The 55,437-nt window shown below is 62.3% G+C and carries 60 protein-coding genes, 1 tRNA gene and 1 pseudogene (2 of these 62 only partly in view); 43 read left to right on the top strand and 19 right to left on the bottom strand.

Features of this window, described 5'->3' with window-relative positions; all coding sequences use genetic code 11:
* Positions 1–288 carry the 3' end of a DNA recombination protein RmuC gene (locus EQG66_RS02055; RefSeq protein WP_129402850.1) on the top strand. It extends 1,200 nt beyond the left edge of the window, so 288 of the gene's 1,488 nt are visible here — the last part of the coding sequence; its start codon lies off the left edge, out of view; the stop codon is at positions 286–288.
* A 339-nt stretch (positions 289–627) separates the two neighbouring features.
* On the opposite strand, the gene EQG66_RS02050 is transcribed toward EQG66_RS02055, so the two are convergent.
* The 3 genes from EQG66_RS02050 to EQG66_RS15240 form a co-directional block, all read right to left on the bottom strand.
* On the bottom strand, positions 628–1,476 hold the full coding sequence (locus EQG66_RS02050) for a flagellin N-terminal helical domain-containing protein (protein ID WP_129402849.1): 849 nt from the start codon (positions 1,474–1,476) through the stop codon (positions 628–630).
* A 357-nt stretch (positions 1,477–1,833) separates the two neighbouring features.
* Positions 1,834–2,682, bottom strand: a complete 849-nt coding sequence (locus EQG66_RS02045) for a flagellin N-terminal helical domain-containing protein (protein ID WP_129402848.1) — start codon at positions 2,680–2,682, stop codon at positions 1,834–1,836.
* A 100-nt stretch (positions 2,683–2,782) separates the two neighbouring features.
* The gene (locus EQG66_RS15240; protein WP_164975559.1) at positions 2,783–2,953 is read right to left on the bottom strand and encodes a hypothetical protein; all 171 of its coding nucleotides are present in this window, start codon (positions 2,951–2,953) and stop codon (positions 2,783–2,785) included.
* Between the two features lie 97 nt (positions 2,954–3,050).
* On the opposite strand from EQG66_RS15240, the gene EQG66_RS02040 reads away from it, so the two are divergent.
* The 25 genes from EQG66_RS02040 (at position 3,051) to queE (ending at position 24,980) form a co-directional block, all read left to right on the top strand.
* Positions 3,051–4,352, top strand: a complete 1,302-nt coding sequence (locus tag EQG66_RS02040) for a sigma-54 interaction domain-containing protein (RefSeq protein WP_129402847.1) — start codon at positions 3,051–3,053, stop codon at positions 4,350–4,352.
* Between the two features lie 20 nt (positions 4,353–4,372).
* Positions 4,373–4,738, top strand: a complete 366-nt coding sequence (gene fliE, locus EQG66_RS02035; RefSeq protein WP_129402846.1) for a flagellar hook-basal body complex protein FliE — start codon at positions 4,373–4,375, stop codon at positions 4,736–4,738.
* A gap of 31 nt (positions 4,739–4,769) precedes the next feature.
* The gene (fliF, locus tag EQG66_RS02030) at positions 4,770–6,533 is read left to right on the top strand and encodes a flagellar basal-body MS-ring/collar protein FliF (protein WP_129402845.1); all 1,764 of its coding nucleotides are present in this window, start codon (positions 4,770–4,772) and stop codon (positions 6,531–6,533) included.
* On the top strand, positions 6,526–7,557 hold the full coding sequence (gene fliG, locus EQG66_RS02025) for a flagellar motor switch protein FliG (protein ID WP_129402844.1): 1,032 nt from the start codon (positions 6,526–6,528) through the stop codon (positions 7,555–7,557). Before fliF ends, fliG begins: the two co-directional genes overlap by 8 nt.
* Entirely contained in the window at positions 7,550–8,191 is a 642-nt protein-coding gene (locus EQG66_RS02020) for a FliH/SctL family protein (protein WP_129402843.1), read from the top strand. Before fliG ends, EQG66_RS02020 begins: the two co-directional genes overlap by 8 nt.
* On the top strand, positions 8,188–9,522 hold the full coding sequence (locus tag EQG66_RS02015) for a FliI/YscN family ATPase (RefSeq protein ID WP_129402842.1): 1,335 nt from the start codon (positions 8,188–8,190) through the stop codon (positions 9,520–9,522). The genes EQG66_RS02020 and EQG66_RS02015 overlap by 4 nt, the downstream gene beginning before the upstream one ends.
* Complete coding sequence (locus EQG66_RS02010; protein ID WP_129402841.1) at positions 9,519–9,965, top strand: hypothetical protein; 447 nt, start codon at positions 9,519–9,521, stop codon at positions 9,963–9,965. The genes EQG66_RS02015 and EQG66_RS02010 overlap by 4 nt, the downstream gene beginning before the upstream one ends.
* 2 nt (positions 9,966–9,967) lie before the next feature.
* Positions 9,968–11,680: a hypothetical protein gene (locus tag EQG66_RS15235; protein WP_164975558.1), complete on the top strand. Its 1,713-nt coding sequence runs from the start codon at positions 9,968–9,970 to the stop codon at positions 11,678–11,680.
* A 36-nt stretch (positions 11,681–11,716) separates the two neighbouring features.
* Complete coding sequence (locus EQG66_RS02000) at positions 11,717–12,397, top strand: flagellar basal body-associated FliL family protein (RefSeq protein ID WP_129402839.1); 681 nt, start codon at positions 11,717–11,719, stop codon at positions 12,395–12,397.
* A gap of 53 nt (positions 12,398–12,450) precedes the next feature.
* Positions 12,451–13,320: a flagellar motor switch protein FliM gene (locus EQG66_RS01995; RefSeq protein ID WP_129402838.1), complete on the top strand. Its 870-nt coding sequence runs from the start codon at positions 12,451–12,453 to the stop codon at positions 13,318–13,320.
* 13 nt (positions 13,321–13,333) lie between these two features.
* Positions 13,334–13,660, top strand: coding sequence for a flagellar motor switch protein FliN (fliN, locus tag EQG66_RS01990; protein WP_129402837.1), 327 nt, complete (start codon positions 13,334–13,336; stop codon positions 13,658–13,660).
* Positions 13,660–13,953 carry a FliO/MopB family protein gene (locus tag EQG66_RS01985; protein WP_129402836.1) on the top strand — a complete coding sequence of 98 codons (294 nt, stop codon included), beginning with the start codon at positions 13,660–13,662 and terminating at the stop codon, positions 13,951–13,953. The genes fliN and EQG66_RS01985 overlap by 1 nt, the downstream gene beginning before the upstream one ends.
* A gap of 58 nt (positions 13,954–14,011) precedes the next feature.
* Positions 14,012–14,755, top strand: a complete 744-nt coding sequence (gene fliP / locus EQG66_RS01980; RefSeq protein ID WP_129402947.1) for a flagellar type III secretion system pore protein FliP — start codon at positions 14,012–14,014, stop codon at positions 14,753–14,755.
* A gap of 13 nt (positions 14,756–14,768) precedes the next feature.
* Positions 14,769–15,044 (top strand): flagellar biosynthesis protein FliQ, encoded by a 276-nt coding sequence (gene fliQ / locus EQG66_RS01975; RefSeq protein WP_129402835.1) that lies wholly within the window; start codon positions 14,769–14,771, stop codon positions 15,042–15,044.
* Positions 15,045–15,066: 22 nt separating this feature from the next.
* Entirely contained in the window at positions 15,067–15,849 is a 783-nt protein-coding gene (gene fliR, locus EQG66_RS01970) for a flagellar biosynthetic protein FliR (RefSeq protein ID WP_129402834.1), read from the top strand.
* Positions 15,850–15,852: 3 nt separating this feature from the next.
* Positions 15,853–16,995 carry a flagellar type III secretion system protein FlhB gene (gene flhB, locus EQG66_RS01965; RefSeq protein WP_129402833.1) on the top strand — a complete coding sequence of 381 codons (1,143 nt, stop codon included), beginning with the start codon at positions 15,853–15,855 and terminating at the stop codon, positions 16,993–16,995.
* A 59-nt stretch (positions 16,996–17,054) separates the two neighbouring features.
* A complete protein-coding gene (locus EQG66_RS01960; protein WP_129402832.1) occupies positions 17,055–17,513 on the top strand; it encodes a hypothetical protein in 459 nt (152 codons plus the stop codon).
* A 209-nt stretch (positions 17,514–17,722) separates the two neighbouring features.
* Complete coding sequence (fliD, locus tag EQG66_RS01955; protein WP_129402831.1) at positions 17,723–19,135, top strand: flagellar filament capping protein FliD; 1,413 nt, start codon at positions 17,723–17,725, stop codon at positions 19,133–19,135.
* Positions 19,136–19,182: 47 nt separating this feature from the next.
* Positions 19,183–19,575: a flagellar export chaperone FliS gene (gene fliS / locus EQG66_RS01950; RefSeq protein WP_129402830.1), complete on the top strand. Its 393-nt coding sequence runs from the start codon at positions 19,183–19,185 to the stop codon at positions 19,573–19,575.
* Positions 19,576–19,713: 138 nt separating this feature from the next.
* Complete coding sequence (locus EQG66_RS01945; RefSeq protein WP_129402829.1) at positions 19,714–20,901, top strand: aspartate aminotransferase family protein; 1,188 nt, start codon at positions 19,714–19,716, stop codon at positions 20,899–20,901.
* 13 nt (positions 20,902–20,914) lie between these two features.
* A complete protein-coding gene (gene argF, locus EQG66_RS01940; protein ID WP_129402828.1) occupies positions 20,915–21,841 on the top strand; it encodes an ornithine carbamoyltransferase in 927 nt (308 codons plus the stop codon).
* Positions 21,842–21,851: 10 nt separating this feature from the next.
* Complete coding sequence (hslO, locus tag EQG66_RS01935) at positions 21,852–22,784, top strand: Hsp33 family molecular chaperone HslO (protein ID WP_245987779.1); 933 nt, start codon at positions 21,852–21,854, stop codon at positions 22,782–22,784.
* 227 nt (positions 22,785–23,011) lie between these two features.
* Positions 23,012–23,440, top strand: coding sequence for a DUF3617 family protein (locus EQG66_RS01930; RefSeq protein ID WP_129402826.1), 429 nt, complete (start codon positions 23,012–23,014; stop codon positions 23,438–23,440).
* A 197-nt stretch (positions 23,441–23,637) separates the two neighbouring features.
* The gene (queC, locus tag EQG66_RS01925; RefSeq protein ID WP_129402825.1) at positions 23,638–24,336 is read left to right on the top strand and encodes a 7-cyano-7-deazaguanine synthase QueC; all 699 of its coding nucleotides are present in this window, start codon (positions 23,638–23,640) and stop codon (positions 24,334–24,336) included.
* Complete coding sequence (gene queE, locus EQG66_RS01920) at positions 24,333–24,980, top strand: 7-carboxy-7-deazaguanine synthase (RefSeq protein WP_129402824.1); 648 nt, start codon at positions 24,333–24,335, stop codon at positions 24,978–24,980. Before queC ends, queE begins: the two co-directional genes overlap by 4 nt.
* Before the next feature lie 14 nt (positions 24,981–24,994).
* Here queE and EQG66_RS01915 read toward each other — a convergent pair whose 3' ends face one another.
* On the bottom strand, positions 24,995–25,327 hold the full coding sequence (locus EQG66_RS01915; protein WP_245987777.1) for a hypothetical protein: 333 nt from the start codon (positions 25,325–25,327) through the stop codon (positions 24,995–24,997).
* Between the two features lie 25 nt (positions 25,328–25,352).
* The gene (lipB, locus tag EQG66_RS01910) at positions 25,353–26,036 is read right to left on the bottom strand and encodes a lipoyl(octanoyl) transferase LipB (protein WP_129402823.1); all 684 of its coding nucleotides are present in this window, start codon (positions 26,034–26,036) and stop codon (positions 25,353–25,355) included.
* A gap of 89 nt (positions 26,037–26,125) precedes the next feature.
* On the opposite strand from lipB, the gene EQG66_RS01905 reads away from it, so the two are divergent.
* Positions 26,126–26,878, top strand: a complete 753-nt coding sequence (locus EQG66_RS01905) for a hypothetical protein (protein WP_129402822.1) — start codon at positions 26,126–26,128, stop codon at positions 26,876–26,878.
* On the opposite strand, the gene EQG66_RS01900 is transcribed toward EQG66_RS01905, so the two are convergent.
* From EQG66_RS01900 to EQG66_RS01890, 3 genes are read right to left on the bottom strand one after another with little or no spacing between them, the layout of a single operon-like run.
* On the bottom strand, positions 26,879–27,463 hold the full coding sequence (locus tag EQG66_RS01900; protein WP_129402821.1) for a GNAT family N-acetyltransferase: 585 nt from the start codon (positions 27,461–27,463) through the stop codon (positions 26,879–26,881). It abuts the gene before it with no gap.
* A gap of 7 nt (positions 27,464–27,470) precedes the next feature.
* Positions 27,471–28,334 carry an oxygen-dependent coproporphyrinogen oxidase gene (gene hemF, locus EQG66_RS01895; RefSeq protein ID WP_129402820.1) on the bottom strand — a complete coding sequence of 288 codons (864 nt, stop codon included), beginning with the start codon at positions 28,332–28,334 and terminating at the stop codon, positions 27,471–27,473.
* On the bottom strand, positions 28,331–28,789 hold the full coding sequence (locus tag EQG66_RS01890; protein WP_129402819.1) for a tRNA (cytidine(34)-2'-O)-methyltransferase: 459 nt from the start codon (positions 28,787–28,789) through the stop codon (positions 28,331–28,333). The genes hemF and EQG66_RS01890 overlap by 4 nt, the downstream gene beginning before the upstream one ends.
* A gap of 233 nt (positions 28,790–29,022) precedes the next feature.
* Here EQG66_RS01890 and petA point away from each other — a divergent pair, with 233 nt between their 5' ends.
* Genes petA through EQG66_RS01875 form a run of 3 tightly spaced genes read left to right on the top strand, consistent with a single transcriptional unit; the run spans position 29,023 to position 31,732 of the window.
* The gene (petA, locus tag EQG66_RS01885; protein WP_129402818.1) at positions 29,023–29,592 is read left to right on the top strand and encodes a ubiquinol-cytochrome c reductase iron-sulfur subunit; all 570 of its coding nucleotides are present in this window, start codon (positions 29,023–29,025) and stop codon (positions 29,590–29,592) included.
* An 11-nt stretch (positions 29,593–29,603) separates the two neighbouring features.
* Positions 29,604–30,872 carry a cytochrome b gene (locus EQG66_RS01880; protein ID WP_129402817.1) on the top strand — a complete coding sequence of 423 codons (1,269 nt, stop codon included), beginning with the start codon at positions 29,604–29,606 and terminating at the stop codon, positions 30,870–30,872.
* Between the two features lie 14 nt (positions 30,873–30,886).
* On the top strand, positions 30,887–31,732 hold the full coding sequence (locus EQG66_RS01875) for a cytochrome c1 (RefSeq protein WP_129402816.1): 846 nt from the start codon (positions 30,887–30,889) through the stop codon (positions 31,730–31,732).
* A gap of 220 nt (positions 31,733–31,952) precedes the next feature.
* Here EQG66_RS01875 and EQG66_RS01870 read toward each other — a convergent pair.
* The 3 genes and pseudogenes from EQG66_RS01870 to purM all read right to left on the bottom strand — a co-directional run bounded on the left by EQG66_RS01870 (position 31,953) and on the right by purM (position 33,853).
* A tRNA-Val gene (locus tag EQG66_RS01870) sits at positions 31,953–32,027 on the bottom strand.
* A gap of 127 nt (positions 32,028–32,154) precedes the next feature.
* Positions 32,155–32,742, bottom strand: a pseudogene (purN, locus tag EQG66_RS01865) (phosphoribosylglycinamide formyltransferase); the annotation flags it as partial.
* Positions 32,732–33,853, bottom strand: a complete 1,122-nt coding sequence (gene purM / locus EQG66_RS01860; protein WP_129402814.1) for a phosphoribosylformylglycinamidine cyclo-ligase — start codon at positions 33,851–33,853, stop codon at positions 32,732–32,734. The gene purM and the pseudogene purN, both read right to left, overlap by 11 nt.
* A 107-nt stretch (positions 33,854–33,960) precedes the next feature.
* On the opposite strand from purM, the gene EQG66_RS01855 reads away from it, so the two are divergent.
* Genes EQG66_RS01855 through EQG66_RS01840 form a run of 4 tightly spaced genes read left to right on the top strand, consistent with a single transcriptional unit; the run spans position 33,961 to position 39,545 of the window.
* On the top strand, positions 33,961–35,223 hold the full coding sequence (locus EQG66_RS01855) for a heavy-metal-associated domain-containing protein (RefSeq protein WP_181951767.1): 1,263 nt from the start codon (positions 33,961–33,963) through the stop codon (positions 35,221–35,223).
* Positions 35,220–35,840, top strand: coding sequence for an HdaA/DnaA family protein (locus EQG66_RS01850; protein ID WP_129402812.1), 621 nt, complete (start codon positions 35,220–35,222; stop codon positions 35,838–35,840). The genes EQG66_RS01855 and EQG66_RS01850 overlap by 4 nt, the downstream gene beginning before the upstream one ends.
* A gap of 47 nt (positions 35,841–35,887) precedes the next feature.
* Positions 35,888–38,026: an RNA degradosome polyphosphate kinase gene (locus EQG66_RS01845; protein WP_129402811.1), complete on the top strand. Its 2,139-nt coding sequence runs from the start codon at positions 35,888–35,890 to the stop codon at positions 38,024–38,026.
* A gap of 4 nt (positions 38,027–38,030) precedes the next feature.
* Entirely contained in the window at positions 38,031–39,545 is a 1,515-nt protein-coding gene (locus EQG66_RS01840) for a Ppx/GppA family phosphatase (RefSeq protein WP_129402810.1), read from the top strand.
* A 100-nt stretch (positions 39,546–39,645) separates the two neighbouring features.
* On the opposite strand, the gene rnd is transcribed toward EQG66_RS01840, so the two are convergent.
* The gene (gene rnd / locus EQG66_RS01835) at positions 39,646–40,809 is read right to left on the bottom strand and encodes a ribonuclease D (RefSeq protein WP_129402809.1); all 1,164 of its coding nucleotides are present in this window, start codon (positions 40,807–40,809) and stop codon (positions 39,646–39,648) included.
* Between the two features lie 113 nt (positions 40,810–40,922).
* On the opposite strand from rnd, the gene aspS reads away from it, so the two are divergent.
* The 5 genes from aspS (at position 40,923) to EQG66_RS01810 (ending at position 46,215) form a co-directional block, all read left to right on the top strand.
* Entirely contained in the window at positions 40,923–42,704 is a 1,782-nt protein-coding gene (aspS, locus tag EQG66_RS01830; RefSeq protein ID WP_129402808.1) for an aspartate--tRNA ligase, read from the top strand.
* 76 nt (positions 42,705–42,780) lie between these two features.
* Complete coding sequence (locus EQG66_RS01825) at positions 42,781–43,572, top strand: polyphosphate kinase 2 family protein (RefSeq protein WP_129402807.1); 792 nt, start codon at positions 42,781–42,783, stop codon at positions 43,570–43,572.
* 74 nt (positions 43,573–43,646) lie between these two features.
* Positions 43,647–44,372 (top strand): serine O-acetyltransferase EpsC, encoded by a 726-nt coding sequence (gene epsC / locus EQG66_RS01820; RefSeq protein ID WP_129402806.1) that lies wholly within the window; start codon positions 43,647–43,649, stop codon positions 44,370–44,372.
* Positions 44,372–44,713 carry a DUF2794 domain-containing protein gene (locus tag EQG66_RS01815; protein ID WP_129402805.1) on the top strand — a complete coding sequence of 114 codons (342 nt, stop codon included), beginning with the start codon at positions 44,372–44,374 and terminating at the stop codon, positions 44,711–44,713. Before epsC ends, EQG66_RS01815 begins: the two co-directional genes overlap by 1 nt.
* A 110-nt stretch (positions 44,714–44,823) precedes the next feature.
* On the top strand, positions 44,824–46,215 hold the full coding sequence (locus EQG66_RS01810) for an OprO/OprP family phosphate-selective porin (protein WP_245987775.1): 1,392 nt from the start codon (positions 44,824–44,826) through the stop codon (positions 46,213–46,215).
* A 138-nt stretch (positions 46,216–46,353) separates the two neighbouring features.
* Here the strand turns inward: EQG66_RS01810 and phoB are convergent, their stop codons facing one another.
* From phoB to EQG66_RS01775, 7 genes are all read right to left on the bottom strand, one after another.
* The gene (gene phoB, locus EQG66_RS01805; protein ID WP_129402804.1) at positions 46,354–47,052 is read right to left on the bottom strand and encodes a phosphate regulon transcriptional regulator PhoB; all 699 of its coding nucleotides are present in this window, start codon (positions 47,050–47,052) and stop codon (positions 46,354–46,356) included.
* A gap of 13 nt (positions 47,053–47,065) precedes the next feature.
* A complete protein-coding gene (gene phoU, locus EQG66_RS01800; RefSeq protein ID WP_129402803.1) occupies positions 47,066–47,755 on the bottom strand; it encodes a phosphate signaling complex protein PhoU in 690 nt (229 codons plus the stop codon).
* Positions 47,756–47,783: 28 nt separating this feature from the next.
* Complete coding sequence (gene pstB / locus EQG66_RS01795) at positions 47,784–48,554, bottom strand: phosphate ABC transporter ATP-binding protein PstB (protein ID WP_129402802.1); 771 nt, start codon at positions 48,552–48,554, stop codon at positions 47,784–47,786.
* 7 nt (positions 48,555–48,561) lie between these two features.
* A complete protein-coding gene (pstA, locus tag EQG66_RS01790; RefSeq protein WP_129402801.1) occupies positions 48,562–49,836 on the bottom strand; it encodes a phosphate ABC transporter permease PstA in 1,275 nt (424 codons plus the stop codon).
* Positions 49,833–51,242 (bottom strand): phosphate ABC transporter permease subunit PstC, encoded by a 1,410-nt coding sequence (gene pstC / locus EQG66_RS01785; protein ID WP_129402800.1) that lies wholly within the window; start codon positions 51,240–51,242, stop codon positions 49,833–49,835. Before pstC ends, pstA begins: the two co-directional genes overlap by 4 nt.
* 39 nt (positions 51,243–51,281) lie before the next feature.
* Positions 51,282–52,343, bottom strand: coding sequence for a substrate-binding domain-containing protein (locus EQG66_RS01780; RefSeq protein WP_129402799.1), 1,062 nt, complete (start codon positions 52,341–52,343; stop codon positions 51,282–51,284).
* Between the two features lie 91 nt (positions 52,344–52,434).
* Positions 52,435–53,727, bottom strand: a complete 1,293-nt coding sequence (locus EQG66_RS01775) for a sensor histidine kinase (protein WP_129402798.1) — start codon at positions 53,725–53,727, stop codon at positions 52,435–52,437.
* A 43-nt stretch (positions 53,728–53,770) separates the two neighbouring features.
* On the opposite strand from EQG66_RS01775, the gene EQG66_RS01770 reads away from it, so the two are divergent.
* The 4 genes in view from EQG66_RS01770 to EQG66_RS01755 are tightly spaced (at most 5 nt apart) and all read left to right on the top strand, a layout consistent with a single transcriptional unit that may run on beyond the window.
* Positions 53,771–54,247, top strand: a complete 477-nt coding sequence (locus tag EQG66_RS01770) for a hypothetical protein (protein WP_245987773.1) — start codon at positions 53,771–53,773, stop codon at positions 54,245–54,247.
* A 5-nt stretch (positions 54,248–54,252) separates the two neighbouring features.
* A complete protein-coding gene (locus EQG66_RS01765; RefSeq protein WP_129402797.1) occupies positions 54,253–54,558 on the top strand; it encodes an HPr-rel-A system PqqD family peptide chaperone in 306 nt (101 codons plus the stop codon).
* On the top strand, positions 54,543–55,409 hold the full coding sequence (locus EQG66_RS01760) for an HprK-related kinase A (protein WP_129402796.1): 867 nt from the start codon (positions 54,543–54,545) through the stop codon (positions 55,407–55,409). Before EQG66_RS01765 ends, EQG66_RS01760 begins: the two co-directional genes overlap by 16 nt.
* Positions 55,406–55,437, top strand: partial view of a nucleotidyltransferase domain-containing protein gene (locus EQG66_RS01755; protein ID WP_129402795.1) — the 5' portion only. It continues 964 nt past the right edge of the window; only the first 32 of its 996 coding nucleotides appear in the window; it begins with the start codon at positions 55,406–55,408; its stop codon lies beyond the right edge, outside the window. Before EQG66_RS01760 ends, EQG66_RS01755 begins: the two co-directional genes overlap by 4 nt.

Here is a 55,437-nt window from a genome sequence, read left to right as displayed (position 1 = left end):
AAGATGGGGCGCAGCCTCAATGGCGCTGTGGCCGATTATAACAAGTTCACGTCCAGCTTCGAAAGCCGCGTGCTCGTCACCGGGCGTAAGCTGCGTGACCTCAATATCGAAACTGGCGGGCGCGAGATAGAGGAGCTGGAACAGATCGATATGCTGGCGCGAGACCCCGCTGCGCCGGAGGCCGTTGGTGCGCTGATAGGGGATGCGTTGGCGCCCGATGCTGGCCTCGCCCTCGCCCAGGACCAAAACCAAAACCAGGATGAGGAGCGCGCCGCAGCCGCCGAATAGCTGTAGCGGTATGGCCACATATGAAGCGCCATGTTTTGCAACCATAGAAAAACCCTCGCTCTTGGGGGAGAGGCGAGGGCTTTGATTTTTCTACAGAAAATTATGCTCTTGTGGTCACTCGATCGAAGGGGGAACCCCCGGCACAGAGGGGGACTGGAGAGTGCCGGGGGTCGTCAGACCGGCTTGAGGCGGACCAATACCATGGGCCGGTCCCCGACCATTTTCCAGATGACCGCGAACGGTCATCGCCTCGGAAAATGGTCTATCCTATATTTGGAGCATTTTCAGGCGGAAAACCGGTTTCCATTTTTCCAGAAAATGCTCCCAAGCCGAACTGTATTACTGGATCAGTTTCAGGACGCCCTGCTGAGCCTGGTTGGCCTGCGCGATCATCGCGGTGGAGGCCTGATTGAGGATCTGGGCTCTGGCCAGCGTCGTCGTTTCTGCTGAGAAATCGACATCCTCGATCCGCGAACGCGCTTCAGTGAGGTTGGTGACGGTCGATGCGATGTTATCAACCGTGACCGACAGACGATTCTGGCTGGCGCCGAGCGATGCGCGGGCCGAGGCGACCGCAGCCAGTGCGGTGCTTAAGGTGGCGAGCGCATTCGAGGCGTTGCCGGCGGTTGCAAGGTCGATCTCGCTGGTGCCAGCGGTGCCCTGAGCCGCAGCTTTCTTGATGTTGAGCGTCGTGCTGCGGCTGTCAGCGAGCGTGATCGCCACGGTGTCGCTTGCATTGATGCCGGTCTGGATGCTCACGCTGGCGGCCGAACCATCCAGCAGCGAGACGCCGTTGAAGTTGGTGGTTGTCGCGATCGTATCGATCTGATCGAGCAGAGCGCGGCTTTCATTGTCCAGACCCAGACGGTCCGCGTTGGTTACGGTGCCGTTGGCGGATTGCACCGCCAGCTCGCGGATGCGCTGAATGATGTTGCTGATCTGGCCGAGCGCGCCTTCCGCCGTTTGCGACAGAGAGATGCCGTCATTGGCGTTACGCGAAGCGGCAGTCAGTCCCTTGATCTGCGCGGTCATCTTGGTGGCGATGGCGAGGCCGGCGGCGTCGTCCTTCGCGCTGTTGATGCGCTTGCCCGAAGACAGACGCTCCATTGATTCCTGCAGTTGCATGGATGCAGACATAGATGCGCCTTGAGCGCGCATCGCGGCGATATTTGTTCCAATTACAGTCATTTTGGTCCCTTTCTAACAGGTAAGTCGCTCTGGCATGGGAACCATTGCGGCCTCGAAAGGGGAAAACGGCGGATGTGAGTGGACTTTTAATCGCTATGGTAAATTTTTCTGCTGATTCTATTTACCATATTGTTTTCACTAGGTTTTATTTTTTCACAGGCACACAAAATCCTCCGCCCTTGGGGGAAGGGGCGGAGGAGAATTGTGCGTATTTCGTTGTTTGGCGTGTTTTGCCTTGTGGTCATTTGATCGAAGGTAAGACCCCCGGCACGGTGGGGACTGGAGTATGCCGGGGGTCCGATGACTTGCCGAGGCGGACCAAGACCTCGGCCGGTCAATTCAGGTCACTCGTTGATCTTAGCGGATCAGCGAGAGGACGCCCTGCTGAGCCTGGTTGGCCTGCGCGATCATCGCGGTGGAGGCCTGGCTCAGGATCTGCGCCTTGGCGAGGCTGGTCGTCTCGGACGAGAAGTCTACATCCTCGATGCGCGAGCGGGCTTCGCTCAGGTTCGTGACGGTCGAGCTGATGTTCTCGACAGTAACCTGCAGACGGTTCTGGCTGGCACCCAGCGACGCACGGGCCGCAGCAACCGTGGTGAGCGCGGTGTCGAGCGTGGCAAGAGCATTCGAAGCGTTGGTGGCAGTGGCGAGATCGATCTCGCTGGTGCCGGCAGTACCCTGAGAGGCTGCCTTCGCGATGTTCAGTGTAGCAACGCGGGCGTCGGAGAGGCCAACCGCCACAGTATCGCTTGCGCCGGTGCCGGTCTGGATGCTGATGCTTGCGGCCGAACCGTCGAGCAGCGCAACGCCGTTGAAGTTGGTCTTGGTGGCGATCGCGTCGATCTGATCGAGCAGCGCGCGGCTCTCGTTATCCAGGCCAGCGCGGTCAGCGTTGGTGGACGTGCCGTTGGCGGACTGAACAGCCAGCTCACGAACGCGCTGGATGATGTTGCTGATCTGGCCGAGCGCGCCTTCTGCGGTCTGCGCCAGCGAGATGCCGTCGTTGGCATTGCGCGAAGCAGCGGTGAGGCCGCGGATCTGCGCGGTCATCTTGGTGGCGATGGCGAGGCCGGCGGCGTCGTCCTTCGCGCTGTTGATGCGCTTGCCCGAAGACAGACGCTCCATCGAGCTCTGAAGCTGGTTGGTGGCCGAGTTGGAAGCGGCCTGGGCGCGCATTGCGGCAATGTTGGTTCCGATAACAGTCATGTTCGTTCCTCTTTCCTGAAGAATGTTTCGGTCGCTTGCCTGTGTTGATGCTTGCGGCCTCGAAGCGAAAAAACGTCTGTTGCCGGGTTCGCTTAAGTCGTTAACGGCCCGGTTTTGCCGCCAGACCGGCAAAAAGGCGGCAAAAACTGGCCAGCGGCCATGCGCTGAAACCCGCAGATTTTCGCCATAAATGGGGGTACGGCAAAGGATGCGGCAAAAAATGCATCAATGCGGAAAAAAATTGCCGCCCGGCAATAAAGGCGGCAGCCATTAACCATATCCTAAGCGTTATTACGCACAATCACCCCATCGAAGGGACAGGAATGTGCGGGGGCACGGACCTGTCGATATGATGGGGACTGGAAACGATGTCTACTTTTGGCATCAGCGATGCGCTCTGTGCGCGCGTGCCTGCTTTGCAGGCATGGCTGGAACATGCCTATCTTGATATTGCGCCCGTCGCGGCGCATCTGCCGCGCGACAAGGGCAGCATCTATGTGATGCTGGCGAGCGAGATCGCGTTTGCGACCTGCCGCGATATCCTGATTGACTATCGCGAGGGCGAACCGCGCTATATCCGCGCAAAGGACGGCCTGCCTGCACGGGTGGAGTTCGGCCCCGCCGATCTTGAGTTCGCCTGTGCACTGGTGGCAGAGCTTCTGCGCCCGTCGGGCACGCCCGCTGTTGGCGATGGCGCGAGCGCGCGGCTGATGCTGCTGGCCTCGCGCATCGCAATGAGCGACGCGACGGTGCTGATCCAGGGCGATACTGGCACCGGCAAGGAGGGCATGGCGCGCTTTCTTCACGCGCGGTCCAACCGGTGCGACAAGGACTTTATCGCCGTCAACTGCGCGGCGCTACCGGAAACGATGATGGAAGCGATGCTCTTCGGCCATAAGAAGGGCAGCTTTACCGGCGCGGCGCAGGCGTCTGACGGTCTGTTCCTCGCGGCGGATGGCGGCACCTTGTTTCTCGACGAGATCGCAGAGCTTCCCTTGAACCTGCAGGCCAAGCTGCTGCGCGCGCTGCAGGAGGGGGAAATCCTTCCCGTCGGCGCGACGCATCCGGTTCCGGTCAATGTGCGCGTGATCGCAGCCTGCAACCGCGATCTAGCCGCCGAGGCGGAAGAGGGGCGGTTCCGCAGCGACCTTTACTGGCGCCTTAACGTGATGCCGCTGGGGATGATCCCGCTGGCCGAGCGCCGGGGCGATGTGTTGGCGATTGCCGCTGCCATGCTGCTTGGCTTTGACGAGAAGCATACAGGCGATGCGAACTTCGTCTGGCCGACGAAAGACGCCATCTCCGCCCTCAAGGCGCATGAATGGCCGGGCAACGCCCGCGAACTGGGCAATGTGCTCCAGCGCGCGCTGGTGCTGCGCGAGGGCGAGCGGATTATGGTGAGCGACCTGTCGCTGATGGCGCCTGTTTCTCACGGGCAGCCCCGTTCGCCATCGCTCGCGCCTGTGCCGGCCGAGCCAATCATCATTCCTGGCCCGCGCGGGCGGCCGACCCGGCTTCAGGATATCGCGCGCGCATCAAAGCTCGATGCGGTGCGCCATGCGCTGCGCGAAGCGGACGGGCACCGTGCCCTTGCCGCGCGCAAGCTGGGCATCTCCGAACGCACGCTGCGCTATCGGCTCGCCGAGCTGCGCAATCTGGCGATGGCGTGAGACACAGGGAGGGCTGAACGATGAACGGCATTTCCACAGACAGCATCATGGCGATCCGAAGCGCCATATTGCAGAAGAACGCGGCGCTGCGCGATGCCACTGCCACGCCCGGTGGCGCGCAGGTCGATGGCGTAAAGGGCGGCGGCATTGGCGCGCCCTCTGGCCCGGCGGACTTTACCACGGCGCTCAAAGGCGCGCTGGAGAAGGTCAATGGCCTGCAAAGCGAGGCGAGCGCGGCGACCAACGCCTTCGAGCGCGGCGAAACGACAGACATAGCGGCGGTGATGCTCGCCAAGCAGAAGGCCTCGATCAGTTTCGAGGCGACGCTGCAGGTGCGCAACAAGCTGCTGTCGGCCTATCGCGATATCATGAGCATGCCGGTGTGATGGCGGACGGAACCAAGGGAAATAATAAGCCATGAATGATCCTTTCACACCAGCGGCACCGGCGCTTCCGGCTGTCGCTGCGCCTTCAGGCGGCGGCATTGCGCGCCCCAGCTTCCGCTTCGGCGATATATTGAGCCAGCCTGCGGTGGCGAAGAGCCTGCCGATGCTGGGTCTGCTCGGCGTGGTGGGTGCTGCGGCGCTGGCCTGGACCGCATTGCGCGAGCCGCCGCAGCGCGATCTGTTCCGTGGCCTGCCCGATAGCGAGAAGGCCGCCGTGGCCGACGCGCTCGATAAGAATTCGATGAAATACAAGTTCGATAGCCAGTCCGGCGCGATCACGGTGGCCGAGGACGACTATTTCAAGGCGAAGATCATGCTTGCCTCCGAAGGCCTGCCCAAAAGCGCGCCCGATGGCAACAGCATGATAGACAGCCTGCCAATGGGCGCCAGCCGCGCGGTTGAGGGCGAGAAGCTTCGTTCCGCGCGCGAGATGGACCTGGCCCGGACGATCGAGGCGATCGACGGTGTTGACGCCGCGCGGGTGCATCTTGCGGTCGAGACGCCGAGCATTTTCCTGCGTGACCGCAGCCGGCCCGCCGCGTCGGTCATGCTGAAGCTCGCCAGCGGCAAATCGCTGCAAGACGGGCAGGTGCAGGCGATTGTGCATCTCATCGCCTCGTCTGTGCCGGATCTGGCAACAGACGCCATTTCCGTCGTCGACCAGAACGGCAACCTCCTCTCCAGCGTGGGTGGCGTGGAAGGCGAGACCAATCGCCAGCTCGCGATTCAGCAGAAGATCGAAGAAGGCTATCGCAAGGCGGTGATCGCGCTGCTGACGCCGATTGTCGGCGCGGGCAAGTTTTCCGCCGAGGTCCACGCCGATGTGAACTTCAATGAGCGCCAGGCGACGCGCGAAACCTATCCTCAGGACGAAGCCCGGCTTCGGGTGGAGCAGGGCGCATGGCAGGCGGGCAATCCCAACAACGGCCCCGGCCTTCCCGCAGAGCCGGGCGGCATACCGGGTGCGCTGTCCAACACCGCGCCTCCCGCGCCGGGGGTGGGCACACAGGCCGCCAATGCGCAGGCAGCCACAGGGGCGACACCGCCATCTGCCGCGCAGAACGGGCAGACCACGCCCAATCTCGCGCCATTGCGCACGCAGGAGAGCTATAACCGCAGCTTCGAGCTGGGGCGTGAGGTGTCCGTCACCCGCGATGCGGTCGGCACCGTCAAGCGAATCTCGGTTGCGGTGGCGCTCGATAATGCGCCCAACGGCAAGCCGCGCCCGGCCGCCGAAATCGCTCAGCTTGAAAACCTCGTGAAGAACGCGGTTGGCTTTGATCAGGCACGCGGCGATACCGTTGCGCTCACCTCGCGCGGCTTTGCCAAGGATGCGCTGGGGGCAGACGCCACCACGCCTTTCTATGAGGCGCCATGGTTCAAGATGCTGGTGCGCAATCTTTCCGCGCTCGCGGTGGTGATCGTCGTGGTGATGGGCATCGGCAAGCCGCTGCTCAAGAAGCTGGGCGAGGCGAAATCCGCGCCCGCCATCTCGCCCGCCGCGCGCGCCGCGAAACGACAGGAAATAGGCATGCAGATGTCTCAGGAACTGGCGAAGGCGGCTCAGGCCAACCCCGGCAGCCATATGGTGACGCTCGATATGATCAGCTCCACGCCGGATTACGCCCAGCGCGCAGACCTGATCCGCAATTTCGTGAAGCAGGATCCTGATCGTGCCGCGCTCGTGGTGCGGGATCTGTTGAGAGAAGGCAGCAAGGCCAAAGAAAATGCCTGATCCCGATCTCGACGTTGACGAAGAGAACCTGAAGCCGCTGCATGGCAGCGCGGCCGCCGCCGTGCTCCTGATGCTCTTCAACGAGGACGAGGCCGCCGAGATCCTCTCGCGGCTGGAGCCGGACGAAGTGCGCCAGCTCGGCTATGCCATGTATGATGTGGCGGATGTTGAGATTGACGAGGTCAATCAGGCGCTCGATCAGTTCGTGAGCAAGGCGCGGCGCCGCACCACCATCGGCTATGGCGCGACCCGCCATATCCGCGGCGCGATGCACAAGGCACTGGGGCCGGAGCGCGCGGACAATATCCTCGCGCGGATCACGCCGCCCACCCGCACCACCAAGCTCGCGATGCTCAAATGGATGGAAGCGGGCGAAATCGCCGCCATCATAGAAAGCGAGCATCCGCAGGTGATGGCCATCGTGCTGGCCCATCTGGAGCCGCGCGCTGCTGCCGACGTGCTCTCAATGCTGCCGCTCGAATGTCAGGAAGACGTTATCTATCGCGTCGCGACATTGGGGCCGGTGAGCGCCGATGCGCTCGATGATCTGGAGGCGATGCTCTCCAGCGGCACACCGATGCAGAAAAAGGGCGCCACCTCGCAGCGTGGCGGCACCAGCGAGGCCGCCGCGATCATGAACAATGTCCGCAAGGATATGGAGCAGCGCATCATGAAGGCGCTGACCAAGCGCGACAAGATCATCAGCCAGACGATCGAGGAAGAGATGTTCATCTTCGACAACCTGATTGAGCTGGACGACAAGAATATGGGCGCATTGCTGCGCGGGGTCGATACAGAGCTGCTGGTCGTGGCGCTGAAGGGCGCGAACGAGATGCTGAAGGCCAAGATGTTGGGCTGTATGTCTCAGCGCGCGGCGCAGTCTATTGTCGACGAGATGGAAGAGCGCGGACCGATGCGCCTGGCCGATGTGGTCGACGCGCAGAAGAAGGTGGTGGCCGAAGCCCGCCGCCTTGCCGAACAGGGCACTATTATGCTCGGCGCGGGAGGCGACGACTTTGTCTAGGGTTTTCACGCCGGCGCAACTGGGCGATGCTCAGACGGTTTCCATCGGTATGCTGGGCAAGACTGGTGGAAGCGCCACGCCCTTTCGCGCGCGCTTTGCCGATGGGCAGGAGGTCAATCATACGCGCCCTGCCTCGGCGCAGCCTGCTGGCCGGCTTGACCCCATAGAGCAGGCGCGGGCCGATGCTTTTGCCGAGGGCTTTGATGCGGGCATGCGCATCGCAGGGGAAAACCACGCCGCCGATGCCGAGGCCAGCCTGCGTCTGGCGCAGGCGCTGGAGCAGATCGTTCCCGCCGCCAATGGCGCATTGTCGGAAATGCTCTCTGCCGCCGTCATCCGGCTGGTGAGCCAGATTGTCGGTGAGGCGCCTGTCAACGCAGAGCTGCTGTACCAGCGGGTCGAAGCCGTCGCTGCGTTTATTGAACAGGATCAAGCGAACAGCATTCTGTGCCTTAACCCAGAGGATATAGCGCTGCTCGGCGGGCGAGAGATTGGCTATCGCATCCAGCCCGATGCTTCCGTATCGCGCGGCTGTGTGCGGCTTGATGCGGGTGATGGCTGGATCGAACATGGCCCGGACGTGCAGCTTTCTCGCCTCAAGGCGTTGCTCGATGACATGGAGGGCGAGCGATGATCGCTGCTGCCCAGCTCCACGCCGAAAAGTTGCTCGATCATATGGCCCTGCCGTCTGCGCCGCGCCATGTCGGCCGCCTCGTCAGCCATGACGCAGGCATGCTGGAGGTGACGGGCTTCAACCGCCCCATCGGCACGGGGGCGCGAATAGCCTGCTCTGGTATCGGCGGCGGCTCTGCGCGGGCCGAGGTTGTCGGCTTTCGCGGCAACAAGGCCGTGCTCGTGCCGCTCGATATGGACGCGGCCCTGGAAAATGGCGCGCGGGTAGAGCCGGATAGCGCCGCCAACATGGTGCAGGTGGGCGAGGGGCTGATCGGACGCATTATCGATGCGATGGGCCAGCCGCTTGATCGCAAGGGGCCGGTGATGGCGCAGGGCCATTGGCCGCTGAATGGCGTGCGCGGCAATGTGCTGGACCGGGGCCGCGTGACGGAACGGTTCGATCTTGGCGTGCGCGCTGTCAATGCGCTGCTTACCGCAGGGCGCGGCCAGCGCATTGCCATCATCGCGGGGTCTGGCGTCGGCAAATCTGTACTGATGGGCCAGATGATCGCCGGGGCCGAGGCGGATGTCGTCGTCGTCGGCCTGATCGGTGAGCGCGGCCGCGAAGTGACGGATTTCATCGAGACCAAGCTGTCGGGCGGAATGATGCGCAAGAGCGTGGTCGTCGCCGTGCCAGCGGATCATCCGCCGGTGCTGCGCCTGCGTGCCGCCGCCCGCGCCACCGCCATCGCGGAATATTTCCGGGCGCGCGGCAAGCAGGTTTTGCTGCTGATCGATAGCCTCACCCGCTGCGCCCATGCCCAGCGCGAGATTGGCCTATCTCTGGGGGAGCCTCCCGCGATGAAGGGCTATCCGCCCTCCGCGCTTTCGCTCATCCCGCGCCTCGCCGAGCGGGCAGGGGTGGATAGCCGCTCTGGCGGGTCGATCACGGCGCTCTATACGGTGTTGGCCGATGGCGATGACACCGACGACCCGATTGTCGATGCTGCCCGCGCGATTGTCGACGGGCATATCGTCCTCTCCCGCCATCTTTCGGAGCAGAGCATCTTCCCCGCCATCGACATCGGCAAATCGCTCTCGCGCGTGATGGCGGATGTGACCGATGACGCGCACTTGAGCGCCGCTGCCATGTATCGCGCGCTGTGGGCGGCCTATGAGGAAAACCGCGATCTCATCCTGATGGGTGCCTATCGCCCCGGCAACGATCCGCTGATCGACGAGGCGGTGTCTCGCCGGCAACAGGTACTCGATTTCCTGCGCCAGAGCGCGAAAAGTCAGGTTGATCTCGATAGCAGCATCGCCGCATTGCAGGCGGAGTTTGGCCTATGAGCAGCAAGCTCGTTTCCCGACGGCAGCGGCTGGTGCGAGTGCGCGGGGTTCAACACGCGCAGGCAGTGGCGGAGACGGTTCGCGCCCGCGATGAAGCGGCGAGCATTGAGCATAATGCGCAACGCGTTGCGCGGGTTCGATCTGATCTTTTTCATAATGATAGCAATATGATGGGTGGTACACTTGCCGCTTATCGTGAAATGGCTGACCGGCTGGAGCGGGCGGGCAAGCAGCTCGAAGGCGCGCTGTATGATGCGCGCAAGGTTATCGATCACAAGCAGGAAAAGCAGGTCGAGGCCAGCCGCGAAAAGGAGATTGCCGAGCGACTGCGCGAGCAGGCATCGGCGCGGGTCGAGGCACAGCGGGAGGCGCGTATATCCGCCATACCGCCGCACAAATTGTTGAGAATGCGCATGATGGCGCAATCGGGGGATAAGGAATGACCATGGCACTTTCAAATGCGACACACGGCGCGCCGGGCAAGGCCCATGGCGCGGGCCGCTCTGCGCCTGCCACCGGGCTTGAGTTTCTGACAGGCGATGTCGGCGATGCCACGGGCATGGGCAAGGATGGCGTCGATTTCTCAGCGCTGATGCACGGAATTATTCAGCCCGTGCTAACGTCGGAGGCCGCCAAAGTCGCCGCCGCGCAGCTTGCACAGCCATCTGCCTTAGTGCCGCAAGAGCCAGACACATCGGCGCAAAAGCCGGATGATGCCATCGCCCTGCTGGCCGTGGCGCTTCAGAATGGCGGCGATACTGCGCCTGCCGCTGCTCCGACGCAGACGACGGCGCCCAAGGATAAGGGTGAAACCAAAGTAGAGAAGCAGGCGCAACCCGAAGTCGTTATCGCCCCGCCGACTAGCAAGGCAGCCATACGTCGCGCCGCCGCTGCTTTGGCAACAACTGAAGAGGACAGTGGCGGTAAGAGGGAAGCGAAAGAGAATGGCACCGTGCCTGTGGCCGAAGCCGCGCCAGCGCCAATTGCCATCGCGCCCACAGTCCAACCCGCCTCACCGGTCATTGTGCAGGCACAGGCAGAGCCGGAAGCGATCCGGAATGTGGTCCAACTCCCCTCATCCGAGGGCGGGTCGGGAGATCGGCGTCGCGGCGAGGGCCGGGCTAAAACGGAGGGCGTGAACGCCACGCCAGCTACTCAGTCCGGTCCTGATTTCGCCCCGGCTCTGCCGACCAGCGCGAAGCCCAGTCAGCCGCAGGCCAGCTCTGTGAGCAGTGAGGCATCCGCTGCGCTGAAACAGCCGGACGGCTCAGGCCTGGAGCGGATCGTGGCGAACATTGTTTCTAATAATGTGCAAAAAGAAGATAATACAAAGCATTATAATATAACAGAAAATATTATCATCACAGACGCTGCCCATGCCGCGCCGGATGCGGGAGCGGACATGGTTGGTTTACCCGAAACGCGCGAGGGCGATAGCGCCGCAGTGCAGCCTGACCCGGGTGTCAACACTGCCATGCAGATCCCACGGACAGACGCGGCGGGGCAGCCTTCATCACACCCCGCCCCGGTTGCCTTGACACCGGCGGCAGGCGCACCGAGCATTGCGAACACGCTGGGTCAGCAGGTGGTTGATATGGGCATCAGCGGCCAGTGGATCAATGACATCGCCCGGCAGATTGCCAGCATCAGCGCCAATCCCGGCCATGGCAGCTTCCGCATCGCCTCGCAGGAGCTGGGCGCGGTGCAGGTGGATATCGCACCCGCCTCTGCGGGCGGCGGGTCGGATATATTGATGCGGGTTGATAGCGATGCCGCATTCGCCGCGCTGAATGAAGACAAGGAGCGCCTGATGCAGGATGCGCGCATGGCGTCGGTCCGCATCGGCGAGCTGCGTATAGACCGGCTTGCGGCGCCTCAGGAGGCCGCACGTGGCGACATGGGCGGCAATACCCAACAGCAGAATCCTGCCAACCCGCAGCAGGGCAATCAATCCTCACAGTCGCAGACGAGCGCGCAGACAGGTGGAAATGGCGGGCAGCAGCAGAGCCGGCCTGATGCCGCATCGCTCGCCGGACAAAATCAGGGTGGCAATAGTCCTAAAGCTCCGTTCACCACGACCGTTATGAGAGGCGCGGACGCCGACGAGGCGACCGGCCCGATGCGTTCCGGGCGTGGCGATAGCGCGCGCTACGCCTGACGGAGCGGGAAGCGGGCATAATGCAGGACCGGACCGATGGCTGAAGACATAGTCGATGCACCCGCCAAGAGCGGTAAAGGCAAGGGGATGATCATCATCATCCTGATCGTGCTGCTGATGAGCGGCGCGGGTGTTGCTGGCGGCCTGTATGCCGCGGGCGCCTTTGGCGCGCACGAGGAAGAGGAAATCGTTCAGACAGACCCCAACCGGCCTGTGCTTGTGAAAAAGGGCGAAGATCCCGTTGCCGCTGCGGAAAAAGCGATTGCGGAATCTGGCGCCACGCCGAGTGAAGGTTCAGGCGGAGGAGAAAAGAAGGATGCGGGCATTCCGCATCTGGAGACCGACTTCAAGATACCCAAGGGCGGCATAGACCTGCCACGGCCCAAGAAGCCGGCAGAATATCAGGCGACCTATTTTCAGATGCCCGCGCCTTACACCTCCAACCTTGCGGATACCGATTCGCTGGTGCAGGTGGCACTTGCGATTTCCACTTTTTACGACGCCCGCGTGACCGACGCGCTCAAGACTCATGAGCTGGCGCTGCGTTCCGCGATTCTGATGCTGCTCTCGCAACAGAGCGGGATCGAATTGTCCACGCCGCAGGGCAAGGAAGCCCTCCAACAACGCCTGACAGCCCTTATTAACAAAATATTGCGCGAAAAGACGGGCTATTCCGGGGTTGATAACGTTTATTTTACCAATTTCATTATTCAATAGCACTGTCCAAAGCCTGAGGTGTCCTCTGGTGGCGGGCAGGGGACTATTGGGTTATGGACGACGTACAGCCTTACACGTTCGGGACTTCCGAACCGCAGACGCCCGTATCGCTTTCCGGTATGGACCGGATCGGCGAGCGCGTGGCGCGGCATTTGCGCGCGATGCTGGAACAGATCATCGGCGCCAAGCCCAATCTGGCGACCAATCCGGCGGAAATGGTCAATTATGACCTCTGGTCCGCGATGGCGCCCAATTTCTGTTCGCTATCCACATACAAGCTGCATCCGCTGAAAGGCTCGATCCTCGTCAAGCTTGATGCCGGTATGGTGACATCGATGGTCGAGCGGTTCTATGGTGGTTCCGGCACCCGCCCCGCGCCGGAACGCAACGAATTCACCCGCAGCGAAGACCGGCTGCGCGCCAAGCTCTCCGACGATGTCATGAAGGCGCTGATCGCGGCCTGGGCGGACCTGCTGCCGATGGAGATGTCGCTCGCCTCGCGTGAGCATGATCCGCAGGCGCTGGTGTTTGCAGAAGCGACAGACCAGTTGCTGAGCCAGACCTTCACCCTCACTATGGGCAAGGGGCAGGAGTGGACGATCGAGCTGATGTTCCCGCTTATGGCGCTGCGCCAGCTGGAGCCGCTGCTCGCCACCAATGCGCCGGATGAGATCCAGCTCAAGGATCCGCTGTGGCAGGCGCGCCTCGCCCGGCAGATGGGCAATATCCGCTTGCCCGCCAAGACGGTGTTGGCGCGGCCCAGCCTGACTCTGAATGAACTCTTGAACCTCAAGAACGGGGACGTGATCCCCGTCACCATCGAACGCTTCCTCCCCCTTCTCGTGGGGAATCGTGTGCTCGCCGAGGGGACTATCGGCGAGCAGAGCGGCCGCGCGGCCTTCATGATCGAAAAGATGAACTAAGGACCATAATGACATGAGCGATATGAGTGAAGCACCGAAGATGGAGAGCGCGATCGGCAAGATGAATGCCAGTCCGCAATATCATCTGCTCTCCAACATTCCGGTGCGCCTCACGGTCGAAGTCGGCTCGACCAGCCTGCGCCTCTCGGAGATCCTCGATCTTACGGAGGGCAGCGTGGTGGAGCTGGACCGGCAGGCGGACGACCTGCTCGATATCATGGTCAACGGCGCGCTGATCGCGCGTGGCGAGGTTGTGACGGTGAATGGCCGCTATGGCATCCGCGTGGTCGATGTCGCCAACACCGAAGCGGTGATGGCGGGTGTCGAAAGGCGCAGCTGATGTTCTGGTACTTCGTCAAGCTCGCCATCATGCTGCCGCTCGTGGGTGGCATGGCGTTCGGTGCGCTGTGGCTGTGGCGCAAATATCAGCCCGGACTGTTGGGCGCACAGGGTGATCGCGCGATCAAGGTGTTGGAAATGCTGCCCATGGGCACCTTCGGCAAGCTCGCGGTTGTGGAGTTTGACGGCCAGCGCGTGCTCATCTCCGTCACGCGTGGGCGGATCGAGAAGATAGCCGACGGCGCACGGCTTTCCGGGCTGGTTGCGACAGGGAGCGATTTGCGTGCGCGCTAAAGCCCTTGTTCTCGCGGTGATCGGTCTGCTCGCCGCCTTTGTGTTCACCCACCCGGTAATGGCGCAGGTGGCGCAGGGTGCGCCCGCGTTGCCGCCGCCCGCCGTGCCGCCCGCGACCGCCAACGGCGGTGCACTGACGCGCGCGCTGGGCGAGGTCTCCGGCAATGGCGCGCCGCTGTCCCTAAGCCTCCAGATTCTCATCCTGATGAGCCTGCTGACGGTGCTGCCGTCGCTCATCCTGATGATGACCAGTTTCACTCGCATCATCATCGTGCTGTCGCTGCTGCGGCAGGCGCTCGGCCTGCAACAGACGCCGCCCAATCAGGTGCTGGTTGGCCTTGCCCTGTTCCTCTCGATGTTCGTGATGCGCCCTACGATCGACGCGGTGAACCAACAGGCGTTCACGCCTTATGGCGCGGGCCAGATTTCCATCGAGGAGGCTGTGAGCCGCTCCGCCAAGGTGTTTCATGTCTTCATGGCGAAGCAGACGCGCCAAAGCGATCTCAAGATGTTCTCCAGCCTCGCCGAAGCGCCGCAATATCGCAGCGTGGAGGAGGTGCCCTTCTCGATCCTGCTGCCCGCGTTTGTGACGAGCGAGCTGAAAACCGCGTTTCAGATCGGCTTCATGATTTTCCTGCCGTTCCTCATTATCGACCTTGTGGTGGCGTCGACGCTGATGTCGCTCGGCATGATGATGCTGTCGCCCTCGATCATATCGATGCCGTTCAAGCTGCTGTTGTTCGTGATGGTGGATGGCTGGGCGCTGACCATGGGGTCGCTCGCTGGCTCGTTCGCGACATAGGCAGAACGAGACCATGGAAAACTCTGATTTCTTCGTCGGCATAGCCCAGCAGGCGCTCTGGGTAACGGCGCTCGCCAGCGCGCCGATCCTGATCCCCGCGCTGGTGGCGGGCCTGCTGCTCGGCATGATTCAGGCGGCGACCTCGATCAACGAACAGACGCTCACCTTCGTGCCCAAGCTCATCGTCGTGGCGGCTATGCTGGCGATATTCGGCGGGTCGATATTGATGCTGATCGCGGATTTCACGCGCGAGGTGTTTGAGCGCATCCCCGAAGTCCTCGGCACCTGAGCCGGGCGGCAGAGGCGCACCCATGTTCCCCGCAGGCTTCATCGGCGTAGAGAACCAGCTCTGGATCTGGCTGGTCGCGATGATCCGCCCTGGCGCGGCCTTTCTCGCCGCCCCGATCTTTGGCGCGCGGGCGGTGCCGGTGCAGCTGCGGCTCATCCTCAGCCTCGCCATCGGCATGGCAGCGATGAACAGCGTGGTGTTCGAGATGCCCGCTGGTGGCGTCGCGAGCTTTGACGGTGTGCTGCTGGTGATGGGCGAGGTTCTTGCCGGGCTGGCAATGGGCTTCGCGCTTCAGATCGGCTATGGATCGGCATTCGTGGCGGGCGAGACGATTGGCAACGCGATGGGCCTTGGCTTTGCCGCGATGGTCGATCCGCAATCCGGCCAGTCGACGCAGGCCATCGGGCAGTTTCTCTCGATCCTAGCGACGTTCATCCTGCTGGCGATGGATGGGCATCTGCTGCTCGCCAGCTATGTGGTCAAGAGCTATCAGGCGATGCCGCCCGGCGGGGCGATGCTTTCCAACGACGCGCTCTATTCGCTGGTGATCTTTGGGGGCACACTGCTGGGCGCCGGGCTGACGATTGCGCTGCCCGTGACGTTTGCGCTGGTGATGATCCAGCTGATCATGGGCATGCTGGCGCGCTCCGCCCCCTCGCTCAACCTCTTTGCCGTGGGCATGCCGGTGGCGATCATCGGCGGGCTGATCCTGCTCGCCATTACCGCGCCGATCATGGGGCAGGGGATTGCCGACTCGTTGCAGGCTGGGCTGGATCAGGCTTTGTCGATTGCCGAGGGAAATTAGCCCATGGCAGAGCAATCCAATGGTGGCGGCGAACGGACAGAAAAGCCGACAGCCAAGAAACTGGCCGATGCAGCCAAGGAGGGTGATCTTCTCCAGTCGCGCGAGCTGGCGACGGCTCTGGTAGTGATGGCGGGCGCGGGCTGGTTCGCGATGGCCGGGCCGATGATCATGACGGCCATGGAGGATATGCTGACCCAGGCGCTGCGTTTCGGGCCTGGGGATGTGATGGATTTCAGCCCGGCGGAGCGCGGGGCCAGCCTGTTGTCTGGCCTTGCCCTTCCGGTGGGCGGGATCATGCTGGCGACGATCATCGCCGCGATTGCCGCGCCCGCAATGCTTGGCTCGCTGGGGTTCCGCACCAAGGCCTTCATGCCCAAGCCATCAAAACTCAACCCTGCCGCCGGCCTCAAACGCATGTTCGGCATGAACGGATTGGTCGAGCTGGGAAAATCCTTCCTCAAAACGATCGTGCTCGGTTCGATCGGTATCTGGCTGATCTGGAGCCGCCTCGCGGAGATCACGGTCATGGGTGCGGGCGGCCTGCAAAGCGCGGCGGGCGAGATTGGCGACATATTCATCACTGCCTGTCTGGTGATGGGCGGCGGGCTGATGCTGATCGCGGGGGTCGATGTGCCGTGGCAGATGTTTCAGCGGTTCAAGCGCCTCGCGATGAGCAAGCAGGACTTGCGCGATGAGCACAAGGAATCCGAAGGCTCGCCGGAGCTGAAAGGCCATATCCGGAGGAAGCAGATGGAGGTGCTGTCTGGCAGCACCCGCAAGGCTGTGAGCGAGGCCAACGTCGTGCTGATGAACCCGACCCACTTTGCCGTCGCGCTGCGCTATCGGCCGGGCAAGGACTTTGCGCCGGTGGTTGTGGCGCGCGGATGCGATGCCATTGCGTTCGCGATCAAGGATCTGGCCGAAGCCAACAAGGTACCGGTGCTGCAATATCCGGCGCTTGCCCGCGCCATCTACTTTACCTCGCGCGCGGGGCAGGTGGTTGACGAGGCGCTCTTCGTGGCCGTCGCCACCATCCTCGCCTTCCTCTATCGCGTTGAACACCGCATGTCAGCGCAGAGCGATTTGCCACCGATCGATGTACCGGAAACGATGCTGTTCGATGCTGATGGGCGGAAACAGGGTTAAATTCGGCTTAAACGGATTCCGTTACCCAGACTTTACACGCACCCTATAATGGTGGTGCCATGAATGAATTTGTGCCTCGGATAGATGCGATAGCGCCAGAGCGCCTCGTGGCATCGCGCCCGGCCCCGGCAGTTCCGCTGGTGCAGCCAAGCGCGTCTGCCGCCAATGCGCCCAATGGCTCTGGCGTCAATCCCGATGGGGGCGATCAGGCCCGGCGCGAGCAGATGGCCAGCGCGTTTGATTATGCGCGGGTACAGGCGCGGGTAGCAGATATTCTTGCCGACATAGCAGGCAGCAGCGAGCCGCCAGCGCAGGCGCGGTCCACCGCTGAAACCAAGCTGGATGCGCTGAAGCCCATACCGACTGTTATCATCCCGATGCTGCCTGCCAGTGTCGAGGTGGTGGAACATGCAGTCGAAGTGGCGCGCGCTGTCGCCCGGCAGGCAGAACTCGCGCTCGCGGCGCAGGCCCATGTGAACAGGAACACGGTGGATCAAATTCTGCTCACCCACGCGTGAAAACTGCTTGTTTCCTCTAGGGCCGATCGACATTCAGATGATGACGTGACGAAAATGGTGGTTTTGCGTGACCCGGAGCGCAGCGTACTATAGGTACGTGAGCACCGGAAGCACGGAAAATCGCCATTTGCAGGCCGTCAGGGCTGAATGTCGATCGGCCCTAAAATTCCGTCGCGTCTGTCCGTTCTATCCCCTTGGAGGGAACGATCATGCCTACGAACATAGGGTCAAGCATCGCGGCCATTCTTGGCGGCACCAACAGCATCGATACCGGTGCACTGGTGAGCCAGCTCGTCAGCGCCACGCGCGGCCCGCGTGAGCAGGTCATCACCAGCAAGCAATCGCTCAACAGCACCCGTGTTTCGGCGCTTGCGTCTGCCACCGGTTCGCTCGCAACCTTCTCGGCTGCCCTCACCGCTGCGATGCAGAATGCGAACCTCGCTGGCCAGCCCGTTTCCAATGATCCGACAATTGTTTCGTTGAGCACTCTGCCAGGCGGCAAGCCGCAAGGTCTGCCCGCGCAGATCGAGGTGCAACAGCTCGCCGCCGCGCAGGTGCTGGAGTCGGTCAATCTTCCCGCCCGCACCGATCCTGTTGGCCTGGGCACGCTGACGCTGACCACCGCATCCGGGGCCAGCACGATCACGATCGATAGCAGCAACAACACGCTCGATGGTCTGGCAGCAGCGATCAACGGCGCGAATTCGGGCGTTACCGCCAGCGTGGCGGTTGACAATCGCGGTGCGCGCCTTGTGCTGAAAGGCGCAACTGGCGCGGCGAACAGCTTTACGCTGACGAAGGAAGTGACCGACACAGCGGACACCAACCTTGCCCGCTTCACCTTTAACGGCACCACTGGCGGCATGATACGCCCGCAGTCAGCGCTGGACAGCATCATCAAGATCGATGGCATCGAGTATCGCAACAACACCAACACGGTTGACACCGCGCTGCCCTATGTGCGGATTGACCTTAACAAGGCAGCCCCCGGCACACTGGTGACGCTCGCCACCAACCAGCCGACCTCCACGGTCAAGGATCTGGTGAACGAGTTCGTCAGCGCCTACAACTCGCTCCGTTCCGCGCTCAATACCGCGACAGCTCCGGGAACAGACACAAGTTCGGCGGGAACGCTGGCGGGTGACAGTGGCGTGCGGGATATGATGCGCAAACTGTCTGCCCTTACCACTACCGGCCTCGCGACCAGCGGTGCCTATCGTTCGCTGAGCGACATCGGCGTCAAAACTAATCAGGATGGTACGCTGGCGCTGGACACCACGCGCCTCGACGCCGCCATCGCGGCCGATCCGGCAGGCGTGACACAGATGCTCAACCCCTCGGTCAGCACCGCGTCCACCCCCGGCATCGCCAAGGTGGTGGCGGATCTCAAGACTTCGGTCGAGGCGAGCGGCGGGTCCATCGCTGCATCGAAGAGCAAATATGACAAGCTGGCGGCGGACTACGCCAAGCAGATGGAAAAGCTCAACGAAGACATGACCGACTATGAGGAGCAGCTCAGCAAGGTCTATTCAGCCATGGGCACCAAGCTGGCGGCGTTGAGAGCGACGCAGAGCTATCTTACGCAGCAAATTGACGCCTGGACCGGCGGCAACAACAACTGAGCCTAATTAGCACCAACCCATAAAGAGAATAACAGGACCGACCCTCAATGTATTATTCCCCCGGATTTGCAGGAAATGCCAGCCGCCGTTACGCCGCCGTTCACGCGGGCAGCCGCGTGGAAAGCGCCACGCCGCATGGGCTGGTCAAGATTTTGTTCGATGAACTGCTGCTGGCAATGGACGCCTGCGCGCTGGCGATGGACAAAGGTGATCGCCTGAAGGCGAACGACAAATATATCCGTGCCCTCTCGATCATCCATGCGCTCGATTCCAGCCTCGATATGGATCGTGGCGGAGACATCGCGATTGGACTTGCGCAAATCTATCGCGAAAGCCGCCGCCTGATGATCTCCGCGTACCAGAGCGGCAACGCGGCGGACGTGCGCAAGGCGCATGCCATCATCTCCGAAATCGCCGACGCCTGGAACAAGATCGGGTAAAGGTTGACGAAATCAGGTGCGCCACGATATAGGCGCATCTCGCGAACAAGGGCGGCCCGGCGGGGGTCGCCTTTTTGCGTTTGGCGCATATGCGCCGCCTCAACCGGCCACACGGCCCGCATAAGGAAAGGGAAGACCATGTCGATCACGCCGCTCATGCCAGTATACCCCCGGTGCGGCGTGCGTCCGGTGCGTGGCGAGGGCTGTTACCTTTTTGGCGAGCGCGGCGAGCGCTATCTTGATTTTGCCAGTGGTATCGCGGTCAACGCGCTCGGCCATGGCGATGCGCGGCTGGTGAAGGCGATTGCCGATCAGGCGGCGACGCTGATGCATGTCTCGAACCTCTATGGCAGCCCGCAGGGAGAGAAATTCGCCCAGCAGATTGTGGATTCGACCTTTGCGGATACAGTGTTTTTCACCAATTCCGGGGCGGAGGCGGTGGAGTGCGCGATCAAGACGGCGCGGCGCTATCATTTCGCCAATGGCCAGCCGGAGCGGCACACGATCATCAGCTTCTCCAACGCCTTTCACGGGCGGACGCTCGGCACGATCTCGGCGACCAACCAGCCCAAGATGCGCGACGGGTTTGAGCCGCTGTTGCCCGGTTTCACTGTGCTGCCGTTCAATGATCTGGAAGCTGCCAAGACAGCGATAGACGATAGCACCGCAGGCTTCATGCTGGAGCCAATACAGGGCGAGGGGGGTATACTGCCCGCGACGCCTGAGTTCCTGTCCGGCCTGCGCGCATTATGTGACGAGCATGGCTTGCTGCTGATCCTCGATGAGGTGCAGTGCGGCGTCGGGCGGACTGGCGCGCTGTTTGCGCATGAGCATTATGGCGTGAAGCCCGATATCATGTCGGTGGCGAAGGGCATCGGCGCGGGCTTTCCGCTGGGTGCCTGTCTCGCCACCGAGGAAGCGGCCAAGGGCATGGTCGCCGGAACGCATGGCTCCACCTATGGCGGCAATCCGCTTGGCATGGCGGTGGGCAGCACGGTCTGGGGCATCATCAGCCAGCCTGAGTTCCTCGGCCATGTCAACGCCATGGGCGAGCGGCTGCGTGGCGCATTGGAGCAGCTTATCCCCAATCACGACGCGCTGTTCGACTCCGTGCGCGGAATGGGCCTGATGCTGGGGCTGAAGCTCAAGAGCGACAGCCGGGCGTTTGTGGCGCATCTGCGGGATAGGCACGGCCTGCTTACGGTTGCGGCGGGAGACAATGTGGTCCGCATCCTGCCCCCGCTCGTCATCAACGAGGCCCATATAGCGGAATGTATCGAAAAGCTGTCTGCAGGTGCGCGGGATTATACCCCGCCCGCTGCCTGATGGAGTTGTGGATATGACACGGCATTTTCTCAACCTCTCCGACGCAGGCGGAGACGCTATCGCCGCAATGCTGAATGACGCGCTCGACCGCAAGGCAGCGCGGGCGGCCAAGCCCAAGGGCACGGCGGATGCTGACGCGCCGCTCGCCGGCCATACGCTTGCGATGATCTTCGAGAAGAACTCCACACGCACCCGTGTGAGCTTCGATATGGCGATGCGGCAGCTGGGCGGCACGTCGCTCATCCTCGATGGCGGCACGTCGCAGCTTGGCCGCGGCGAGACGGTGGCGGATACCGCCCGTGTCCTCTCGCGCATGGCCGACGCGATCATGATCCGCACAGATGATCATGCCAAGATCGAGGAGATGGCGGCCCATGCCACGGTGCCGGTCATCAATGGCCTCACGGACTTGTCTCACCCGTGCCAGATCATGGCGGATCTGCTGACCGTGATCGAGCATGGCCTTGCGCTGCCGGGCAGCCAGTGGGCGTGGCTGGGCGATGGCAATAATGTGCTGCACTCGATTATCGAGGCAGCGGGCCTGATGAAGTTCGATGTGCGGATCGGCTGCCCGGAGGGGTATGAACCCAGCCCGTTGTTCATCGCAGAGGCCGTGAAGTTTGGTGCGAAGATTGCGCTCTCGCAAGATCCCGCCGAGGTCGTTCGGGGTGCGGATGTCGTCGTGACCGATACATGGGTCTCGATGGGCCAGGCGCATGCCGAGGAAAAGCTCGCCGCCATGATGCCCTATCAGGTGACAGAAGCGCTTATGGCGCAGGCGAAGCCGGAGGCGAAGTTCCTGCACTGCCTGCCCGCGCATCGCGGCGAGGAAGTGGTCGATGCCGTGATCGACGGGCCTCAGTCGCTGATCTGGGATGAGGCGGAAAATCGTATCCACGCCCAAAAGTCGGTGCTGCTCTGGGCATTGGGCAAGCTGTGAGCATGCAGGTGTGAACGATATAGCCGCGATAGACAGCGCGCTGGGCTTTACCATCCCTTCGCGCCATGCGCGCGGGCGGGTGGCTCGGCTGGGAGGTGTGCTGGAGGAAATCCTCTCCGCCCACGCTTATCCGCCGGTGATCGAGCGGCTGCTGGCCGAGGCGCTGGTGCTTGCCGCGCTGCTGGGCAGCACATTGAAGAACGATGCGGGCCAGCTTACCCTTCAGGCACAGACCGAGGCGGGCGTTGTCAGCCTGCTGGTGGCGGATTATATGGCGGCGCCCGGTGGCGGTGGGGCTTTGCGCGGCTATGTGCAGTTCGATGCTGAAAAGCTGGCGATGCAGGGCGCAGAGCCGAGCCTGTTCGGCTTGTTCGGCAAGGGCTATCTGGCGATCACTGTCGATCAGGCGGCGACCGAGGGCATAGAGGCGCACCGCTATCAGGGCATCGTGCCGCTGGAGGGAGCGAGCCTTGCCAAGGCGGCGGAGCATTATTTCTTCCAATCCGAGCAGATCCCCAGCTTTGTGCAGATTGACGTGCGGCATGGGCAGGGCGGAGGCCGGTTCGCCGGGGGCATATTGGTGCAGCATCTGCCTGAAGGCGAAGTGGGGCGTGAGCGGCTCCATGTACGCCACGATCACCCGGAGTGGGAGCATGTGCAGGCGCTGGCGCACACGATCAACGCCGCGGAGCTGACCGACCGCTCGCTGGGGCTGGATGACATCGTCTGGCGGCTGTTTCATGAGGAGCCGGAGGTGCGGGTCCAGGGCATCAACGCCCTGTCGCGCGGATGCCGGTGTGACGAGGCGCATATCCGCAGCGTCATTGCACAGTTCCCGGCGGAAGAACGCACACAGATGGCGGACGCGGCCGGCTCGATCAATGTCGACTGCGCGTTCTGCTCGAAAATCTTCCCGATCTCGCTCGCCAGCCTGAATAATTGAGCGTTAACCAGCTTCCTTGACGGCCTGTCCCTGTTTTTGCCTTAATTTGGCATTATCTAGAGCATCGTGCCAAAAAGTGGGAACCGGTTTTTGGCGAAAAACGATGCGACAACAAAAAGTTAGAGCGCGCATCATGCGTCAGATAAACGCAGCGCGCTCTAAGAAGGATGGGTACGAGGTTTTGCAGGGATTATCCTGGCGGAGCATAGTGCAAGATTGGCAAGGTGATGAGTAAGTGGGTGCGCCTGAGTGTAGCTGCTGCCCTGTCTTTCGGGGCGACGGGGGCGTTTGCCGTCTCTCCGGGCGGCACAGCGCCATCGGGAGGCCGCATGACGGCGTTGCGCCAGCTAGAGGCGGGCCAATGGGAACTGCGCGAGCGCGGCGCAAAGCAGGCCGCCCCGCCCCAGCGCGTCTGCGTGAGCGATCCTGCCCAGCTCCTGCAGGTGAAGCATGGCAATGGTGGATGCAGCCGCTTTGTCGTTGCCGATACCAATGATCACGCGGTAGTGACCTATCAGTGCAATGGCAGGGGCAATGGCCGCACCGACCTGCGCGTGGAAACCCCGCGCCTCATCCAGATCGACTCGCAGGGCGTGGCCGATGGCGCGCCCTTTGCCGTCTCGCTCGAAGGACGCAGGACCGGCGACTGCCGCTAAGAGGCTGTTTGGAAATGCGGTTCCAGCCCACTCCCCCGCCCAACCACCCGATAGTATGCCGCAGAATATCGGGTGGTTGGGCGGGGGAGAGGGCTGGAACCGAAACAGGAAATTGGCTGAGAAGCCAATTTCCAAACGGACAGTAAGGCGCGGCTATGGGCTTGCAAGGCCCGCTCTTGCGACTATAGCGCCCAGCGATGATCGAGAGAGAAACTCCAAAGGCCGTTGTCTTGCTGTCTGGCGGGCTGGACAGCTTCGTCGCCGCCGCTTTGGCGCGGGAGGCGGGGATGCGCCTCTATGCGCTGACGATCGACTATAATCAGCGGCACCGGGTGGAGCTGGAGAGCGCACGGCGCATAGCGGCCTATCTGGGGGTGGAGCGGCATGTGGTGCTGCCGCTCGATCTGACGGCGTTTGGCGGATCGGCACTGACATCGTCCGACATCGCGGTGCCAAAGGATGGCCTCGGCGCGAGCGGCGCAGAGGGTATCCCGGTCACTTATGTGCCTGCGCGCAACACGATTTTTCTTTCGTTGACTTTGGGCTTTGCCGAGGTCGTTGGCGCGCAGGATATCTTCATCGGTGTCAATGCGCTGGATTATTCGGGCTATCCCGATTGCCGGGCCGAGTTCATCGAGGCGTTTGCCCATATGGCGGCGCTGGCCACCAAGGCCGGGGTCGAGGGCGCGCCGGTGCGGATCAACACACCGCTTCAGTTCATGAGCAAGGCGGATATCGCGCGCGAGGCCGCACGATTGGGGCTGGATGCTGGCTTGAGCTGGTCCTGCTATGATCCCACGCCCGATGGCAAACATTGCGGGCAGTGTGACAGCTGCCGCTTGCGCGCGCGCGGTTTTGTCGAGGCGGGCCTGCCAGACCCCACGATCTACGCATGACGTACGCCGTCAAAGAAATGTTCCTCACGCTGCAAGGCGAGGGCGCGCAGGCCGGGCGGCGCGCAGTGTTCCTGCGCTTTGCCGGGTGCAATTTGTGGTCCGGGCGGGAACAGGATCGCGCCAGCGCGATCTGCCGGTTTTGCGATACGGATTTTGTTGGAGTTGCTGGCCCCGGCGGCGGAAAGTTTGCCGATGCGGCTGGGCTGGCGGGCGCAGCGGAAGCGCTGTGGGGGGCGGACCCGGCGCATCGCTATATCGTGCTGACCGGCGGTGAACCGATGCTTCAGGTGGATGATGCGCTGGTTGATGCGCTGCATGGAGCAGGCTTTGTCATCGCCATCGAGACGAACGGCACTATCCCGGTGCATCCCGGCATAGACTGGGTGTGCGTCAGCCCCAAGGCGGGCAGCGATGTGGTGCAGCGGTCAGGCGACGAGTTGAAGCTGGTCTGGCCACAACCCGCAGCTTTCCTGCCGGGGCAGGGGATGGACGAGATGGAAGACTGGGGGTTTGCAAACTTCCTGCTCCAGCCGCTCGACGATCCGCAACAGGAAGCCAACACCCGCGCCTGCATCGATGTGGTGATGGACCGGCCCAAGTGGCGATTGAGCTTGCAAAATCACAAGCTGCTGGGGCTGAAATAAACGCGGCAGGGCGCTTATTGATCGGCGACGACTTCTTCATCCGCTGGCGCGGCGGCATTATCCGCGGCGGCAGCGTTGGAGGAAGGCGCGGGGGTTGATGCGGCGCTGTTGTCCAGCGCGGCGACGGGCGTTTCGGTCTGCACCCCGTCCAGATCGGTCATCGCGTCGGAAATGGTCCCGTCCGCCTTCTCAAGGTCAGAGAGTTGGGCCTGCGTGGTATTGCTCTGCTCGCCACCACCGCATGCCGCCAGCATCAGGCAAGCCGCCAGTCCAGCCGCGAAAGGAACAAGGCGCAGGCGGGCAGGGGGGAAGGGCATCATCGTCTCCTCACGGGTTTCGCGCTCCACTCCCTAGCCGCGCCGGGGCCGATGCTCAAGCGGAACAGGCCGGTGTTTCGGGGCATTTGCGCAGGGAGGCAAGGAAAGCGGGGAAATGCGCGCGCAGCGCTTCGTCGAAATCGGCCATGCTGGCCTTCACCCCCAGCGCACTGAAGCTGGTGACAGGGAATTCGGCGATGCCGCAGGGCACGATGCCCTCGAAGTGCGACAAATCGGGGTTTATATTTACTGAGAAGCCATGCAGCGTCACCCAGCGGCGCACACGCACGCCGATTGCGCCGATCTTCGCTTCGCGCCCATCCCGGTCATCCGTCCAGATGCCGATGCGTCCCTCTGCGCGGCGCGCACTCACACCAAAATCGGCCAGCGCCGCGATCACCCAGCCTTCGAGAGTGTGGACGAAATTGCGGATGTCTTTGCCACGCTGCCCCAGATTGATGCTGAGATAGCCGACACGCTGCCCCGGCCCGTGATAGGTATAGCGCCCGCCGCGTCCGGCGTCATATACCGGAAAGCGCGGATCGAGCAGCTCCGCCCGGTCGGCGCTTGTGCCTGCTGTATAGAGCGGCGGATGCTCGATCAGCCAGATGCGCTCTCCCGCCTCTCCAGCGGCGATGGCGGCGGCGCGCGCTTCCATGTCCTCCAATGCCTGGGGGTAGGGGACAGGATCGCGCTCGATCCTCCATTCGACAGTCTCTGCATCGGCAAGCATGGTCATGGCTTTTCTTGACTTGAATTGACGCACCCATCAAGAGGATATGGGTGGCGGACGCGGGCATTGGGCCGCGATGGAGAATAAAAGCTGTTATGAAGCCGGTTTCCTTGAGTCTTGCGTGGGAAGAGACGCTGGCGTTCATGAAGCGCGAGGGCGCGCTGATTTTTCCTGTTGCCCTGCTCTTTATCGCCATACCGCTCGCGCTCATCCTCCAGATTTTGCCCGATCAGCTGCGTGAGATGACGCCCGGTGCGCCTCCACCGACCCCGCCGGCGCTTTCAGGCGGGGCGACAGCAGCCATCGCGGCCGCGGCGATGGTGATATTGGGCGGCGCGCTGAGTTGCTATGCGCTGGCCGTGAAACCGGGCGTCAGCCTGCGCGAGGCGCTGGCTTTGGGCTTTCGCAGGGTGCCGTATGCCTTTGCCGCTGCCTTTCTGATAGGGATCGCGCTCGCCTTGCCGCTCATGCTGCTGACGATGGTGTCCCCGCAGGTGGGAAGCCTGTATATGGTGGGCGCCAGCCTGTTTTTCTCGGTGCGGTTCCTGTTGCTCAACGTCGTGATTGTGGATCGTCTGGATGGGCCGATCAGCGCAATCAGGCGATCCTGGGCCATGACGCGCGGCAATGCTGGGCGGATATTGCTGCTCATTGTGGTGATTACTCTGCCCATAATGCTGGTGCAGATCGTGGCGGGCATATTGCTGGGGCTGGTGGGCTATGCTCTGGGCGGGGCAGAAGTGGGCAAGCAGTTGAGCGATCTTGCCACGGCGGTTGCGCTCGCGCTGGGCCAGCTTTTCATGATCGTGCTGACCGTGCGTGTCTATCGTCAGATCGCGATGTCCTGATTATCGTACGATGGGCACATGCGGCGCGGTGTTGGCTGGAAATAGCCCGCTGAGCCGTGGGTCTGGGAATACGTCTACTCCCCTGTGTACGGGTACGAAGCCAGCCTTTACATAGAGCGACTGTGCGCGTGGGTCATCGATGGAGCTTGTCTGCACCAAAAGCTTCGTCACGCCCTTCCGCCAGCTGAGCGCCATGGTCTGAGACATCAGCCATTGCCCCAGTCCTTGCCCGGTCAGTTGCGGTACAAGCCCCAGAAAAGCGATGATACAGTGTTCCGGCTCTCGAAAATCCAGCTCAAGCAGGCCCACTTCAATGCCGCGCGGATCAAGCACAGCGTGTACGTTCACCTGTGAATCATGAATCGTCGCCTTGAGTTCATGATCGCTGATGACAAGCCGGGAATGCCACAGCCAATGTTCGCCCACCCGACGGAAAAGGATGCGGTATTTCTCCGGGTCCGGCTCTTTCCATTGGACAAGGCGCAGCGGGCTGCTGAGCAGGGGCGCGGGCTTGGGCCGCTGAGTCATCTCGAACCGGGTGACGATGGTGGCTACCTCGCCCGCCTTGACCGGGATCAGCGCCATTCCTGGTTCAGCTCCAGCTCGCCATAGGCGGCAGGCTCATCAGGATTGCATCGATATTACCGCCAGTCTTGAGGCCAAACAGCGTACCGCGATCATAGACCAGGTTGAACTCCGCATAGCGGCCGCGCCATTCGAGCATGCGCGCCATGTCCGCGTCTGTAACCTCATGCCTCATGCGCCGTCGCACGATCGGCGGAAAAGCAGCGAGGAACGCTTCGCCCACAGCGCGGGTGAAGGCAAAGTTGGCCTCGAACGCGGCGTCATCCCCACATTCCAGATGGTCATAGAAGATGCCGCCCACGCCGCGATGCACCTTGCGGTGCGGGATGTAGAAATAGTCGTCCGCCCATTTCTTGAAGCGGTCGTAATAAGTGGCACCATGCGCATCGCAGGCAGAGCGCATCTCGCTATGAAAATCCGACGTGTCCTGATCGTAGGGGATCGGCGGATTAAGGTCTGCCCCACCGCCGAACCAGCGCTTCGTCGTCACCAGCAACCGCGTGTTCATATGCACGGCGGGCACATGCGGGTTTGCCATGTGCGCGACAAGGCTGATGCCGGTGGCGAAGAAATCGGGCGCGTCCTCGGTTGCGCCATTGATCGTCTTGGCGAATTCCGGGGCGAAGGCGCCGCCCACGGTCGAGACGTTAACGCCGACCTTTTCGAACACCTTACCCTTCATGACGCCGCGCACGCCGCCGCCACCTTCGCCCGGCGCGATGCCATCGGCCTCCCGATCCCACGGCGTATAGACAAAGCCCGCGTCGCTGCCTGCTTCGCGCTCAATCGCCTCGAACTCGGCGCAGATGCGGTCTCTCAGGGCTTCGAACCAGTCTTTTGCGGCCTGTTGCTGCGGGTCAAGCGGGGTCATTCGGGCAGGGTTCCTGTCTGGCGCATGGCTTCATAGAGGGCGATGCCTGCGGATACGGCAATATTCAAGGATCGAAATCCCTCTGCCATCGGGATTCTGACCCGTTTTGCGACGCGTGCATGTATATCTGGGGGCACACCTGCGCTTTCGCTGCCAAGCAACAGGGTGTCCTCCGGCTCGAAATGAACCTGATGGAGCATGTCCTCGCCTTTAGATGTCAGCAGCACGGTTCGCGATGCCTCGTGCGTGCGCGTATCGAAAAAGACATCTGCATTGGCATGGCGGGTGATGTCGGCATGACCGCCATAATCCATCGCTACGCGCTTCAATTGCTTGTCGGATGCCGGAAAGCCGCAGGGCATGATGATATCGAGCGGGATCGAAAAACAGGCCGCGAGTCTGATGATCGCGCCGACATTTCCCGCTATGTCTGGCTGATAAAGGGCAATTCGCATGGCGGCTGATTAACCATCCGGAACCCCTTTGTCACCGTTGCGTCAAATTGCAGTTGGCAAAAGGGCGTTTTGGGCGCTATCAGGCGCGCGGATGCGGCAAGGGGGCTTGCGCGATAAACCGGTGGGTAAGCGCGTCAAATCTCTTGAAAAAGCCTGGGCGACCGGGCAATGCAGCGCGCATTACAGGCTTCACGGCTTCCGTGAATCGGGGTTGAACGACAAGGGTTGAGTGCATGGCGACGCTAGAAAATACCGCAGACGAAGGGGTTTCGGCAGAGGGCGGCGGTGTCCGTCGGCGCGATTTCATCAATATTGCCGCTGTCAGCTTCGCTGGCGTGGGCGGCGTGGTGGCGGTGCTGCCTCTGGTCAACCAGATGAACCCCAGCGCGGACGTGCTGGCGATGGCGTCATCCGAAGTTGATCTTTCGGGAATCAAGCCGGGCCAGGCGATCAAGACCACATTCCGCAGCCAGCCCCTGTTTGTGCGCCACCTTACTCCTGAAGAAATCGCCAAGGCCGATGCGACCGACGCTGCAACCCTGCGTGATCCGCAGACGCTGGCCGACCGCGTAGTCGATGGCAAGACCCAGTGGCTCGTCACCATGGGCGTCTGCACCCATCTGGGCTGTGTGCCGCTAGGCGCGGGCGAGGGTGAGAACAAGGGCGAGTTTGGCGGTTATTTCTGCCCGTGCCACGGCTCGCACTACGACACTGCCGGCCGTATTCGCAAAGGCCCGGCGCCGAAGAACCTCGAAGTGCCGCCTTACACGTTCACTTCTGACACCGCCATTCTCGTAGGCTGAGGAACAGATCCATGAGTTTTCCCTGGGCAAATGAATATACCCCCAAGGCTCCACTGATGCAGTGGATCGACGCGAGGCTGCCTCTGCCGCGCTTTGTCTATAATGCTGTTGGTGCGGGATATCCCGTGCCGCGCAACCTGAATTTCTTCTGGAACTTCGGTGTGCTTTCGGGCCTTGCGCTGATGATCCAGATCGTCACCGGCATCGTGATGGCGATGCATTATGGCGCCAATGAGCTTGTTGCGTTTGGCACGGTCGAGCATGTGATGCGCGACGTGAACGGCGGCTGGCTGATGCGCTATGCGCATGCCAACGGCGCGAGCTTCTTCTTCATCGTGGTTTATCTCCATATTTTCCGCGGCCTCTATTACAGTTCGTATAAGGCTCCGCGCGAGATGGTGTGGCTCTTGGGCCTCGTCATCTTCCTGCTGATGATGGCGACGGCGTTCATGGGCTATGTGCTGCCGTGGGGCCAGATGTCTTACTGGGGCGCCAAGGTGATTACCGGCCTGTTCGGCGCGATTCCTGTGGTGGGCGAGCCGATCCAGACCTGGCTGCTGGGTGGCTTTGCGCCTGGCAATGCCGCGCTCAACCGCTTCTTCTCGCTGCACTATCTGCTGCCGTTCGTGATTGCGGGTGTCATCATCCTGCACATCTGGGCGCTGCATATTCCGGGTTCTTCCAACCCGACTGGTGTTGAGGTGAAGGGACCGCAGGATACGGTGCCGTTCCATCCCTATTACACCGCGAAGGACGGCTTCGGCGCGGGCATCTTCTTCATCCTGCTGGCGATTGCGGTCTATTTCGGCCCGAACTTCCTCGGCCACCCCGATAACTATATCGAGGCCAACCCGCTCTCGACCCCGGCGCATATCGTCCCTGAATGGTATTTCTGGCCGTTCTACGCGATTCTGCGCGCCTTTACCTTCGACTTCTTCTTCATCCCGGCGAAGCTGCTCGGCGTGTTGGCGATGTTCGCGTCGATCCTGCTGCTGTTCTTCCTGCCCTGGCTGGATAATTCGCCGGTGCGGTCGGGCAATTATCGCCCAATGTTCAAGAAGTTCTTCTGGATCCTGATCGCGGATGTGCTGGTGCTTGGCTATTGTGGTGGCGCACCGGCGGAAGAGCCGTTCGTGATGATCAGCCAAGTCGCGTCGGCCTATTATTTCGCGCATTTCCTCATCATCCTGCCGCTGATCGCGGCGTTTGAGAAGCCGTTGCCGCTGCCCGGTTCGATTACCGAGGCAGTTCTGGCGAAGCACGGCCAAGCAGCCGAATAAGGGGGCATACGAAAATGGTTCGCATTGGTGCATTTCTCGTCGGCCTGTTCTTTTCCGGCTGGCTTCTCGTCTCCTTCATCATGGGTGCGGTCGCGTATGTGAGCGAGCCGCCCGCCCCGACTGCGGAGAAAGAGTTTCACGAACACCCGAAACAGGTGGCGTTCAGCTTCAACGGCCCGCTGGGCCATTATGACAAGGCGCAGCTTCAGCGCGGCTTTCAGGTATTCAGCGAGGTCTGCGCGGCCTGCCACAGCCTGAAGTTCGTGTCGTTCCGTGATCTGGCCGACCTTGGCTATAACGAGGCAGAGGTGAAGGCGATCGCCAAGAACTGGAAGATCAAGACACCGGATATCGACCCCAAGACGGGTGAGATGGCAGGCCGCGTGCCGGTTCCGTCAGACAAGTTCCCCAAGCCCTTCGCCAACAATGTGGCGGCGGCTGCGGCGAACAACAACGCCATTCCGCCAGATCTTTCGCTGATGACCAAGGCGCGGCATGACGGCAGCAACTATGTCTATTCGCTGCTGACCGGCTATCAGGCCCAGCCTGCGGAGCTGCTCCAGAAATTCCCGGACGTGAAAACTCCCGCTGGCCTGCACTACAATCCGTATTTCGCGAACCTCAATCTCGCGATGGCGCCGCCGCTGACGGCCGAGGGCCAGGTGACATATGGCGAAGGGCAGCCCAAGCCGACGGTCGACCAGATGGCGCAGGACGTCGCCGCGTTTCTCACCTGGACGGCGGAACCGAAGATGGAGAACCGCAAGTCGGCCGGTATCGCCGTGCTGTTCTTCCTGCTTGTCGCCACCGCGCTGGCCTATATGTCTTACCGGAATGTCTGGGCCGAGACCAAGCACTGATCGCCTGATCGAAAGGGCAGATAGAATAAGGGGCGGTTCCTCAGGGAGCCGCCCTTTTTCGTTGCATGAAGGTTTTAGAGCATCGTGCGCAAAAGTGGGAACTGGTTTTGCGCCAAAACGATGCGGCAACAAAAACTGAGAGCGCGCTGACTGATCCAGATTTAACGCAGCGCTCTAGCTCTGGCTGTGACAATCTATCTCTCTGGATAGGGGGAAGGAATGGTGGGCGTGGCAAGGATTGAACTTGCGACCCCTGCGATGTCAACACAGTGCTCTACCACTGAGCTACACGCCCACGCTGTTTCCTTGGGCTGACGAAGTGGCAATGCCATCCGCAGCAGGAGACGCGCTGTTAGCCGCCTTGAAGGCCAAGTGCAAGGGGGAGATTATCGAAAAACGCGCAGGCTTGTTGGCCGTCAATTCCGCCGCACATAGTCCGCCAGCGTGCGGGAATAGAGCTGGTGTTCGGCAATCAGCACCCGCGCGGCCAGCGTATCGGGCGTGTCGTCGGGCAAGATCGCCACCTCCGTCTGGCCCAGCACCGGGCCGTCATCCAGCTCTGCCGTCACGATATGCACCGAGCAGCCGCCATGACTGTCTCCGGCCTCCAGCGCGCGCTCATGCGTGTGCAGCCCCTTGTATTTTGGCAGCAGCGACGGGTGGATATTGAGCATCTTGTCTGCCCAGCCAGTCACGAACTCAGGGCTGAGCAGCCGCATATAGCCCGCCAGCGCAACGAACTGCGCTCCAGCACCGCGAATCTGCGCATCGAGGATCGCGTCAAACTCCGCGCGCTTCAGGCCTTTGTGGCTGTGAGCGAACGTGGGGATCCCCTCCGCGCGCGCCAGTTCCAGCCCGGCGGCTTCAGGGTCGTTCGAGGCAACCAGCACAATCTCGAACGGGCAATCCAGCGCCTTGGCGGCATAAACCAGCGCCGCCATGTTGGAGCCGCGCCCGGAAATGAGAACTGCAACGCGGGCCTTGGCGCCCCGCGCCGGTTCAGCCGTCATGCTGTGCTTCCCAGGCCGCACGGGCGGACCATGCCTCGCGCGATCCGGCGACGGTGCACCCTTTCGGCCCCTTCTCGATGCAGCCGATGCGCTCCACGCGCTCGCCCGCATGCTCCAGCGCCTTGATCACGGTTGCAGCCTGATCCTCGGCCACCACCAGCACCATGCCGATGCCGCAGTTGAAGGTGCGCGCCATCTCGTCCGGCTCAATATTCCCCTGCGCCTGAAGGAAGGCCATCAGGCGCGGCTGCGGCCATGCGTCTGCGTCAACGAAGGCGCGGCAGCCCTCTGGCAGCACGCGCGGGATATTCTCCAGCAGCCCGCCGCCGGTGATGTGGGCAAGGGCGCGGATGCGGCCATTGCGGATTTCGGGCAGGAGCGACTTCACGTAAATGCGGGTCGGCGCCATCAGCGCATCGATCAGCAGGGTGTCCTGATCGAACACTGCCGGACGATCGAGCTTCCAGCCCTTGTCGGCCGCGAGGCGGCGCACCAGCGAATAGCCGTTGGAGTGGATGCCGGTCGAAGCTAGGCCGAGCAGCACATCGCCCACCCGCACCCGATTGCCGGTCAATGCTTCGCTGCGTTCCACCGCGCCCACGCAGAAGCCCGCGAGATCATAGTCGCCATCGGCATACATGCCGGGCATTTCCGCCGTTTCACCGCCGATGAGCGCGCATCCCGCCTGTTTGCATCCCTCGGCGATCCCGGCGATCACGCGCTCGGCAATGCCGTTTTCAAGCCGCCCGGTGGCGAAATAATCGAGGAAGAACAAAGGCTCCGCGCCCTGCACGATCAGGTCGTTGGCGCACATGGCGACAAGGTCTATGCCCACGGTGTCGTGCCTGCCGCTGTCGATCGCGAGCTTCAACTTGGTGCCGACTCCATCATTGGCGGCGACCAGCAGCGGGTCTTTGAAACCCGCCGCCTTCAAATCGAAAAAGCCGCCAAAGCCGCCCAGATCGGCGTTGGCGCCGGGGCGGCGCGTCGATTTGGCGAGCGGGGCGATGGCGCGGACCAGCGCATTGCCCGCGGCGATGTTCACGCCCGCCTGCGAATAGGTGTAGCTATGCGGCTGCTCAGGCGCGGCGGAGTCGGTTGGCTTGGTCATGGGATTCAGCGCCTAGCCCATTTACGGATTTTATCAAGGTGCGGCGAAATGAGGATCGGCTGCATTTGCCTGTTGGATTTCGCGTCATTTGCCGCCAAAAGAGCGCCGTGACTATTGCTGAACGCCTTTTCCTTCCCTTGCGTTTTCCGGGGCTGTTGCGTCTGCTTGCTATCCCGCTAGTGATCGCGCTGGGGCTGGCGGCGGCGCATCTGGTGGCGCAGATGGAGGGCGAGCGCGGCGTGCCCCCCATCGCCAGCAGCGGCGATTTCGAGGTAAGCGGTATTCATGTCGATGTTTATGCCTCCAGCGCGGATGCCGCGCGCACGGCGGGCTGGCGGTTGGCGCAAAGGCTGGCCTGGAAAAAACTGTGGGCGCAGACCAATGGCGGCGCGCTGGGCTTGTCAGACGGGCAGCTAGACCAGATCGTATCCGGCATCGAGGTCGAGTCTGAGCAGATCGGCCCCAATCGCTATATCGCGGACCTGCGCGTATTGTTCGATCGCGCCCGCGCCGGGCAGATACTGGGTGTGACCAGCACGGCGATGCGCTCTCCGCCGCTGCTCGTCATCCCGATCCTGCGACAGGGCGGCACCTCGACCGTGTTTGAGACGATCAACGAGTGGCAGAAGGCGTGGGCGCGCTATCACACCGGCAACAGCGCGATTGATTATGTGCGCACCAGCGGTTCCGGCCCGGATGCCCTGCTTCTCAATGCCGGTCAGATAGATCGGCGCGGGCGCAACTGGTGGCGCAATATCCTTGATCAATATGGCGCTGCGGATGTCGTTTTCCCCATCGCGCGGCTGGAGCGGCAATGGCCCGGCGGCCCGGTGATCGGGCGCTTTGCCGCGCGCTATGGCCCGGATAACCGTCTGCTAGGCGAGGTTTCGCTCCGTGCTGACAGCGAAGCAGCGGTGCCGAAAATGCTCGATCAGGCGATCGAGAAGCTGAATGATATATATACGCGGGCGCTTCTTGATGGGCGATTGCGGCCAGACCCCTCTCTGGTGATCGAGGAAGCGCTTAACGCCAGCGAGCTGGACCTGGGCAACTTGAGCGATCTGCCGGTAGAGATCGCAGGCGGCGCGCCGGTGGCCGGGGTCACGGGCTATAGCGTCCAGTTCGATACGCCTGATGTCGCCTCTGTGGCGCTGGGGGAGGCGGCTGTGCGCGCCATTCCGGGTGTGCGCTCTGCCAACACCAGCAGTCTTGCGCTGGGCGGCGTCTCGGTCATGCAGGTCAGCTATGAAGGCAGCTTCGAGATGCTGCGCGCGGGGCTGCAGGCGCGCGGATACACAGTGAATGCCAACGGCACCACGCTGCGCATCAGCCGCCGCGCGTCGGGCGGCGTTTCGGCCAGCACGCCATGAGCCAGATCGGCCTGCCGTTTGACTGGCAGGAGCAAGGCGGGCAGGGACAGTTTATCGCGGGGGAGGCCAATCGCATCGCGCTGGCGCATATAGAGTCATGGCGCAGCTGGCCGATCCCGATATCGATTCTTTCCGGCCCGCCACGCTCTGGCAAGACGGCGCTGGCCCGCCATTTCGCAACGATTTCGGGCGGTGTCGTGATCGACGAAGCCAACCGCCAGCCCAACGAAGCTCTTTTTCACCAGTGGAACATCGCGCGGGACTCCGGTGTGCCGCTGCTGCTCATTGCACGGGAGGCGCCTGAGCTGTGGACGGTGGCGCTGCCCGACCTGCGCTCACGCCTTGCCGCCGCGCCGCATGTGCGGATCGAGGAGCCAGACGATGCGCTGATGCTGGCGTTGATCGAGACAGGGCTGGCGCAGGCAGGATCGGCCTATGCGCCCGATGTGCCGGAATGGCTGTCCCGACGAATTGAACGCAGCTATGCCGCGCTTGCTGCTGCGCTGGATCAGCTCAACCGCGCCTCATTGGCTGCCGCGCGCAAGATTTCCATCGCCAGTGCAAAAGAGGCGCTGCAAAACAGTCATCTTTTTTCTATAGAGGACAAAGATGGTTAAGTGCTGCCCTATGCGGTGTCACCAACGGGACAGGAAAATCGTTGAACATGTCTGAGGCCGATACGGTCATCGCCTTTTCGGGCAGCGGCGAACGCTATTTCAACCGCGAGCTTTCGTGGCTGGCGTTCAACCGCCGCGTGCTGGAGGAAGCGAGCAACCCGGCGCATCCTTTGCTGGAGCGACTGCGCTTCCTCTCGATCAGCGGCAACAACCTCGATGAGTTCTTCATGGTGCGCGTGGCGGGCCTCAAGGGGCAACAGCTCGACAATGTCGACCTGCGCTCTGCCGATGGGCTGACGCCCGCCCAGCAGCTCGCAGCCATCGCAGTGGAGGCAGACCACCTGATGCGCGAGCAACAGCGTGTGTGGCACGGCCTGCGCGGAGATCTGGCGCAGAGCGGAGTCGAGGTGATCGATACACAGCCGCTGAGCGCCGATGTGGAGTCGTGGCTGGAGGAACATTTCCTCACGCAGATCTTCCCGATCCTCACGCCGCAGGCGCTCGACCCGGCACACCCATTCCCGTTCATACCCAATCTCGGCCTGTCGTTGTTGTTTGATCTCATCCGCAATTCGGATGGCGAAAATGTGCGCGAGTTGGTGATGATCCCGTCGTCCCTGCCGCGCTTTTTCCGTATTCCCGGCCACCCGGCGCGCTATATGGCGCTGGAGAGCGCGGTGCGGCGGTTCAGCCACCGGCTGTTCCCCGGCTATAAGGTGCGCGAGAGCGGCATCTTCCGCGTGATCCGCGATAGCGATATCGAAATCGAGGAAGAGGCCGAAGACCTCGTTCGCTATTTCAAGAGCGCGATCAAGCGGCGGCGGCGTGGGCGCGTTATCCGGCTGGAGATCGAGGCGGCGATCCCCGATTCGGTCGAGGATATGTTGCAGAACCTGATGCACGGGCAGGATGCGCTGATCGCGGATATTGACGGCTTCATCGGCATTGGGGATCTCTCCGCTGTGGTGGAGGAGGACCGGCCGGACCTGAAGTTCGAGCCGTTTGCACCACGCTTCCCTGAGCGCATCCGCGAATATGGCGGAGATTGCTTCGCCGCGATTCGCGCCAAGGATATCGTTGTCCACCACCCCTATGAGAGCTTCGATGTCGTCGTCGCCTTTCTTAAACAGGCGGCGGCGGACCCGGATGTGGTGGCGATCAAGCAGACGCTCTATCGCGCAGGCAAGCAATCCGCGGTCATCCGCGCGCTGATCGATGCGGCGGAGGCGGGCAAGTCTGTTACCGCTGTAGTAGAGCTGAAAGCGCGCTTTGACGAGGAGCAGAACCTGCTGTGGGCCAGCGCGCTGGAGCGGGCAGGGGTTCAGGTCGTCTATGGTTTCATCGACTGGAAAACCCACGCCAAAATCTCGATGGTCGTGCGGCGTGAAGGCGATACCTTCCGCACCTATTGCCACTTCGGCACCGGCAATTATCACCCGATCACCGCGCGAATCTATACGGACCTCAGCTTCTTTACCGCCGATCCGCGCATTGGGCGCGATGCCGCCTCGGTGTTCAACTACATCACGGGCTATGTCGAGCCGGGCGAGCTGGAGCTGCTCACCATGTCGCCACGCGACCTGCGGCCCACGCTCTGCACATTGATAGACGACGAGATCGCTCATGCCCGCGCCGGGCGCCCGGCAAGCATCTGGGCGAAGATGAACAGCCTCGTTGATCCAGCCATCATTGAAAAGCTGTATCAGGCGAGCAATGCGGGTGTGGAGATTGATCTTGTCGTGCGCGGCATCTGCTGTCTGCGGCCCGGCGTTGCGGGCATGTCAGAGAATATCCGGGTCAAATCGGTCATCGGCCGCTTTCTGGAGCATAGCCGCATCGCGGTGTTCGGCAATGGCAAGAAGCTGCCGCACAACGGCGCGAAGGTGTTCATCAGCTCGGCAGACTGGATGCCGCGCAATTTCGACCGGCGGGTGGAATATATGCTCCCCATCCTCAATCCCACGGTGCATGATCAGGTGCTCGATCAGGTGATGGTCGCGAACCTGATCGACACGGAGCAGAGCTGGGAACTGGGGCCGGACGGGCGGTATATGCGGCTCGATCCTGGTGAGAAGCCCTTCAACCTGCACCGCTATTTCATGACCAACCCGTCGCTTTCCGGGCGCGGAGCGGCGCAGGAGCAAGGCGGCTCCGCACCCAAGCTCAGCCTGCGCTATCGCGTATAACCCCATGACACTCCTTGAGAAATTTGGCCGCGTCTCAGTGGCTTTGACGGGAAAACCGCCGCGCCGCCGTGCGATAATCGACATCGGCTCCAACAGCGTGCGTCTGGTCATTTATGACGGCCCGGCGCGCGCGCCGTTTCTGTTGTTTAACGAAAAAGTTGCGGCCGGGTTGGGTGCGGCGCTGTCCGAGACCGGGCGGATCGATCCGGCGGCGATGGAGCGTGGGCTGGAGGCGCTCGAACGCTTCGCCATTCTGGCGCGGGAGATGGATGTGGCCGAAATGCGCTGCATCGCCACGGCGGCGGTGCGCGAGGCCACTAACGGGCCGGAGTTTGTGGCAAAAGCGCGCGCGCAAACCGGGCTGGACATAGAGATATTGTCAGGCGAGGCGGAAGGGCGCGCCGCCGGGCTGGGCGTGATTTCCGCTATGCCAGAGGCAGATGGCATTGTCGCCGATCTGGGTGGAGGGAGCCTTGAACTCGCGCGGGTCAGAGGCGGCACGGTGCATCAGGTCGTGTCCTTGCCGCTGGGCGTGCTGCGCCTCGCTGCCATCCGTGCGGGTGGCAAGATGGCGCTGACGAAATATGTGGCAAAAGCGCTGAAAGAGACAGGCTGGGCCGGGCTGGAGCAAGGCCTGCCGCTTTATCTCGTCGGCGGATCGTGGCGCGCGCTGGCGCATCTCGACATGCAACTTGTTCATTTTCCGCTGCCTGTCATCCATCATTACACAATGGCGCCAGAGCGCGCCGCAACGCTCGCCCGCGTCACCGCATCGATAGGTAAGGCGCGGGTGAAGAAGATTCCGGCGATCTCCGGCTCGCGCATCTCGGCGCTGGCTCCGGCGGCGGCGCTGCTGCGGGTGCTGGTGCGGCAACTGGGCTGCAGCGGCATGATCGTCTCTGCCCATGGCCTGCGCGAAGGCCTGCTTTATGAGCGCCTTAGCGATGAGGAGAGGGCGCTGGATCCGCTGCTGGTCGCGGCGGAGGCGGAAGGCGAAGCGCAGGGGCGTTTCTCCGGCCATGGCGCCTTGATCGATCAGTGGATTGCGCCGTTATTTGTGGAAGATGCGGCGGATTATGCCCGAATCCGCCGTGCAGCCTGCCTGCTGGGCGATGTCGGCTGGCGCGCGAACCCGGATTTTCGGGCCGAACGCGGGCTTGAAATCGCGCTACATGGCAACTGGGTCGGCATAGACGGCTGGGGCCGGGCAATGCTGGCGCAGGCGCTGTATAGCAATTTCGGCGGCGGCGGGAGCCTGGCTCCGGGGCTTGAGCTATTGGCAAGCCTTGAGGATCTGAACCGTGCTTGCCAATGGGGGCTGGCGATCCGGCTGGCGCAGCGGCTGTCCGGCGGTGTCGCTGGCCCGCTGGAGACCGCCAGACTGAAAGTCGATGAAAGGGCAATCAGTTTGATCCTGCCCAGCAACCACGCCGGCCTCGCAGGCGAAACCGTGAACCGCCGCCTCAAGAATCTGGGGCAGGCGATGGGGCTGGAGTGGCGGATCAGCTCTGCAAATTAGAGCGCGCTACGTTAAATCTGACGCAAGACGCGCGCTCTATCTTTTTGTTGTCGCATCGTTTTTTGCCAAAAACCGGTTCCCACTTTTTGGCACGATGCTTTTAGGTTCGCGTCATCAGCAGCTTGCCTTCAACCACGGTGAAGGCAAGGCGGCCCTCGACCAGATCGAGCGCATCGCGCCCGAACTGTTCGAAGCGCCAGCCTTCGAGGATGCACAAACCTTCGCGGACGCCCGCCGCCAGCATCTCTACATCGTCCGTGCGGGCGATGAGCCGGGCCGCAACGTCGATCTCCTTCGCCCTGATCTTGAGCAGCAGCTTGAGCAAATCCGCCACCAGCGCGCCGTCCTTGCCAAGGCCGGGGCGCTTGGGATCGCGCTCTGGCATTTCCTCGCGCGAGAGGGGTTGGGCCTGCTCCAGCGCCTGCATCAGGCGCCTGCCGATGTCGTTGCTCTTCCAAGAGGCGGATAAACCGCGCACCTTGCCCAGATCATCCTGATGACGTGGCGGATGCGAGGCCATATCCGCCAGCGTCTCGTCTTTCACAATGCGTCCGCGTGGTATGTTCTTGTCGCGCGCCTCGGTTTCGCGCCATGCGGCCAGCGCCTTCAGCCTGCCCAGCACATCGGGCTTGCGGCTGGAGATGCGCACCCGCTTCCACGCCTCTTCGGGCAGGTTTTCATAGTTGGACGGTTCCCCGATGCGCTCCATCTCATCGTCGAGCCAGTCGCCGCGCCCGGTGGCCCTCAGCTTTTCCAGCATCATCGGAAAGATCTGGATCAGATAGGTCACATCGCCGATGGCATAATCGATCTGGCGCTTGTCGAGCGGCCTGCGGGCCCAATCGGTAAAGCGCGCGCCCTTATCCAGCGTTACGCCCATCCAGGCATCGACCAGATTGCCATAACCGATCTGTTCACCCAGCCCCAGAGCCATGGCGGCGATCTGGGTATCAAACAGCGGATGCGGTGTCTTGCCGGTGAGGTTGTAGATGATCTCCAGATCCTGCCCGCCCGCGTGAAATACCTTCAGCACATCCTCGTTGTTGACCATCAAGTCGAGCAGAGGCGTGAGGTCCAGCCCCGGCGCTTTGGGGTCGATTGCGGCGGCCTCATGCTGATCTGCGATCTGGACGAGGCAGAGTTCGGGCCAATAGGTGTTCTCGCGCATGAATTCGGTATCAATCGCGACCCAGGCGGAGCGGGCAAGGCGTTCACATAGGGCGGCGAGGTCTTTGCTGTCGGTAATCAGCGGATGAATTTGCATATGGTCTTCGATCACATTATGGGCAGGCGCGCGGGTGCGCTGCGGTTCTTACACAAGAGTTGTGGTGCGCATAGCCCGGTTACATTCATTTGTCATATTCAGAAACGAGCCTCATGCACGCATATCGCACTCATACCTGCGCCGAGCCGCGCCTCACTCACGCCGGGGAGACGATCCGGGTGTCCGGCTGGGTCCACCGCAAGCGCGATCATGGCGATCTGGTGTTCATCGATCTGCGCGATCATTATGGCATGGTGCAGATCGTGACCGAGGTGGACGGGCCGGTGTTCAAGGTGATCGAGAGCCTGAAACCCGAAAGCGTGGTGACGATCACCGGCAGGGTGGTGGCCCGCGCCAAGGAGGCGATAAACCCCAATCTCCCCACGGGCGAGGTTGAGATCAGGGCCGACGATGCCGTGCTGCTCTCCGCTGCTGCCGAGCTGCCTCTTCCCGTTGCGGGCGAGCAGGAATATCCTGAGGACGTGCGCCTGCGCTATCGCTTCCTCGATCTGCGGCGAGAGACGCTCCATGCCAACATCGTCAAGCGCACCAAAATCATTTCCGACATGCGCCGCCGGATGGAAGGCGCGGGCTTTACCGAATATTCGACGCCGATCCTGACCGCTTCCTCGCCTGAGGGGGCGCGCGACTTTCTGGTGCCCAGCCGCATCCATGCGGGCAAGTTCTACGCCCTCCCGCAAGCGCCGCAGCAGTACAAGCAATTGCTGATGGTCGCCGGGTTCGACCGCTATTTCCAGATCGCGCCCTGCTTCCGCGATGAAGACCCGCGCGCAGACCGTCTGCCGGGCGAATTCTACCAGCTCGACCTCGAAATGAGCTTCGTCACGCAGGAAGACGTGTGGAACACGATGGAGCCGGTGATCGCGCAAGTGTTCGAGGCGTTTGCCGACGGCAAGCCGGTGACGCCTGCGGGCAGCTTTCCGCGTATTCCCCATGCCGAGGCGATGCTCAAATATGGCTCCGACAAGCCTGATTTGCGCAATCCGATCCTGATCACCGATGTGACCGAGCATTTCGTCGGTTCGGGCTTCGGCATTTTTGCGGGGATCGTCGAAGGAGGCGGCGTGATCCGCGCGATCCCGGCGCCGGGTGCAGGGGCGGGCAGCCGCAAGTTCTTTGACGACATGAACGTCTGGGCGCGGGGCGAGGGCTATTCCGGCCTCGGCTATATCAACATCAAGGATGGCGAGCCGGGCGGCCCCATCGCCAAGAACCACGGCCCCGAAGCCACCGCAAAGCTGATCGAGGCGCTGGGCCTCGGCCCCAATGACGGCGTATTCTTTGCGGCGGGCAAGGAGGCACAGGCGGCAAAGCTCGCCGGCCTCGCGCGCATCCGCGTGGGCGAGCAGCTTGACCTTATCGACAAAGACCGGTTCGAACTGTGCTGGATCGTCGATTTCCCGTTCTACGAATATGACGAGGATGAAAAAAAGCTCGACTTCGCGCACAACCCGTTCTCGATGCCGCAGGGGGGCATGGAGGCGCTGGAGGGCAATGATCCGCTGTCGATCAAGGCCTATCAGTATGACATGGTCTGCAACGGCTTCGAGATCGCCTCAGGCTCGATCCGCAACCAGCACCCTGACCTGATGGTGAAGGCGTTCGAGCTGGTAGGTTTGAGCAAGGCGGATGTGGAAGAGCGCTTTGGCGGCCTTTACCGCGCGTTCCAATATGGCGCGCCCCCTCATGGCGGCATGGCGGCTGGGGTGGATCGCATCGTGATGCTGCTGTGTGGCGCGCAAAACCTGCGCGAGGTCACGCTGTTCCCGATGAACCAGCGCGCGGAAGATTTGCTGATGAGCGCGCCGTCTCCGGCCGCGCTCAAGCAACTGCGCGAGCTGCATATTCGGGTGGTCGAGCCGAACAAGGGCTGATCCTGTCCCCATTTGGGGCAGCACAGGGCGCAGGCTCCGCTCGACAGGGCGCGCCCCGCGGGGTTAGGTTCATGTGATGACGATATCTCTCTCCGACTATGAAAAGGGCGACAGTTTCGCGGGCGATTTTGACGACGCACTGGCCGTGCTTCAACAACGGCTGGAGCGCATACAGGTCGCGCATATCGTGCATAACCGGCGCAGCGTCGTGCTGTTCGAGGGGTGGGACGCTTCCGGCAAGGGCGGCATCATCAAGCGCCTCACCGCCACGCTCGATCCGCGCTATTATCAGGTCTGGCCGATCGGCGCGCCCAATGAGGAGGAGCGCGATCGTCACTTCCTCTGGCGCTTCTGGCGTCGCCTGCCTGCCGGGGGCAATATCGGCATCTTTGATCGGAGCTGGTATGGCCGTGTGCTGGTAGAGCGGGTCGAGGGCTTCTGCACCGAGCGCGAATGGAAGCGCGGCTATGACGAGATCAACGAGTTCGAGGCACAGCAGATCGATGGCGGCACCAATATCGTCAAGATTTTCGTGCATGTGACGCAGCAGGAGCAGGACAAGCAGCTTGCCGAGCGGCTGGATGACCCGTGGAAGCGCTGGAAGACCGGCGCTGAGGACTATCGCAACCGTGCGCGTCGCGCGGACTATCTCGACGCGATGCACGATATGTTCCGCCTCACCGATACACGCTGGGCGCCGTGGACGGTGATCGACGGGAATGACCGCAAGACGGGGCGCATCGCCGCGCTTACCGCCATTGCCGATGCGCTGGAAAAGCGGGTGCCAATGGGCATGCCCGATGCTGATCCGGCTGTTGTGGCGCTGGCTGAGCAAGCCTTTGAATATTGCCCCAGGGATGCCAAATAGGCTTTCGTGCGTCCCGGACTGGAAAATTGACGGGAAATGCGCTATATAGCCGGTTCGATTGAGGGAATTTGGCCATGCTTGGCGGATTGATAGCCTATCTGGATTCGATAAAGGCGCGTGACCCGGCGCCGCGTTCGCGCATGGAGATTCTCCTTTACCCTGGCGTCTGGGCGGTGTTCTGGCATCGTGTAGCGCACAGGCTGTTTCGGGCGCGGCTCTATTTTCTGGCGCGTGCGGTCAATCATCTCTCTCGCTTTCTGACCGGGAATGACATTCACCCCGGCGCAAAGATCGGCCGCAATCTCTTTATCGACCATGGCTTCACGGTCATCGGGGAGACGGCGGAGATCGGCGACAATGTGACGCTCTATCAGCATGTCACGCTGGGCGGCACAGACCCCGCCAACGGCATTGCCGGCAAAAGGCACCCCACTCTGGCGGATGGCGTGATCGTGGGATCTGGCGCACAAGTATTGGGGCCGATTATGGTGGGTGCGCGGGCGCGGGTGGGGGCCAATGCGGTCGTCACCAAGGATGTGCCCGAAGGCGCGACGATGGTGGGCATCCCCGCGCGGCAGATGCTGGTCGATGTCTCAGCCTATCAGCGTGATTTTGTGCCCTATGGCACCCCGTGCAGCGAAGTGTTCGATCCCGCGACTCAAAAGCTCGAAATCCTGCAATGCGAGGTTGAACGGCTGACCAAGCTGATCGCGGAGTTGAAGAAAGAGCGCGATCTGGCGCGAGAGGGCGGAGCGCTGTTTACCGATCAGGATGAACCCAAGGAGCGCGGTCGCGCCTGATGGGGGAGGTTTCTCCGTTCCCGCATCACAGGCAGCCGGGGCAGACCGGGTTTGAACGGCAAGAGCTTTCCCGCATCATGGATCTGTATGGCCGGATGGTCTCGGCTGGGCACTGGCGCGACTATTCGATGAACTTCGACAAGGAAGCGGCGATATTTTGCGCCTTTCGCCGGGCGGCGGAACGGCCGGAATATCGCATCGAGAAGCGCCCCTCGCTGCGCAACCGGCAGGGCATGTGGGCGCTGATCGGCGAGGCAGGCGCGGTGTTGAAGCGGGGACAGGAGCTCGCGGGCGTACTCGCGCCTGTGGAGCGCAAGCTGTTGAGGCTGATCGAGAAATAGCCTGATGGGTCGCAGTGCCCTTCCATGAAACATAAATGACATCAAACCGTCATATTTCTGTAACATAACCGTCATAGCGGCGTCACAGAAGTTTCATGATGGAGAAATAAATGACGCCTCATCTCATGCTGCGCGCGGCGCTTCTCGCCGGTTGCGCAGTCGTTCCATCCCTCGCTCATGCGCAGGCGCTCAGCGTTCAGGATGCGGCGGCGCTGCGCTCCGAGTTGGAGGCGCTGAAGGCACAGATGCAGGCGTTGCAGGCGCGTCTTGACAAGGCGGAGAGCGGCGCGGCATCGGCCGCCGCCAGTGCGCAAAGCGCCACCACCACCGCGCAGAAGGCGGTCGAACTCGCCAACAAGGCCGGCTCCGCGCCGACAATCAAGTTCAAGGGCGCGCCCGAAATCAGCGATGGCAAAGGCTGGTCTTTCAAGCCGCGCGGGCGCCTCTTGTTCGATGCGGCGGTGGTGGATGCGCCCCGTGGCATCGTGGACCGCGGGCTTGGCTTTTCCAACGAAGTCCGCCGGGCGCGCCTGGGTGTAGAGGGCACGATCCCAGGTGGCTTCGGCTACAAGTTTGAAGCCGACATCGCCACCGGCGACGCAGAGCTTACCGACGCATTTCTGGATTATAAGCGGGGCGGCTTGACCGTTACAGTGGGGCAGCACAACACCTTTCAAGGCTTGGAGGAACTGTCGAGCTCCAACGATACCAGCTTCATTGAGCGAGCGGCCTTTACCGACGCCTTTGGGTTCGAGCGCCGGCTAGGCGTCTCTGCGCAGTATCAGGCAGGGCCGGTACTCGCGCAGGCAGGCCTGTTCACGGACAATGCCGCTGATCTCTCGAACGATGAGAATAACGGCGTTGGCGGCGACCTGAGGCTTGTCTATGCGCCGATGCTTGGCCATTCCCAGCTACATTTCGGCGTGTCCGGGCACTGGCGCGATCTGGGCGATGCGGTCACGAATGTGCGCTATCGTCAGCGGCCTCTGGTCCATACAACCGATACGCGGTTCATCGACACCAATTCGCTAGGCGGTGCCACCAAGGAGACGGGCTATGGTGCGGAGGCGGCTGTTATCGCCGGTCGCTTTCATGCCGCAGGTGAGGCATTCTGGCAGACAGTGCGCCGCACAGGTGCTGCCGACCCCACCTTCTTCGGCGGTAGCGTTGAAGCGGGTTGGTTTCTGACCGACGACACGCGCAGCTATAAGGGCGGCATGTTCAAAAGCATGAAGGTCAAGCATCCTCTCGGATCGGGTGGTATTGGCGCTGTGCAGGTCAACGCGCGTTACGACAGGCTTGATTTAAGCGACGGTGCGGTCATCGGCGGCGTGCAAGATGGATATATGGCGTCGCTGATCTGGACCCCCGTTGATCATATCCGTTTCATGCTGAACTACGCGCATATGGACTACACCAATGCAACGGTCGTCAATGCGATCAACGGCGACCGCAGCTATGGTGTGGACACGCTTGCAGCGCGGGCGCAGCTCAGCTTCTGATATCAGGTGAGGCGGGGCGGCGAGTGAGCCGCCCTTGCCTAGAGTAGTTGATCTGATCGAGTTAGATCGACTACTCTAATGCTTTGTTTAACCGCGATTTCTGAATCGTCAGATGATGCTATCTGACTGGAAATCGCTCTAATGCGCCGCTTCGGAATCCAGCGCGTAGCCAGCCGAGCGCACGGTGCGGATGATGTCTCTCAGCCCGCCCGCGTTGATCGCCTTGCGCAGGCGGCGGATGTGGACGTCGACCGTGCGCAGCTCGATGTCGCTGTCATGGCCCCACACGCTATCCAACAGCCGCTCGCGCGAGAATACCCAGCCCGGATGCTCCAGAAAATGCTTGAGCAGCCTGTATTCTGTTGGCCCCAAGGGGATCGTCTGGCCGGCGCGGCGCACCTTGTGGCCTACGGTATCCATCTCGATATCGGCAAAGCTGAGCGTCTCGCCCGCCAGCGCCGGGCGCACCCGCCTCAGCACCGCGCCGACCCGCGCCACCAGCTCGCGCGGTGAAAAGGGCTTGGTGACATAATCGTCAGCACCGGTTTCAAGCCCGCGTACCCGGTCTTCCTCCTCACCGCGCGCGGTGAGCATGATGATCGGCACGTTCGCAGTGTTGGGGCTGCGGCGCAGACGACGGCAGACCTCGATGCCCGACAGGCTCTCGACCATCCAGTCGAGCAGAACGATGTCGGGGATGCGCTCCTGCGCCATGATCAGCGCCTCCTCGCCATCCACGGTATGCGAAACCTCAAAATCTTCCTTGCGGAAGTGCCAGGTAACAAGCTCGGCGAGGGCGGCATCATCCTCAACCAGCAACATATGGGCGCGGCTCACAGACGGTCTCCGATCAGCTTTCGATTTTGACGTCCTTGTCGCGTTCCGGCAGATATTCCCCGGTCGCGGCATAATAGACCATCTCCGCCACATTGGTGGCATGGTCGCCGATGCGCTCGATGTTCTTGGCGATGAACAACAGATGCGCACACTCCGAAATGGTCTTCGGGTTTTCGACCATATAGGTCACGAGCGTACGGAAAATGCTGTTGTAGAAGCTGTCGACAACACTATCGCGCGCTATCACCGCCTCCGCCAACAGGGCGTCACGCGCCGAGAAGGCATTGAGCGCATCGCCCACCATCTCACTCGCGACCTGGGCCATCGAGGGCAGCAGCGAGATCGGCTCGATCGTGCGATGATCGCCGATCTTGGGCACGCGCTTGGCGATGTTCTTGGCATAGTCGCCGATGCGCTCGACCACGCCGACAATCTTCAGCGCCGCGATCACCTCGCGCAGATCGTCCGCCAGCGGCGCGCGCAGGGCGATGATCTGCACCACCAGCCGCTCGACTTCAGACTCCAGCGCGTCGATCCGCTCATCACCGAGCACCACGGCCTTGGCTTTCTTGAGGTCTTGCTCGACAAGGGCGGTCATCGCCTCGTCTATCGCGGTTTCCACGCGCCCGCCCATCTCGGCGATCAGGCCGCGCAGGCGGTTAATGTCTTCGTCAAAGGCTTTGACAGTATGCTGTTCGGCCATCGTTCACTCCTCCAGCATGATAACAGGGTCAGCCATAGCGGCCGGTAATATAATCCTTGGTGCGATCTTCGCGCGGATTGGTGAATATTTCGGAAGTCGAGCCATATTCTACCAGCGTGCCTAAGTGGAAAAAGGCGGTGCGTTGAGACACGCGTGCGGCCTGCTGCATATTGTGGGTCACGATCACGATAGCATAGCGGCCGCGCAGCTCGTGGATCAGCTCCTCTATCTTGGCGGTGGCAATGGGATCGAGCGCGGAACATGGCTCGTCCATCAGGATGACCTCCGGCTCCACTGCAATTGCGCGGCCGATGCACAGGCGCTGCTGTTGCCCGCCCGACAGTGCGGTGCCGCTGTCCTTGAGGCGATCCTTCACCTCGTCCCACAGCCCAGCGCGGCGCAGCGAGGATTCGACGATCACGTCAAGGTCCGCCTTCGCGCTCGCCAGCCCGTGGATTCGCGGGCCATAGGCGATATTGTCATAGATCGACTTGGGGAACGGATTGGGTTTCTGAAACACCATGCCGACGCGCGCGCGGAGCTGAACCACGTCCATGCCAGAGGAATAGATATTCTCGCCATCCAGCGTAATCTCGCCCTCCACCCGCGCACTGGCGACCGTGTCGTTCATGCGGTTGAGGGTGCGCAGGAACGTCGATTTGCCACAGCCAGACGGGCCGATGAACGCGGTCACATTATCGGTATCGACATCGATCGACACGTTCTGGATCGCCTGTTTCTCGCCATAAAAGACGTTGACGTTGCGGGCGCTCATCTTGGGTGTGGAGGATTGGGGCATAAGCGCGTTACCAACGTCTTTCGAATTTGTTGCGGAGGTAGATGGCGATGCTGTTCATGCTGAGCAGGAACAGCAGCAACACGATGATCGCGGCGGAGGTCTTTTCGACAAAGCCCTTGCTGACTTCGTCTGACCACAGGAAAATCTGCACCGGCAGCACGGTGGCCGGGTCGGTGATGCCGCCGGGCGGGCTGGCGATGAAGGCGCGCATGCCGATCATCAGCAGCGGCGCAGTCTCTCCCAGCGCGCGGGCCATGCCGATGATCGTGCCGGTCATGATGCCCGGCAGCGCAAGCGGCAGCACATGGTGGAACACCACCTGAATGGGGGACGCGCCGATGCCAAGCGCGGCGTCGCGGATGGAAGGCGGCACCGCCTTGATCGCGTTGCGCCCGGCGATGACGATGACGGGCATCGTCATCAGCGCCAGCGTCATGCCGCCGACCAGCGCGGCAGAGCGCGGCAGGTGCATGACATTGAGGAACACGGCGAGGCCCAACAGGCCAAAGATGATAGAAGGCACTGCCGCCAGATTGTTGATCGACACCTCGATCATGTCCGTCCAGCGGTTGCGCGGCGCATATTCTTCCAGATAAAGCGCGGCCAGCACACCTACCGGAAAGCTCAGCAGCAGCGTGACCGCCATCGTCAGCAACGAGCCTTTGAATGCACCCCAGATGCCTACCTGCGTCGGGTCCGTAGCGTCGCTGGAGGTGAGGAAATCCCAGTTGACGGCGCGCGTTGCAATCCCCGCCTTGTCGAGCCGCGCATAGGCCGCCTCTGCCTCTGGCGAGCCATCGGATTTTGCGGCGATATCAAGATCGTCAGACGCGGGAAGAGACAGCGTCACGCTTTTTTGCAGCAGCGAAGGGTCCGCCTTCACCGCATCCCGCATGACAAGCCACGCGCCCGGCGCGATCCATACGCCATCCTGGCCCAGCGCGCCGGTTGCCGCCTGATCGGTCAACGCCTGCCAGTTGACGCTGGCAAGCACCGCATCGGCGCCTTCGCCCCTCAGGGTGGCCGGGTCGATCACGATCGGCGCCTTGGGAAAATCGACGCGCACAGCCAGTTCGGTGCGGGTAAAGCCCGATGCCCCCTCGTGCAGCATGGAAATTAGCAGGAACGCCAGAAATCCGGCAGACATCAGGATCGCGGTAAGGCCGATCATGCGAAACCGGCGCTCCGAGGAATAGCGCGCGGCGATCCGCTTTTGCATATCCGCGCCCTTCCAGTCAGTGGGGGCGCGGCGACGCTCGGTGGAGGGAATGGGCGCGTTCATTCGTAGGCCTCGCGATAGCGCTTCACCACATGCAGCGCGACGATGTTGAGCAGCAGCGTGACCACGAACAGCACCAGGCCGAGTGCAAAGGCAGCAAGCGTCTTGGCGCTCTCGAATTCCTGATCGCCAGTCAGCAATTGCACGATCTGGGTCGTCACCGTTGTCACGCTGGCGAACGGATTGAGCGTGAGGTTGGCGGCAAGCCCGGCAGCCATGACGACGATCATCGTCTCGCCGATCGCGCGGCTGACCGCGAGCAACACGCCGCCTACCACGCCGGGCAATGCAGCGGGAATGAGCACCTGTTTGATGGTTTCACTGGTGGTTGCGCCCATGGCGAGGCTGCCGTCGCGCATGGATTGCGGCACACTGTTAATGCTGTCGTCGGCCATAGAGGAAACGAACGGGATAATCATCACGCCCATCACGAGGCCCGCCGCAAGCGCGCTTTCCGACGAGGCGTTGCTGATGCCTACCCATGCCGCGAAATCCCGCAGATTGGGCGCAATCGTCAGAGCTGCGAAATAGCCGTAAACCACGGTGGGCACCCCGGCGAGCACCTCCAGCATCGGTTTCAGCCATGCACGTGCGGCGGGGCGGGCATATTGGGTGAGGTAGATCGCGCTCATCAGCCCCAGTGGAATGGCTACGAACATCGCAATGATCGCGCCGATGAAAATCGTGCCCCAGAACAGCGGCACCGCGCCGAATGCGTCCTCGTTGCCATAGCCCATCGCGGCGGATTGCGGCGACCATTTGAGGCCGAACAGAAAATCGAACGGATTGACCATCGCGAAGAAACGCAGCGATTCCCACAGCAACGAGCCGACGATGCCGACTGTGGTGACGATCGCGATCAGCGAGGCGACTAGCAGCGCAGACATCACCACCCGCTCCACCTTGGTGCGCGCGCGGAAATCTGGCCGGATACGGGTGAAGGCAAAGGCGCCGCCCGCAAAAGCCAGCATCAAGGCGGCGAGCGCACCCCCTAGCGAGTAAAAGCGGTGGGCGGAGCGGTATGGCTCAATCAAGGCGTTGGCTCTTGGGTCAAACGCCGCCTGCGCATTGCCCAGCGCGACATTGCGCGCCTCGGTGAGGATGGCCGAGCGGCTCATGGCATCGATCGGCAGCGCGGCCGCCGCCGAATCCTGCAACGCCCGCTCGGTTACGAGGCCGGGCATCACATTGGCCCAAATCACGAGAAACAGCAGGGCAGGGGCCAGTACCCACAAGGCGGCATACCAGCCATGATAGACCGGGAGCGAGTGGAGCAACGGCCTGCCGCTGCGGTTGCGACTGGCTCCGCCCGAAGGCGCGGGGGCCAGCCGCACGGCTTTCGCACGTGCGGACAGCCAGGCGACCAGCCCCAGCCCCAATATCAGCGTAACAATTGCAACCCCGTTCACGTCGCCCGATTCCTTCCGGCCTGTTTGGCCCGGCTCTTATTATTTCAGGTCAGCGCCGTCCATCACTGTCAGCGATGTAGCGACCTCTGCATTTTTGGCACGCGTCTCTTCCGTTGCGGCGACCATGCCCCGCTTGGTGAGATAGCCACCGGGCGCCCATGCCTTGGGGAATTCAGCCACAAACTGCTGAAGGCCCGGAATGGCCTGCATGTGCGCCTTCTTCACATAAATGTAGAGCGGACGCGCGCCGGGATATTTACCGCTCGCAACATTGTCATATGTGGCTTCGACTCCGTTCAGCGGAATATCCTTCAGCGTGGCGCGGTTTTCTTCCAAAAAGCTGTAGCCGAAGATGCCGACGCTGTTGGGGTTTGCGCCCAGCTTGGAAACGATCAGATTGTCGTTCTCGCCAGAGTCGATATATTTGCCGTCTTCACGGACGCGCGTGCAGGTTTCCTTATACGCCTTCTCGTCCTTTTCCTTCAGCTCCTTCATCGCCGGATCGCTCTGGCAGCCCTTTTCGAGGATCAGCTCAGAGAGCGAGTCGCGCGTGCCGGAGGTGGAGGGCGGGCCGAAGACCGAAATAGCGACCTTGGGCAGGCTTGGGTCAACATCGGCCCAGGTCTGTGCCTTGTTCTCGCCCTTGCCGAACGGATTGGCCGCCAGCGCCTTGTATACCAGCTCAGGCGTCAGCTTGAAGCCGGGGCCCTTGTTCGATTCGGCAAAGGCGAGGCCATCGACACCGATCTGGATCTCGATGATTTCCTTCACGCCATTGGCCAGGCAGCTCTCATACTCGCTCTTTTTCATGCGGCGCGAGGCGTTCTCGATATCGGGGTGCTGCGGGCCAACCCCTGCGCAAAACAGCTTCATGCCCGCGCCAGTGCCGGTCGATTCGATGATGGGAGACTTCATGCCGGCGTTGTTCTGGACAAACTGCTCGGCAACGGCGGTGGCGAAGGGATAGACGGTGGATGAACCGACCGCGCGAATCTGGTCGCGCGCGCTGCCGCCGCCGCTGGTGCCGGCCTGATCCCCGCACCCGGCCAGCATCGTGGCGCAGGCGAGGGCGGAAATGGCGTACAGTGCTCTTTTGCTCATGATAATCTCCTCAAAAAGCCGTTGGGCCATGTCCGATTCATGGGGCCATAGCGGCGCGTGAAGCATCCATTGTGACGGTTCGATTACAGTTTTATGACAGTGGAGCCGATGCGTCGATTTCATGAGTGACTTCGGTCGCTTCGGTCTTCTTCTCGGCCTGGGGCAACAGCACCGAAACCGTGGTGCCCTTGCCCATGCTGCTCTTGATGTCGAGCCTGCCGCGATGCCGCTCGACAATATGTTTCACGATGGCGAGCCCCAGGCCGGTGCCGCCCAAAGCCCGGCTGCGCCCCGAATCGACCCGATAGAAGCGCTCTGTGAGGCGGGGCAGATGATCAGGCGGGATGCCTTCGCCCTCGTCGCTCACTTCCAGCCTAATCATCGCGGAATCTACTGCGCGCACCTGAACGGTGATGGGCGAGCCGGGGCGGCCATATTTGGCGCTGTTGCTCACGAGGTTGTGCAGCAGCTGGCCGATCTGGAGCCTGTCCCCCTGTACTGGCGGGAGATCGTCGCCAAGCGCGGAAACGATGTCGCCGCCGCGTTCGCCAAGGTTTTGGCGCGATACCGCCAGCACTTCTGCAATCAGCTCTGGCATCGCGATCAGCTCTGTCGGCAGGCGGTGCTTGTCCGCCTCGATGCGCGAGAGCGACATCAGGTCGTCGACCAGCTGGCGCATCCGCCGCGCCTCGCTTTCGAGGATAGAGAGAAAGCGCCCGCGTGTTTGCGCGTCTCCTCCGGCATGTGGATCCTGCAGGGTTTCGATAAAGCCCAGAATTGCGGCCAGCGGCGTGCGCAGCTCGTGGCTGGCATTGGCGACAAAATCGCCGCGCGCACGCTCTGCGGCGTGCATATCCGTCTCGTCTTCCAGATAGACGAAGAGGCGCTGCTGCTCCGTATCGCGGCCCAGCGGGATGATCCGCATCGCCCACCGCTGCGCGCGCGTGCCCAGACCGATAATGTCGATCTTCACCGGCGCATCCATTGGCTCGGCGCTGGTCAGGCGCTCGGCGGCGGCAGGGTGCCGAATCGCGATGCGCACATCCTCGCCCAAAATATGCTGCCCCAGCAGCTTGAGCGCGGGGGCATTGGCCGTCATCACCCGCCCTCCAGCGATCACCAGCACTGGCGCGTTCAATCCGTGAACAATCTGTCGGAAGGCGGGCAGATCGAGATAGTCGTCAGACTCTGTGTCTGGAGCCTGAAGCGCAGGCGGAGGCAGCCGCTCATCCTCCTGATGGAGCATCAGAAACGTCAGCACCAGTGCGGTGGCGATCAAGATGGCGACAACATCAAGCCCCGCGCCGACCATCAGCATCGCACCAACCGAGACGGCAATCACCGTCAGCGCGGTGGATAGTTGAAGGCTCTTACCCGGAATCATTATCTGCACTCTGGATTAATCTCACAAAAATTGCGATGGAATGATGACAGTTTTTGAAGGGGCGGGTGGCACGGATATGGACGAACGAAACCCAAGCAGCTCCCATGCCTGCCCATCGGTTGACGGGCAGGAGGCTTCGGACGCGGCCAACAAGGGCGTCGGCAGGCGTCGGCTTCTGCTCGGCGGCGGACTTGCGGCGGCCTCTGCGGTTGTTTCCATCCGGCCCGCGCTGGCGCAAACAGCGGCCTCTGTGCTCCATTGCCAGATCCCGGTCCCCGATCCTTCACGCTCCGGCCAGGCCATCGCGGCCGATGGCTCGCTGGTTCCCGCTGGCACGCAGGGCGCCTTTCCGGCCAGCGGGCGGCCCTTCACCGGCGAGGAGGTGAAGGCGGCGCTGCGGGGGCGCACCCTGCCGGGCACCACCTATGAGCAGAGCCGCGCCTATCTCAACTATATCCGCCGCCTGCAAAGCGGCACCAGCGGCTTTACCTGCTACGCCTCTTTGCAGATGCCCCGCTGAGCCTCATGAAAGCGGGCGAAGCGCGGGCCTATGTGCGGTGCGCTGATGATGAGAGCATCTGGCGGGAGCTGGACGGGCTGAACCTTGTCTTTCATCGTCCCTCCGGCCTTACCCACATGCTCACTTCGCCCTTGCCCGAAATATGCGCGGCGCTGGATAATCAGCCGGTAACGGCGGCGACGTTGCTGGAGCGCCTGTCTGCGCGCTTTGACCTTGGCGAGGAGGGGGATGCACTGGCGGCGCTGGAGGCGCATCTTGCTGAACTGGCCGCGCTGGGCCTGATCGGAAGCCAGCCTTGCGCCATAGCCTGACCCTCGCCATCGGCCCGGCCACGTTTCGCATCGGCTCGGCATGGGAACAGCCGATTGCGCAGTTGCGCGCGCTCTATGCCGCCTATCCGCAAGACGCCGCCGCTATAGCCGATTATGCCGTGCGGCTGGAGCCTGCCGGGCCACTGCGGCGTTGGTGGCGGCCCTCGGTGCGGATCGCGGGGGACCATATGCTGCCCGATGCCGCGCCGATGGCGCTGCGGCATGGCCTGCTCGCCGCCGAAATGGGGATGAACCTGCAAATGGCGCTGGGGTGGCGGCGGCATCTGCTGATCCACGCCAGCAGCGTCGAAAAGGGCGGCCGCGCGCTGGTGATGACGGGCGAGTCCGGATCGGGCAAGTCCACGCTGGCGGCGCTGCTGGGTGAGCGCGGCTGGCGCTTCATGGGCGATGAGTTCGCACTTCTGGATCTTGCGGACGGGCGCGTACACCCTTTTCCGCGCCTCGTGTCGCTCAAGAACGCCGCGATTGGCGTGATGCGCGCCGAGGTGAACGACGCCACCCGCTTTGGCCCGATGATGCGCGAGACGCCGAAGGGCGATATCGTTCACCTCATCCCGCCTCAGGATTCGATTGCGCGGATGCGCGAACCCGCCCGCCCGGCGTTGTTGCTTTTCCCGCGCTATGGCTTCGCGCGCGATGTGCGGCCGGTGGGGCAGGGCGAGGCGTTTATGCGCCTGACGCAGGCGTCCACCAACTATGTCGCGCTGGGCGAGGCAGGATTTGACGCGCTGCATCGTTTCGTGACCGGTGTTCCGGCGCTGGCCGTGGACTATGAGAGCGGCGCGGCGGCGCTGGACATCATCGACGCGTTGTGGGGTGAGGTAGCATGAGCGCGGCGGCGCTGGTTCAGTTGATGCG

It is taken from the genome of Sphingobium fluviale, from assembly GCF_004122115.1.
GTDB classification, from domain to species: Bacteria; Pseudomonadota; Alphaproteobacteria; order Sphingomonadales; family Sphingomonadaceae; genus Sphingobium; species Sphingobium fluviale.
Note: the sequence above shows the minus strand (reverse complement) of the source record. Positions and strands in the feature narration are given on the sequence as shown.

Bases quoted from the DNA above. Each gene is read 5' to 3' on its own strand.
- EQG66_RS02050 (WP_129402849.1), bottom strand. From the start codon at position 1,476: ATGACTGTAATTGGAACAAATATCGCCGCGATGCGCGCTCAAGGCGCA.
- EQG66_RS02045 (WP_129402848.1), bottom strand. From the start codon at position 2,682: ATGACTGTTATCGGAACCAACATTGCCGCAATGCGCGCCCAGGCCGCT.
- EQG66_RS15240 (WP_164975559.1), bottom strand. From the start codon at position 2,953: ATGGCTGCCGCCTTTATTGCCGGGCGGCAATTTTTTTCCGCATTGATG.
- EQG66_RS02040 (WP_129402847.1), top strand. From the start codon at position 3,051: ATGTCTACTTTTGGCATCAGCGATGCGCTCTGTGCGCGCGTGCCTGCT.
- fliE (WP_129402846.1), top strand. From the start codon at position 4,373: ATGAACGGCATTTCCACAGACAGCATCATGGCGATCCGAAGCGCCATA.
- fliF (WP_129402845.1), top strand. From the start codon at position 4,770: ATGAATGATCCTTTCACACCAGCGGCACCGGCGCTTCCGGCTGTCGCT.
- fliG (WP_129402844.1), top strand. From the start codon at position 6,526: ATGCCTGATCCCGATCTCGACGTTGACGAAGAGAACCTGAAGCCGCTG.
- EQG66_RS02015 (WP_129402842.1), top strand. From the start codon at position 8,188: ATGATCGCTGCTGCCCAGCTCCACGCCGAAAAGTTGCTCGATCATATG.
- EQG66_RS02010 (WP_129402841.1), top strand. From the start codon at position 9,519: ATGAGCAGCAAGCTCGTTTCCCGACGGCAGCGGCTGGTGCGAGTGCGC.
- EQG66_RS15235 (WP_164975558.1), top strand. From the start codon at position 9,968: ATGGCACTTTCAAATGCGACACACGGCGCGCCGGGCAAGGCCCATGGC.
- EQG66_RS02000 (WP_129402839.1), top strand. From the start codon at position 11,717: ATGGCTGAAGACATAGTCGATGCACCCGCCAAGAGCGGTAAAGGCAAG.
- EQG66_RS01995 (WP_129402838.1), top strand. From the start codon at position 12,451: ATGGACGACGTACAGCCTTACACGTTCGGGACTTCCGAACCGCAGACG.
- fliN (WP_129402837.1), top strand. From the start codon at position 13,334: ATGAGCGATATGAGTGAAGCACCGAAGATGGAGAGCGCGATCGGCAAG.
- EQG66_RS01985 (WP_129402836.1), top strand. From the start codon at position 13,660: ATGTTCTGGTACTTCGTCAAGCTCGCCATCATGCTGCCGCTCGTGGGT.
- fliP (WP_129402947.1), top strand. From the start codon at position 14,012: ATGGCGCAGGTGGCGCAGGGTGCGCCCGCGTTGCCGCCGCCCGCCGTG.
- fliQ (WP_129402835.1), top strand. From the start codon at position 14,769: ATGGAAAACTCTGATTTCTTCGTCGGCATAGCCCAGCAGGCGCTCTGG.
- fliR (WP_129402834.1), top strand. From the start codon at position 15,067: ATGTTCCCCGCAGGCTTCATCGGCGTAGAGAACCAGCTCTGGATCTGG.
- flhB (WP_129402833.1), top strand. From the start codon at position 15,853: ATGGCAGAGCAATCCAATGGTGGCGGCGAACGGACAGAAAAGCCGACA.
- EQG66_RS01960 (WP_129402832.1), top strand. From the start codon at position 17,055: ATGAATGAATTTGTGCCTCGGATAGATGCGATAGCGCCAGAGCGCCTC.
- fliD (WP_129402831.1), top strand. From the start codon at position 17,723: ATGCCTACGAACATAGGGTCAAGCATCGCGGCCATTCTTGGCGGCACC.
- fliS (WP_129402830.1), top strand. From the start codon at position 19,183: ATGTATTATTCCCCCGGATTTGCAGGAAATGCCAGCCGCCGTTACGCC.
- EQG66_RS01945 (WP_129402829.1), top strand. From the start codon at position 19,714: ATGTCGATCACGCCGCTCATGCCAGTATACCCCCGGTGCGGCGTGCGT.
- argF (WP_129402828.1), top strand. From the start codon at position 20,915: ATGACACGGCATTTTCTCAACCTCTCCGACGCAGGCGGAGACGCTATC.
- EQG66_RS01930 (WP_129402826.1), top strand. From the start codon at position 23,012: ATGAGTAAGTGGGTGCGCCTGAGTGTAGCTGCTGCCCTGTCTTTCGGG.
- queC (WP_129402825.1), top strand. From the start codon at position 23,638: ATGATCGAGAGAGAAACTCCAAAGGCCGTTGTCTTGCTGTCTGGCGGG.
- queE (WP_129402824.1), top strand. From the start codon at position 24,333: ATGACGTACGCCGTCAAAGAAATGTTCCTCACGCTGCAAGGCGAGGGC.
- lipB (WP_129402823.1), bottom strand. From the start codon at position 26,036: ATGACCATGCTTGCCGATGCAGAGACTGTCGAATGGAGGATCGAGCGC.
- EQG66_RS01905 (WP_129402822.1), top strand. From the start codon at position 26,126: ATGAAGCCGGTTTCCTTGAGTCTTGCGTGGGAAGAGACGCTGGCGTTC.
- EQG66_RS01900 (WP_129402821.1), bottom strand. From the start codon at position 27,463: ATGGCGCTGATCCCGGTCAAGGCGGGCGAGGTAGCCACCATCGTCACC.
- hemF (WP_129402820.1), bottom strand. From the start codon at position 28,334: ATGACCCCGCTTGACCCGCAGCAACAGGCCGCAAAAGACTGGTTCGAA.
- EQG66_RS01890 (WP_129402819.1), bottom strand. From the start codon at position 28,789: ATGCGAATTGCCCTTTATCAGCCAGACATAGCGGGAAATGTCGGCGCG.
- petA (WP_129402818.1), top strand. From the start codon at position 29,023: ATGGCGACGCTAGAAAATACCGCAGACGAAGGGGTTTCGGCAGAGGGC.
- EQG66_RS01880 (WP_129402817.1), top strand. From the start codon at position 29,604: ATGAGTTTTCCCTGGGCAAATGAATATACCCCCAAGGCTCCACTGATG.
- EQG66_RS01875 (WP_129402816.1), top strand. From the start codon at position 30,887: ATGGTTCGCATTGGTGCATTTCTCGTCGGCCTGTTCTTTTCCGGCTGG.
- purM (WP_129402814.1), bottom strand. From the start codon at position 33,853: ATGACCAAGCCAACCGACTCCGCCGCGCCTGAGCAGCCGCATAGCTAC.
- EQG66_RS01850 (WP_129402812.1), top strand. From the start codon at position 35,220: ATGAGCCAGATCGGCCTGCCGTTTGACTGGCAGGAGCAAGGCGGGCAG.
- EQG66_RS01845 (WP_129402811.1), top strand. From the start codon at position 35,888: ATGTCTGAGGCCGATACGGTCATCGCCTTTTCGGGCAGCGGCGAACGC.
- EQG66_RS01840 (WP_129402810.1), top strand. From the start codon at position 38,031: ATGACACTCCTTGAGAAATTTGGCCGCGTCTCAGTGGCTTTGACGGGA.
- rnd (WP_129402809.1), bottom strand. From the start codon at position 40,809: ATGCAAATTCATCCGCTGATTACCGACAGCAAAGACCTCGCCGCCCTA.
- aspS (WP_129402808.1), top strand. From the start codon at position 40,923: ATGCACGCATATCGCACTCATACCTGCGCCGAGCCGCGCCTCACTCAC.
- EQG66_RS01825 (WP_129402807.1), top strand. From the start codon at position 42,781: ATGACGATATCTCTCTCCGACTATGAAAAGGGCGACAGTTTCGCGGGC.
- epsC (WP_129402806.1), top strand. From the start codon at position 43,647: ATGCTTGGCGGATTGATAGCCTATCTGGATTCGATAAAGGCGCGTGAC.
- EQG66_RS01815 (WP_129402805.1), top strand. From the start codon at position 44,372: ATGGGGGAGGTTTCTCCGTTCCCGCATCACAGGCAGCCGGGGCAGACC.
- EQG66_RS01810 (WP_245987775.1), top strand. From the start codon at position 44,824: ATGACGCCTCATCTCATGCTGCGCGCGGCGCTTCTCGCCGGTTGCGCA.
- phoU (WP_129402803.1), bottom strand. From the start codon at position 47,755: ATGGCCGAACAGCATACTGTCAAAGCCTTTGACGAAGACATTAACCGC.
- pstB (WP_129402802.1), bottom strand. From the start codon at position 48,554: ATGCCCCAATCCTCCACACCCAAGATGAGCGCCCGCAACGTCAACGTC.
- pstA (WP_129402801.1), bottom strand. From the start codon at position 49,836: ATGAACGCGCCCATTCCCTCCACCGAGCGTCGCCGCGCCCCCACTGAC.
- EQG66_RS01780 (WP_129402799.1), bottom strand. From the start codon at position 52,343: ATGAGCAAAAGAGCACTGTACGCCATTTCCGCCCTCGCCTGCGCCACG.
- EQG66_RS01775 (WP_129402798.1), bottom strand. From the start codon at position 53,727: ATGATTCCGGGTAAGAGCCTTCAACTATCCACCGCGCTGACGGTGATT.
- EQG66_RS01770 (WP_245987773.1), top strand. From the start codon at position 53,771: ATGACAGTTTTTGAAGGGGCGGGTGGCACGGATATGGACGAACGAAAC.
- EQG66_RS01765 (WP_129402797.1), top strand. From the start codon at position 54,253: ATGAAAGCGGGCGAAGCGCGGGCCTATGTGCGGTGCGCTGATGATGAG.